This window comes from Kitasatospora sp. NBC_00039, assembly GCF_045160625.1.
Taxonomy (GTDB): Bacteria; Actinomycetota; Actinomycetes; order Streptomycetales; family Streptomycetaceae; genus Kitasatospora.
In genome coordinates this window covers 4848204-4904947 of sequence record NZ_CP108289.1, presented here as the reverse complement: position 1 = coordinate 4904947, position 56744 = coordinate 4848204, and the positions used below count along the sequence as shown (strand labels likewise).

The following is a 56744-nucleotide window of genomic DNA, read 5'->3' as shown; positions in this document are numbered from 1 at the left end:
GGCGTCCGCGACTGCGCCTTCCGCGATCCCGCGGGCAACCTGGTCCGCATCCAGGAGGTGCGCTGAGCCGTCCGGCAGCCGGTGAGGCCGTGATCGCCGGCGTCACCACCCGCGAGGCATGCGGCGGACGGCGTTCCCCGGCCGCCGCCCGCTCCGCACCCGCCGGCGAGCACCCCGTGCCTGCCCCGGCAGTCACCCGGGTGCTCGCGGACACCGATGGAAGGAGTTCTCTCATGTGCCGTCCCGCATGGGCGCGCGCACTGACCGCGGCGCAGCGTCTGAACGACCTCGCGCGACTGCGCCGCGTCCGCGACCGGATCGACCGCGATTACGCGCAACCGCTGAACGTCGAGGCGCTCGCCCGAGGCGCGAACCTGTCGTCCGGGCACCTCAGCCGCCAGTTCCGGCTCGCCTACGGAGAGTCCCCGTACGCCTATCTGATGACGCGTCGCATCGAGCGCGCGATGGCACTGCTTCGCCGTGGCGACCTCACTGTCACCGAGGTCTGCTTCACGGTCGGCTGCTCGTCGCTGGGCACGTTCAGCACCCGCTTCACCGAGCTGGTCGGCATGCCGCCCAGCGTCTACCAGCGCCGCGCGGCGGACGCCGCCCCGGGGATTCCGTCCTGCGTGGCCAAGCAGGTGAGCAGGCCGATCAGGACCCGGCACGTGCCCGCCTCCGAGCTGCAATCGGCGTGATCCGTCCCGCGCAGTCCCGCCGCGCGAACTCGACGAGCCCTACCAGTACTTCCTGATCCGGCCGCGGCGCATCCAGGCCTGGCGGGAGGCGAACGAGCTGCCGGGACGCGACCTGATGCGCGACGGCCGCTGGCTCGGCCGACCGTCCGCCCTGGAGCGCCGGCCGCCCCGACGACCGATCAGTTTCGGAGAAGCCGTCGCCGCCGCGGATCCCTAGCCTGGGATTGTCCCGTTCAAGCCCCGCAAGGCCCCCAAGCCCCTCAGAGCCCGGAATCCTGCGAGCCCCGGACCCCCCGCAAGCCCCGCAAGCCCCGCCAGTCCTGCCAACCCAGCGCGAGAGGAACCTGCCATGAAGAGCACGCAGACGTCCGCCAAGAGCACCGGCCCGGCCGACGAGAAGTACGACGGGTTCACGGCTGAGGAGCGCAGCGCGATGAAGGAGCGCGCCCGGGAGCTGAAGGCGTCCGCACGGCGCGGATCGCGCGCGGCCAAGCCGGACCCGGAGGTCGAGGTGCTCGCGAAGATCGCCGAGATGGAGGAGGCGGACCGCGTCATCGCCGAGCGGATCCACGCCATCGTCAAGGCCAGTGCGCCGGCCCTCTCGCCGAAGCTCTGGTACGGGATGCCCGCGTACGCCAAGGGCGGCAAGGTCGTCTGTTTCTTCCAGAGCGCGCAGAAGTTCAACTCGCGGTACGCCACGCTCGGCTTCAGTGATCAGGCGGTGCTCGACGAGGACACCATGTGGGCGACCACCTACGCCCTGACCGAGCTGACCGCCGCCTCCGAGGCGCGGATCGGCGAGCTGATCAGGACGGCCGTGGGCCCCGCCTCCTCCGGCGACCGCTGATCACCGCCCGGGCACGACCGGGCGGGTGTGGCCTTTGCACGGGCACCACCCTCCGGTCCGGCGTGGTCGGCGGCGGCGCCCCCGCGACGGGGTGTCACGCCGGCGCTATGGCGTCCGAACGATCGGATGCCATAGCGCTTCCGCTGACTACACTGACGCGGTGAGCCCGAGGAGATCCGTCGCCGACGCCCGCCGGACCCGCACCGCGATCCTGCGCCGCGGCCTGGACGTCGCCTCGGTCGAAGGGCTGGAGGGCCTGACCATCGGCCGGCTCGCCACCGACCTGTCGATGAGCAAGTCCGGCGTGCTCGGCCACTTCGGCACCAAGGAGAGCATGCAGCTCGCCGTCGTCGACGAGGCGGTGGGGCTGTTCGTCCGCGAGGTGGTTCGGCGCGCGGCCGCCGCCGGCGCGGCGCCCGGGCTGCCCCGGCTGCTCGTCCAGTGCGAGGCGTGGGTCTCCTACCTGGAGCGCGACCTGCTGCCCGGCGGCTGCTTCTTCACCGCCGTGACCGCCGAGTTCGACGACCGGGAGAGCGGGCCGGTCCGGTCGGCGGTGGCCGCCAAGAGCGCGGTCTGGCAGCGCGAACTGCGGCGCCAGGCCGAGCTGGCGATCGCCGCGGGCCGGCTGCCGGCCGAGCCGGACGCCGAGCAGGTCGTCTTCGAGCTGACCGGGCAGGTACTGGCGCTCAACCACGCCCTCCGGCTCTACCGGGACCACGCCGCCGCCGACCGGACCCGGCGGGCGATGCGGCGCCTGCTCGGGCTGCCGGCCGCACCCGACGGGCGACCGGAACTGGCCGCGCTGCCGGAGCCGGGCGGCTTCTGAGGGCCCCACCCGTCCCCCCGTGCGCACGCCCCCGTGCGCCCGTCGGCAGCGGCCCTGGCTCAGCGCCGGTAGAGCGCGTCGAGCTCGCCGAAGCCCAGCGCGCCGTCCGGTTCCGTCAGGGTGCCCGCGCCGAGCAGTTCGGCGGCGGCCCGGCGGGCGGCGGTGTAGGCGAGCTGGGCCAGGCCGGTGCCGACGCTGATCCGCCGCACCCCGGCGGCGGCGAGCTCGGCCACGGTCGGCCCGCCCGCCACCGCCATCGCGTTCACCGGGAGCGGGGACGCGGTGCAGAGCCGGGCCAGCGCGTCGAGGTCGAGCAGCCCGGGGACGAAGAGGCCGTCCGCGCCCGCCTCCGCGTACGCCGCCGCGCGGGCCAGCACGTCGTCGGACCGGCCCTCGGCCGGGCCGATCCCGAACAGGAAGACGTCCGTCCGGGCGTTGACCACGAGCTCCGGCAGGCCCGCCCCGGCGGCGGCCTCCCGGGCGGCCCGCAACCGCGCGGCCTGCTCGGCCACCGTGAAGAGCGGGCCGCCGGGGGCCGCCGAGTCCTCCAGGTTGACACCGGCCGCGCCCGCGGAGATCAGCGCCCGGACGGTTTCGGCGACGTCGGCGGGCTTCGGGCCGTAGCCGCCCTCGGCGTCGACGGTGACCGGCAGGTCGACGGCGGCGGCGATCCGGCGGGCCGCCTCGACCGCCTCCGACCGGCCGAGCTGCTGGCCGTCGCCGCGGCCGAGTGACCACGAGACGCCACCGCTGGTGGTGGCGATCGCGGCCGCACCGGCCGAGGCGATCACGGCGGCGCTTCCGGCGTCCCAGGCGTTCGGCAGGACGAGCGCCCCGCCGAGCGCCGCACCGGGCGCCCCGTCGGCCACCAGCGCCCGCAGCCGCAGGGCCCGCTCCCGGAGCGACGTGAGGGACGTCAGGGATGTGAGGGACGTGAGCGACGTGGGGGACGCGCCGGAGCTGAGCGGCGTGAGCGGCGTAGGCGACGTGCTGGTGCGGGTCTCGGAGGACATGCGGGGTCACCGTCTTTCGTGCGGTCGGGCTGTCGACCTGAATCCTGTTGCCCGGGCACTGTCGGCTCAATTGATTCGGCTGAGACCGAATCCTCGCGCGGATATAAGCCGACCTGGCGGTACGAATGGCCCCGCGCAGCGCACCTCGGCGCACCCCCTCCTCATATGATCGGAGCGACATGCGCCATGCTTGGTGATGCAGAGCACTGTACGAACTTGCGCCGACGGGCTTGACAGCCCGACGGCCGAGAAGGAGGAAGCACGTGGACGACGTTCTGCGGCGCGCCGCACTCTTCGCGGCACTCGACGACGAACAGGCCGGCGAGCTGCGCGCTTCCATGACCGAGGTGACCCTCGCCCGCGGTGAGTCGCTGTTCCACGAGGGCGACCCGGGCGACCGGCTGTACGTCGTCGCCGAGGGCAAGGTCAAGCTGCACCGCGCCTCGCCGGACGGCCGCGAGAACATGCTCGCCGTCCTCGGCCCCAGCGAGATGATCGGCGAGCTGTCGCTGTTCGACCCGGGCCCGCGCACCGCCACCGCGAGCGCGCTGACCGAGGTCAAGCTGCTCGGCCTCGGCCACGGCGACCTCCAGCCCTGGCTGCACGCCCGCCCCGAGGTCTCGATCGCGCTGCTGCGGGCCATCGCCCGCCGGCTCCGCCGGACCAACGACGTGATGTCCGACCTGGTCTTCTCCGACGTGCCCGGGCGCGTCGCCAAGGCCCTGCTGGACCTCTCGCGCCGCTTCGGCGTGCAGTCCGAGGAAGGCATCCACGTCGCCCACGACCTCACCCAGGAGGAGCTGGCCCAGCTGGTCGGCGCCTCCCGCGAGACGGTCAACAAGGCGCTCGCCGACTTCGCCGGCCGCGGCTGGCTGAAGCTGGAGGCCCGCGCGGTGGTCCTGATGGACGTCGAGCGGCTCTCCCGCCGCTCGCGCTGATCACCCCGAGCTCACTGCGAGCACGCCCCGTCCGACGCCGAGGGCCCGTACACCGAGGACGGTGTACGGGCCCTCGCGCATGCCGGGTCGGGTCGGGTCGGCGCGCGCCGTGCACCGGGTCGGACCGGTCCGTGCCCGCGGCGGGTCAGATCAGCCCGTGGTCCTCCAGGTACTGCAGCTGGGCCCGGACCGACAGCTCGGCGGCCGGCCAGAGCGAGCGGTCCACGTCCGCGTAGACCCGGGCCACTACCTCGGGCGCCGTCGCAAGGCCGGCCTCGACCGCCGTCTCCACCTGGGCGAGCCGGCCGGCCCGGTGCGCGAGGTAGTAGTCGACGGCGCCGAGCGCGTCGGCGAGCACCGGCCCGTGGCCGGGCAGCACGGTGCGTACGCCGTGCTCGGAGGCCATGGTGTGCAGGTGGCGCAGCGAGTCCAGGTAGTCGCCGAGCCGGCCGTCGGGGTGGGCGACCATCGTGGTGCCGCGCCCGAGGACGGTGTCGCCGGTGAGGATCGCGCCGTCGGCCGGCAGGTGGAAGGTGAGCGAGTCCGAGGTGTGGCCGGGGGTGGCGACCACCCGCAGGTCGAGGCCGCCGACGTCCAGCCGCTGCCCGTTGGTCAGGCCCTCGGAACCGAGCCGGTACGCCGGATCCAGGGCGCGGACCTCCGTCCCGGTCAGCTCGGCGAACCGGGCGGCGCCCTCGGAGTGGTCGGCGTGGCCGTGGGTGAGCAGGGTGAGCGCGATGCGCTTGCCCTGCTGCTCGGCGGTCTCGATCACCCGGCGCAGGTGGCCCTCGTGGAGCGGGCCGGGGTCGACGACCACCGCGAGGTCCGAGCCGGGCTCGGAGAGCAGCCAGGTGTTGGTGCCGTCCAGCGTCATCGGGGACGGGTTGGGCGCCAGCACACAGAGTGCCCGGGGGGTGGCCTCGCCGCCGATGGCGGCGGCGGGGTCACCCGGCAGGAGTCCGCTCACCGGCCGCCCTCGCTGACCCGATGCAGGACGCGCGACGGAACGGCCCGGACGAGGGCGCGCTGCACGATCTCCGGGAAGGGGACGGCGCTGTCACAGGCGAGGGTGCGGGCGGTCAGGCTGCGGGCCGGCATCGTGCGCGCCGTCCGGCGAGCCACGTCGTTGTGGGTCATCGGGCGTCGGTCCTTCCTTGGAGGCGAGTGCGGGGTAGTGCTCTTCGGAACCCGGCGGTCTCCGAAGGTCCGTGGGGTTCGCGGGTCAGTGGGCTCAGGGACTCAGGGGACCAGCGGGTCGGTGGGTCGGTGGGCTTCGGGCGTCAGCCGTTCCGCAGGTCGGTGGGTCGGTCGGTGGGCTTCGGGCCGGTGATCCTCGCGGGTCAGTCGGCTTCGGGAAATTCTCCGTCGATGGTCAGCTCTTCATACCCCGGCCATCGAACCGTCATTCGATCACCCCGGACCTCGGCGCGGCCGAGGACCGGGTCCAGCGACCGGCCCGACGCGGCGGCCAGCGCCTCGGCGGCGCTGCGCACCGGCAGCAGCTCGCGCAGCACCGTGACGGTGGGCGGCAGCATGCCGAACCGGCCCTCCTCGTGGCCGCGGACCGCCTCGGCCGGGGTCAGCCAGGCGACCTTGTCCGCCTCGCCCACCTCCAGCGCGGCGCGCTGGCCCGAGGGCAGAACGGCGACGAAGAACCAGGTGTCGTACCGGCGCTCCTCGAACTCCGGGGTGACCCAGCGGGCCCAGCCGGCCAGCAGGTCACTGCGGAGCAGCAGGCCCTCCTTGCGGAGGAAGTCGGCGAAGGAGAGCTCGTGAGCCTCCAGGGCGGCACGCTCGGCGCTCCAGTCCCGGGGCTCGGCGACGCTCTCGGTGTCCGGGCCGGCCAGCAGGACTCCGGCCTCCTCGAAGGTCTCGCGGACGGCGGCGCAGACCACCGCCTGCGCGGTCCGGGCGTCCACTCCCAGCCGCTCCGCCCACTCCTGCGGGCCCGGACCGGCCCAGCCGAGCTCGGCCTCGGCGTCGCGCGGGTCCACCCCGCCGCCCGGGTAGGCGTACATGCCCGCGGCGAACGCCATCGAGGTGCGACGGCGCAGCAGGTAGGCCTCCGGCCCGGCGGCCGCGTCCCGCAGCAGCACCACGGTGGCGGCGGGCCTGGGCACGGGCGGGGTCAGCTCGCCGGCGTCGACCGCCCGGATCCGGGCAGGCCAACCGGGCGGCATCGGGAGCGTCGTTGCTCGATGGTCCATGCCCGGATGCTAAGCGCACGAAGGCGGGGTTGGACAGGCCCAACCCCGCCTCTTCCGATCAGTGCGTCAGACCCCGGCCTTGACCCGGACCTGCAGCTCGACCTCGACCGGCGCGTCCAGCGGCAGCACCGTGACGCCGACCGCGCTGCGGGCGTGCACGCCCGCCTCGCCCAGCACCTGGCCGAGCAGCTCGCTGGCGCCGTTGATGACTCCGGGCTGGCCGGTGAAGTCCGGGGCGGAGGCGACGAAGCCGACCACCTTCACGACCCGCTCGATCTGGTCCAGGTCGCCGATCACCGACTTGATGGCGGCCAGCGCGTTCAGCGCACAGGTCTGCGCGAGCTGCTTGGCCTCCTCCGGGGTCACCTCGGCGCCGACCTTGCCGGTGCTCGGCAGCTTGCCGCCCACCATCGGCAGCTGGCCGGAGGTGAACACGAACTCGCCCGAACGCAGGGCCGGCACGTAGGCGGCGACCGGCGCGGCCACCGGCGGCAGGCTCAGGCCCAGCTCGGCAAGCTTCTCCTCGACCTTGCTCATGCGTTCTTCTCCCGCTTGAAGTAGGCCACCAGCTGCTCCGGGTTGGGGCCGGGCACGACCTGGACGAGCTCCCAGCCGTCCTCGCCGAAGTTGTCCAGAATCTGCTTGGTCGCGTGCACGAGCAGGGGCGCCGTCATGTATTCCCACTTGGTCATGGCCAGACTCTAGACGAGCGGCCCCGGCGAGCCGTGCGGCCCGCGGGCACGCGTGTGAGGTGGCCCACAAACCGGGCATGATTCAGGCCTGGCCCCCCTGATGCTCCCGGCATCCGGCGCGGTCCCTGGTTACCCTCGCGGGAGGGCACCTGTGTGAGGGCCCCTGTGGGAGAGCACCTGTGCGACGGCACCCGAGCGGTGGCGGCCCGCAGTGGCCCCCGGCCCTCGAAGACGGACGGAGACGGAGCGTGGCACGCACCCCCGGCCAGGCGGCCCGGCGCGATCCCGACTGGGAGGGCGTCCGGCTGCACGTGGTCAGCGGCAAGGGCGGCACCGGGAAGACCACCCTGGCGGCGGCACTGGCACTGGCCCTCGCCGCCGAGGGCAGGCGGACCCTGCTGATCGAGGTGGAGGGCCGCCAGGGCATCGCCGAGCTGTTCGGGATCGCCGCGCTGCCGTACGAGGAGCGGCGGATCGCCTCCGTCTCGCGCGCGCAGCTGGGCCTGCCCGCGGCCGCGCCGGGTGGCGAGGCCACCAGCGGCGAGGTCTTCGCGCTGGCCATCGACACCGAGCAGGCGCTGCTCGAGTACCTCGACATGTTCTACAAGCTCGGCCGCGCCGGCAAGGCCCTGCAGAAGGTCGGCTTCGTCGACTTCGCCACCACCGTCGCCCCCGGCGTCCGGGACGTGCTGCTCACCGGCAAGGCCTGCGAGGCGGCCCGGCGCAAGGGCCCGGACGGGCGGCGTGCGTACGACGCGGTGGTGATGGACGCACCGCCGACCGGCCGGCTCACCCGCTTCCTGAACGTGAACTCCGAGGTGGCCGGGCTCGCCCGGATAGGCCCGATCCACACTCAGGCGCAGGCCGTGATGCGGGTGCTGAGATCGCCGGAGACCGCGGTGCACCTGGTCACCCTGCTGGAGGAGATGCCGGTGCAGGAGACGGTCGACGGCTTCACCGAGCTGCGCGAGGCCGCCCTCCCGGTCGGCGGGGTGATGGTGAACATGGTCCGGCCGCCGGTCCTGGACGCGGCCGCGGTGGCCGCGGTGGACGGGGACCACCGCGAGGAGGTCGCGCTGGCCCTCGGCGAAGCGGGCCTCGGGGGTCGCTCGCGCAAGCCGGACACCGTCCGGGCGGCCGTGGACCCCCTGCTCGACCCGCTGCTGGAACAGGCCCGGGAGCACGCCGAGCGGGTGGAGCTGGAGCGCGAACAGCGCGCCGACCTCGAGCAGCTGAAGCTGCCGACCTACGAACTTCCGCTGCTGGGCGAGGGCGTGGACCTCGGCGGGCTGTACCGGCTGGCGGCCGAACTGAAGCGTCAGGGGGCGGCGTGAGCGGCGGCGGTAGGAGTGACAGCGGCGGCATGAGTGGCGACGGCGGCATGGGCGGCGGCGGCAACGGGGTCCGCGGGAGCGGCAGCCGGCTCGGCGTGGACGAGCTGATCGACGACCCGAAGACCAGGATCATCGTCTGCTGCGGCTCGGGTGGTGTCGGCAAGACCACCACCGCGGCGGCGCTCGGGCTGCGGGCGGCCGAGCGCGGCCGCAAGGTCGTCGTGCTGACCATCGACCCGGCCCGCCGGCTGGCCCAGTCGATGGGCCTGACCGAGCTGGACAACACCCCACGGGTGGTCAAGGGCGTCACCGGCGACGGCGAGCTCCAGGCCATGATGCTCGACATGAAGCGGACCTTCGACGAGGTCGTGCTGGCCCACGCCGAACCCGAACGGGCCAAGGCGATCATGGAGAACCCGTTCTACCAGTCGCTCTCGGCCGGCTTCGCGGGCACCCAGGAGTACATGGCGATGGAGAAGCTCGGCCAGCTGCGCGCGGCCGAGGAGTGGGACCTCATCGTCGTCGACACCCCACCGTCCCGCTCCGCGCTGGACTTCCTGGACGCGCCGAACCGGCTCGGGTCCTTCCTGGACGGCAAGGTGATCCGCATCCTGACCGCGCCGGCCAAGGTCGGCGGGCGCAGCGCGCTGAAGTTCCTCAACGTGGGGATGGGCCTGCTCACCGGCACCCTGGGCAAGATCTTCGGCGCCCAGCTGCTGACCGACGTGCAGACCTTCGTCAGCGCGATGGACTCGATGTTCGGCGGATTCCGCGAACGCGCCGACCGGACGTACCAGCTGCTCAAGGCGCCGGGCACGGCGTTCCTGGTGGTGGCCGCACCGGAACGGGACGCCCTGCGCGAGGCGGCGTACTTCGTCGACCGGCTGGCCGCCGACCGGATGCCCCTGGCCGGGCTGGTGCTCAACCGGGTCCACGGAACGGGCGCCCCGCAGCTCACCGCGGAACGTGCGCTGGCGGCGGCCGAGGCACTGGAGGAGAACGGCGCGGAGCACGCCTCCCCCGAGGCCGAGCTGCTCGCGGCCGGACTGCTGCGGCTGCACGCGGAGCGGATGCAGATCGTGGTGCGGGAGCGCCGCACCCGCGACCGCTTCGTCTCGGTCTACCCGGACGTGCCGATCGTCGAGGTCGGCGCGCTGCCCGGGGACGTCCACGACCTGGACGGGCTGCGGGCCATCGGCGACCGTCTGAGCGGTGCCGTGTAGCTCGGCCGCACCGGGTGGTGGTCCGGCCCGCCGGGCCCGGCCTCCGCGCTCGGCCTCGGCGACTCGGCGCGCGGGCGGTGGGCCCGCCTGGTCCGGTACTCGGGCGGTGGACCCGCCTGGCCCGGTGCTCAGCCCGCCTGGGCGTAGTCCGTCAGTATCACGCCGGTGGCGAGGGACTCCTCGTACTCGGTGCGGGCCGTCTCCAGCAGCCGCCGCCACGACATCACCGTCGGCCGACGGCGCAGCAGCGCCCGGCGCTCCCGCTCCGTCATCCCGCCCCAGACCCCGAACTCCACCCGGTTGTCCAGCGCGTCCGCCAGGCACTCCGTGCGAACGGGGCACCCACTGCACACCGCCTTGGCGCGATTCTGCGCCGCCCCCTGGACGAACAATTCGTCCGGATCACTAGTGCGGCAGGCGGCCTGCGCACTCCAGTCGTCAACCCAGCCCATGCCGGCGCCGTCCTCTCCCGAATCGAGGCTCCCCCACGGCGGCAACGGCATATTCACCGTTGCCAGTTGAGGACGTTACGGAAGAACGACAGCTTGCAACAGCCCCTTCGGGCTCAATCTCGCATGACCCGATTGGACTATGGGTATCGGTCAGCTCACTCGTTGGAGTGACTGCAGGTCGCAAGCCTTGCCAGGAACACCGGGGCCACTCTCGCCACGCGCGTGGTCACGGAGTGCCACCAAAAGCAGGGGCACAACGGGCGACAGCTACCTCAAAACCACTACACAGGGGGGCAATTCGGGCAAAGCTCATCACTCACAAGAGTGAATGATGTTGACGTACCGAAGCTGTCGCAAGCTTGTGACAAGCCTAGGCGAACACCTGCCCCGGCGGAGGGGAATCGGCGACGTAGGGTTCTCCTCATGGCACCGAAGCGCCCCCAGGCACCCCAGCCCCCAGGCAACACCGGAGCTCCGCGCGGCCGGCGCCGCGGGTCACCGCTCGACTTCGCGGGACACGGAGTGAAGTTCCTGGGCGTCAGCGTGCTCTCAGGAGTCCTGCTGGCCGGCATGGCCCTGCCCGCCGTCGGCGCGCTCGGACTGACCGCCAAGAGCACGGCGGAGAGCTTCGAGAACATCCCGGACGACTTCAAGACCCCGCCGCTGACCCAGGCCACCCAGATCTTCGACGCCAAGGGCGGGCTGATCGCCAAGGTCTACGAGCGCGACCGTACCGTGCTCGCCGCCGACCAGATGTCGCCGTTCATGCGGCAGGCGCAGGTCGACATCGAGGACGCCCGCTTCTACGAGCACGGCGCCGTCGACCTCAAGGGCGTGCTCCGCGCGGTCAGCAAGAACGCGGAGAGCGGCACCGCCTCGCAGGGCGCCTCGACGCTGACCCAGCAGTACGTGAAGAACGTCAACGTCGAGAAGGCCGGCGACGACCAGGCCGCCGTCCTGGAGGCCCAGCGCAAGACCCTGGGCCGCAAGATCCAGGAGCTGAAGGTCGCGATCAAGCTGGAGGAGGACCTGACGAAGGACCAGATCCTCACCAACTACCTGAACATCACCTTCTACGGTCACCAGGCCTACGGGGTCGAGGCCGCCTCCCAGCGGTACTTCAGCAAGAACAACAAGGACCTCACCGTCGCCGAGGCCGCCACCCTGGCCGGCATGGTGCAGAACCCCTCGTCGTTCGACCCGGTGCGCTACCCGGAGAACACGGTCAAGCGCCGCAACATCGTGATCGACAAGATGGTCGAGAACAAGCACATCACCGCGGACCAGGCCAAGGAGGCCAAGGCCGCACCGCTGGGCCTGAAGTACAAGGACCCGCAGAACGGCTGCATCACCGCCCAGGCAGGCATGGGCTTCTTCTGCGACTACGTCCGCCACGTGGTCAAGCAGGACCCGGTGTTCGGCAAGAACGTCGCCGACCGGAAGAAGTTCTGGGACCAGGGCGGCCTGAACATCTACACCACCCTCGACCCGGACAAGCAGGCCGCCGCGCAGAACGCGGTGACCTCCAAGGTGAAGGTCACCGACCCGGTGTCGGCCGCCGCCACCATGATGGAGCCCGGCAGCGGCAAGATCCTGGCGATGGCCCAGACCCGCCCGTACGGCCTGGACCCGAACAAGAACCAGACCGTCGTCAACCTGAACGTCGACGCGGCGATGGGCGGCGGCAACGGCTTCCAGACCGGTTCGACGTTCAAGCCGGTCCTGGCCGCGGCCGCGCTGGAGTCGGGCATGTCGCCCACTCAGCCGTTCCCGTCCGAGAACAGGATCGACTACCCCACGATGTCCACCTGCTCGGGCACCTGGAAGAACACCGCCAAGGGCAAGGACCGCAGCGTCGGCAACGAGTCGCCCAGCGAGGTCGGCCCGTACGAGCTGAAGCAGGCGATGGCGCTCTCGGTCAACACCTACTTCGTGCAGATGGAGCAGCAGGTCGGCCTCTGCGCGATGAAGCAGATGGCCAACAAGCTCGGCATCAGCCAGACGGCCAAGGGCGACCCGTTCGTCGAGGTCCCCTCGATGGTCCTGGGCACCCTGGAGCTGTCCCCGCTGACCATGGCGAACGTCTACGCGACCTTCGCCGCCCGCGGCAAGTACTGCACCCCGATCGCCATCAACAAGATCACCACCGTGGACGGCAAGGACGTCAAGGTCCCGCAGTCGACCTGCAACCAGGCCTACTCCGAGACCACCGCGGACAACCTCAACACCGTCCTGCTCAACGTGACCGAGAAGGGCACCGGCGCCTCCCTCGGCCTGGAGGGCGGCCGTCAGATCGCCGGCAAGACCGGTACCACCGACGAGAAGAAGGCCGCCTGGTTCAGCGGCTACACCCCGCAGGTCGCCACCTCCGTCTGGCTCGGCGGCCCGGCCGGCGGCGTGAAGATGAAGAACATCAAGATCGGTGACACCTACTACGGCAGCGACGGCGTCTTCGGCGCCACCGGCCCGGGCCCGATCTGGCAGCTGGCGATGAACCAGGCCCTGCGCGGCGCCCCCATGGAGAAGCTGCCCACCCTCGACATCCCGGACCCGGCGCCCAAGCCGGACCCGAACGCCACGCCGCCGGGCGCCGCCACGCCGCCGAGCGGCGACGCGGCCGCCGCGGGCGGCAACCCCGGCGGAACTCCGGGGGGCAACCCCGGCGGGATGATCGGCGGCGGGTTCACCCTCCCGCCCGGGATCATCGGCGGGAACGGAAACGGAAACGGGAACGGCAACGGCGGCGGCCGGCACTAGCCGAGGCCGACGCGCGACGACAGGGGCGCCCTCCGAGCGATCGCTCGGGGGGCGCCCCTGTGTCTGCTGCTGTGCACGCGGTGCGGTGCGGGTGGTGCGTTCGGTGGCGGGTCCTACGCGTCGGTGCGGGTCCTACGCGTCGGTGCGGGTCCCACGCGTCGGTGCGCGTCAGCCGGTGAGCGCGGCCTTCACGGCGGCGGCCACCCGGCCGCCCTCGGCCAGGCCGTCCACCTTCGGCTTGACCAGCTTCATCACGGCGCCCATGCCCTGCGGCCCGGTCGCGCCGCTCTCGGCGACGGCGGCGGCCACAATCGCCGCCAGCTCCTCGTCGGAGAGCTGCTTGGGCAGGTAGCCGGCCAGCACCTCGCCCTCGGCCCGCTCCCGGGTGGCCTGGTCGGTCCGACCGGCACCGTCGAACGCCTCGGCGGCCTCCCGGCGCTTCTTCGCCTCACGTGCGAGCACCTTCAGCACCTCGGCGTCCGACAGCTCCCGCTTGGCCTTGCCCGCAACCTCCTCGCTGGTGACAGCGGAAAGCGTGAGCCGAATGGTGGACGAGCGCAGCTCGTCCCGGTCCTTGATGGCAGCCGTGAGGTCCTCCTGCAGCTGCTCCTTGAGCGTGGTCATGGCCCTGAGTCTCCCACCTGCGGCGTTCGGCTGCCCGCCATTAACGCAAGGGGCATTTCCGGGTACCGGGACTTTTCCACCATCGGGTAACTACTTATAGTGGTTACATGACTGCTGTCGAGGAGCCCTGCGCCGGGCTGGTCCTGCACTCCCCCGAGGGGACGCGGTACCTCTTCGACCCCGGGGCGCTCTGCCTGGAGCTCCTCACCACCGGCGGCCCCGGCGCGTACGCACGGTACGAGGTCCTGCACCGGCCCCGGGACCTCACGGACTGGCTCGGACAGTCCCGGCTGCGGCTTCCCACCGGCACGCACGTCGGCATCAGCCCGGAGCAGCTGGCCGCCGTACGGACCCTGCGGGACGCGCTCCGGCGGCTCGCGACGGCTCGCGCGCACGGCGGGACGGGGGCGGCCGCGGACTACGCCGAGCTCAACCGGGCCGCCGCCCACCCGCCGCTGGTCCCGCAGATCGGCTCGGACGGCACCGCGGCACCACCGCTGCCGGCCGACGGGGACCAGCTCGCCTCGACCGTCGCGCGCGACGCGATCGCCCTGTTCACCGGCCCGTACGCGGACCGGGTCCGCGAGTGCGGCGCCCACGACTGCTCCCTGATCTTCGTCGACACCTCACGCCCCGGACGACGGCGCTGGTGCTCGATGGAACGCTGCGGCAACCGCCACAAGGTCCGGGCACTGCGGGCCCGGCGTGACAGGGCCGACGACCGGACCGCCGACCGGGCCCCCGACGATCCCCGCTGACCTCGCCGACGGGCACCGTGCTCCGGTTCCACCGGGAGCGGCCCGACGACCCCGTGGAACGCGCCCGGCAGCGTGAGCACCGGCGCGCCGCACCGACCCCGTCGCCGCCGAGCCCGCGCCGCACCGGGGGCGTACGGAGTAAGCCGGCGTGTCCCTCCGCACCGCCCGGACGTTCACCGGCTGATCCGCCGTCTGAGAGCATGGAGCGATGCGACCGCTGTACTCCGTCCCCCTCGGAATCGCCGCCACCGGCGCCGCCTGCCTCGCCTACTCCGTCGGGTACGAGGTCCGTTCCTTCCGGCTCCGCCGGGTCGACATCCCCGTCCTGCCCCGGGGCGCCCGCCCCATCCGCGTCCTCCAGGTCTCCGACATCCACATGGTGAGCGGACAGGGCAAGAAGCAGCGCTGGCTGCAGAGCCTCGCCGGCCTGCGCCCCGACCTGGTGGTCAACACCGGCGACAACCTCTCCGACCCGCTCGGCGTCCCCGCCACGCTCGACGCGCTCGGACCGCTGATGGAGTTCCCCGGCGTCTACGTCTTCGGGTCCAACGACTACTACGGCCCGGCCCGCAAGAACCCCGCCCGCTACCTCCAGGCCATGCGCAGCGGCGCCCACGGCATGAACAACCCCGACGGCACCGCGCGGCGCGGCATCACCGGCGCCGTCCACAACCCGTGGGAGAAGCTGCGCGACGGCTTCGACGCGGCCGGCTGGCTCGACCTCACCAACGCCCGTGGCCGGCTCGCCATCGGCGGCCTCGACCTCGAGTTCACCGGCCTCGACGACCCGCACATCCGCCGCGACCGCTACAGCGAGGTCGCCGGCGGCCCCTCCCCCGACGCCGACCTCTCCCTCGCCGTCGTGCACGCGCCCTACCTCCGCGTCCTGGACGCCTTCACCGCCGACCGCTACCCGCTGGTCCTCGCCGGCCACACCCACGGTGGCCAGCTCTGCGTCCCCTTCTACGGCGCCCTGGTCACCAACTGCGACCTCGACGCCAAGCGGGTCAAGGGCCTCTCCACCCACCAGGCCGGCGGCCGCCGCTCCTACCTCCACGTCTCCGCCGGCTGCGGCACCAACCGCTACACCCCGGTCCGCTTCGCCTGCCCCCCCGAGGCCACCCTCCTCACCCTCACACCCGCCCCCTGACCTGCACCGGACGCCCGCCGGGAATCGGATTTCGTCTCTCGGCGAGCGTCCGGTAGAGTTCTACTCGTCGCGAAGGAGACGGAGCGACAAACAGCAGGACCGGGGTGTGGCGCAGCTTGGTAGCGCGCTTCGTTCGGGACGAAGAGGCCGTGGGTTCAAATCCCGCCACCCCGACCCAGTAGTACGGATCAGGGCCCTATCGGAGAAATCCGGTAGGGCCCTGATCCGTTGTGCGTGACCACCTGCGTGACCGCCTGCGTGACCAAGGCTCAGGATCCCGCGCGAACAGGTCGTCCATGACGGTCGCTCCGGTCCGGATCACCGGGCGGATGTGCTTCCGGTGGACCTCTTCGGTCACGGCGGTGCTGGAGTGGCCGACCGGTCGGGAGATCTCCTCCAGGGGCACGCCTTCGTCCGAGAGCAGGGCCGCCCCTTCCGGAACACGTGGCCCCAGGTCAGTGCCCGCAGTTCCGACTGCGTCACCTGGCCGTGGAGATTCCACCACACGCGCGGCAGCGTGCAGCCGATACCAGGGCCCAGGCTCTACCGTCGACGTAGTTCGGTTCCCGTACGACCCAACAGACGTCGGAGTTCGGTATGGCCAGCTATGAAGCACACGCCCAGGCTGCGAGCGACATCTTGGCGCGGATCAAGCTCACCGGGATGCAAGCCACCAACGAACTACGCGCACAAGTCGCACAGGTCGAAGCCCTGCTGGCGCTCGCCGCAGCCGTGGCCGGCCGCCGGACGGAAGCTCCGTACCCGCCCCACGGGACCACCGACTCCCGCTGACACGAGCCGCCGCCCTCCAGCGCGGGCGTGTGCGACAGCACCCTCGCGTGACCGACCGCGCCACAACTGCCCCGGGCTTCGGCGTACGTCCATGGGCGCCCGCGGACTGTCCGTGCAGGTCATCGACGCTCCCCCTCCACCTCTCCCGACCACCCGAGTTGCTTCGGCACCGCAGGCGTTCCCGCGATCGAGGCCGCCCGCCGGGGCCGGAACTGGTCGGCTCCTGACGTTCGCGAGCCGACGGCGTTCGCGGGCACAGCCCGCCCGGTCACTTCGCGTCAGCCCGGGCCGCACGCGCACCGGTTTCTCCGCCAAGGCGGCGGCTGCCAACTGGTCGGCATGCGCGGGCCGGCGCCCGCGTCGGTGGTGTTCCGGGGGCGAATAACATTGAGGTCGTTCTTTTTTGTCTGTTGGACCTTGGGAGCCACCGGTGGCGAGAGCCCAGCAGGACCGGGCCGTACGCACGCGCGAGACGATTCTGCGGGCCGCCGCCCACGTCTTCGACGAGTTCGGGTTCAACGGGTCGAGCGTCAGCCGGATCATCGCCAGGGCGGGGACCACGCAGGGGGCGATGTACTTCCATTTCAGGTCCAAGGAGGAGCTGGCCAAGGCGGTCATCGACGAGCAGGCGTCGGACCTCGAACTCCCGACGGAGGCGACCGGGTTGGGCCAGCTCGTCGCCCTGAACCTCTATCTGGCCGATGAGTTGAAGGCGAACGTACTGCTGCGCGCGGGCGTGACCCTCGCCGTCGAGCAGGGGCAGCTCGGGCTGCGCGAATTCGGACCGTACGAGATGTGGGCGGACCAGTTCCGCGCGGAGCTGGAGGCCGCGCGACAGGCGGGCGAGCTGCTGCCCGGCGTCGATGTGGCGGAGGTCGCGCAGCTCCTGGTCGCGGCGTACACCGGCTCGCAGATCATGTCCCACCTGCGGAGCGATCGGGCCGACCTGCCGGAGCGGATCGTCCGGCTCTGGTGGTACCTGCTGCCCGGCATCGCCACTGCGCCCACCGTGGCATCGCTGCGGGCCACCCTCGCCGCGCACGCGAACCGGGCCTGAGCGGAGGGGCCGCCGGCCCCCGGCCCCTCGGGTCGGTGCCGCTCGGGTCGGTGCCGCCTCAGAACAGCGCCGGGAGGTCCGTCCGGGAGGCGATCCCGAGCTTGGGGTAGGCCTTGTAGAGGTGGTGGCCGACGGTGCGGGGGCTGAGGAAGAGCTGTGCGGCGATGTCGCGGTTGGTGAGGCCCCGGGCGGCGAGCCGGGCGATCTGGAGCTCCTGCGGGGTGAGCGCGGTGAGCGCGCCCGCGGGGGCGTCGGCCGGGGCGGGGGCGCTGGTGCCGGTGGCGGTGAGTTCGCTGCGGGCGCGGTCGGCCCAGGGGCGGGCACCGAGGAGTTCGAAGGTCTCCAGGGCGGCGCGCAGGTGCGGGCGGGCGTCGGTGCGGCGGCGTTCGCGGCGCAGCCACTCGCCGTAGAGGAGCGCGGTGCGGGCCTGCTCGAACGGGCGGTGGGTGCCGTCGTGCAGGTCGAGGGCGGCGAGGTAGGCGGATTCGGCGAGTTCGTCCGGGCCGAGCAGGGCCTGGCAGCGCAGCCGTAGCGCCTCGGCCCACGGCACGCCGGCGGCGCGGGCCCAGCGGGCGAACCGCTCGTACGGGCCGGCGGCACGCTCGGGGGTGCCGAGGCGGACGGCGGCCTCGACCAGGTCGGGGACGGCCCGGGTGCCGCTGACGTGGTGCCGGTAGGGGCCGGTGGTGAGGGCCTGGAGCCGGTCGGCGGCGTCACCGGCCCGGCCGTGGCCGAGGTCGAGCAGGCCGAGCGCCCACTGGGCCCACGGCTCGCCGGGGGCGGGGGCGGCGGTGCCCGCCGTGCTGCCGGCCGGCGCCGTCGTGCTCGGCGCCGTCGTGGTCGGCCTCGTCGTGGTCAGCGCAGTCGCCGTCCGTGCCTTCGCGATGAGCGTCGTGGTCTGCCCAGCGTCGCCGGCGAGCGCGGCCAGGCAGGCGAGCAGGGCGCTGAGCTGGCTGACCCACTGGTGCTGCCCGGTGTCGCGGGCGAGGGCGAGCGCCTCGGTGGCGGTGACCTCGGCGTCGCGGTGGCGGCCGTGGAACAACTCGGCCTCGGCGAGGAAGAACTGGAGCGTGGGCAGCACGCCGACGGTGCCCTTGGCGCGGGCCTCGGCGACGAGTTCGGCGGCGAGCTCGACGGTTTCGGCGTCCCGGCCGAGGATCAGCGTCGCGCCACAGAGCTGGACCAGGTCGCTCGGGGTCTCGGCGCCCGCCCGGCGGGCCGCCGCCGCGGTGTCCCGGGCGGCGGGCAGCGGCACGGCGGGGCGCCCGAGGGCGGGCAGGACGGCGGCGGGCAGGTGCCGGGCGAGCGGGGTGAGCGGGTCGTCCTCCGGGAGTTCGGCCAGGACGACGGCGAGCCGGTCGAGGACGGCGACCACCGGCTCCTCGCCCGCGTACCAGGCGGCGTGGAAGGCCTGGAACAGCATCCGGGCGGCGTGCGGCGGCTCGATGCCGGTGCCGGCGGCGTCCAGCAGCAGGCGGTAGGCGGTGGGGTAGGAGCCGCGCCAGAAGTGTGCGGTGGCCCGGACGTGGTCGAGCAGGGCGTGCGCGAAGACGTTGTCGGTCCGGGCGCCGGCCCGTTCGGCGAGCGCCTCGGCCTGCTCCAACTTGCCTTCCTCGGTGGCGGCTTCGGCGGCCAGGACGAGCCGACGGGTGGCGCCGTCGCGGTCGGGGGTGAGGCGGGCGGCGCGTTCGTACGCGGCGGCGGCGCCGCCGTGGCCACCGCGGGCCTCGGCGCGGAGGGCGGTGCGTTCCAGCGCGTCGGCGAGTTCGGCGTCGGGTGCGGTGGCGGCGAGGGCCAGGTGCCAGGTCCGGCGGTCGCCGTCCTCCAGCGCCTCGCCGAGAGCGCGGTGGACCGTCAACCTCTGTTGCAGTGGAGCGCGTTGCAGGATGGCGGCGCGCAGCAGCGGGTGTCGGAAGGCGAGCCGGCGCTCCGCGTCGACGGCCACCAGGCCCGACTCCTCGGCGGGGGCGAGGTGTTCGGCGGTCGCGCCGAGGGCGGCCGCGGCCGCGAGGACGACGTCGAGGTCGCCGTTCTCCTCGGCGGCGGCGACCAGCAGAAGGTTCTGGGTGGCCGGTGGCAGGCCGGTGACCTGGCCGTGGAAGGCGATCTGCAGGCGGCTGGTGAGCGGCAGCGCACCGGGGGCGGAGTCGGCGGCCTCCTCGACGGTGGCAGGCAGTTCGGTGAGCGCCAGCGGGTTGCCGGCGGCCTCCGCGAGCAGTCGGCGGCGGACTCCGCCCGCAAGCCCCAATGCCGCTCGGGAGTCGAGGAGTTGCGCGGCCGCCGGCTCGGCGAGGCCGGCGAGCCGGAGTTCGGGCAGGCCCGCGAGCGGCAGGGCGCCGACCCCGGGGCCCGTCGCACCCCCGGGGCCCCCGCTGCCCGCGGCACCCCCCGACGCGCCCGCGTCGCGAACGGCGAGCAGCAGGGCGACGCCCTCCGCCTGGAGCCGGCGGGCGGCGAGCAGCAGCGCGTCCAGCGAGGCCCGGTCCAGCCACTGCACATCGTCCACGATGCACAACAGAGGCTGTTCGGAGGCCAGTTCGGCGAGAAGTCCGAGGGTGGCGAGCCCGGTGAGCAGCCGGTCGCCGGGCGCACCGGCGGGCGCCGCGTCGTCGCTCAGGCCGAACGCGCCTTCCAGGGAGCGCCGTTGCGGTCCGGGCAGCGCGGCGAGCCGGTCCAGGCCGGGTGCGAGCAGCAGACTCAACCCGGCGAACGGGAGTTCGGCCTCGTACTCGACGCCCGTGACCCGGACCACCCGGAACGCGTCGCCGGCCGACGCCGCCGCGTACTCCAGCAACGCGGTCTTGCCGATGCCCGGCTCGCCGCGCAGCACCAGCACCCCGCTGCGGCCGTCCCGCGCCCCGTCGAGCAGCGCGTCGACGACGGCCTGCTCCTGTTCCCGCCCGTAGAGCATCCCCATCCTCCGACCCTACTGGCGCGACCTACCTACGTCCTTGCGCGTCCCTGTACCTATCCGTGACAGATTCGCCCGCCGCCCGCCGCCCGTACCTTCATGACCAGCGGGAACGACCCGCCGAACAGCCCAGCGGAACACGGGAGAAGACCATGACCGACGTCCGGCAGACCAGCGTCCAGGCGACCGACCTCCAGCAGCTCGCCGAGCGCTACCTCGCCGTCTGGAACGAGACCGACCCGGCCGCCCGCCGCAAGCTGATCGACGAGGCGTGGGCCGAGGACGGCAGCTACACCGACCCGCTGGCCGCCGTCACCGGCCGGGACGGCGTGGACGCCCTGATCGGCGCCGCCCAGGCACAGTTCCCCGGCCTGGAGTTCACCCTCGGCGCGGTCGACGCGCACCACGACATCGCCCGCTTCACCTGGAACCTCGGGCCGGCCGGCGAGGAGCCGCTGGTGATCGGGTTCGACGTCCTGGTGGCCGGCCCGGACGGCCGGATCGCCTCGGTGTTCGGCTTCCTGGACCGCGTCCCGGGAGCCTGAGCCGGCGCCGGGCAGTCGCCCCCCGCACGACCGGGCCCCGGGCCGGACCGACCGCAGAGCCGGCCCGGCCGCCGGGCCGCCGAGCCGCACGGGCGGGCCCCGACCCCGGGCCCGCCCCGCCGACCCCGTGAGGAGCACCCCAGATGAGCACCGCCCTGCCCACCCGTACGGCCGCCCCGAAGGCCCGGCAGGCCCCCACCGGGACGGGATCCTCCACCCGGGGCCTGCTGCCAGTGGTCCTGACCGCCACCTTCATGACCGCCCTCGACGTCTTCGTCGTCAACGTCGCCGTCCCCTCCGTCCAGGCCGACCTGGGCGCCGGCCCCTCGGCCGTCCAGTGGGTGATCGCCGGCTTCAGCCTGGCGCTCGCGGCCGGCCTGATCACCGCCGGCCGGCTGGGCGACCGCTACGGCCGGCGCCGGGTGTTCGCCCTCGGCCTGGCCCTGTTCACGCTGGCCTCGGCCGGCTGCGGCCTGGCCCCGACGGCGGCCGCCCTGGTCGGCGCCCGGGTCGCCCAGGGCCTGGCGGCGGCGCTGATGGGTCCGCAGGTGCTGGCGATCCTGCGGACGGCGTTCAGCGGCGCGGCGCAGGCCCGGGCGTTCGCGATGTACGGGCTGACGATGGGCGTCGGCGCGGTGTTCGGCCAGCTGATCGGCGGGGTGCTGATCCGGGCGGACCTCTTCGGGCTGGACTGGCGCAGCTGCTTCCTGATCAACCTGCCGGTCGGCCTGGCCGCGCTGGCGCTGGTCCGCCGCTGCCTGCCGGAGTCCCGCGCGCCGCAGCGGCCCGGTCTGGACCCGGTGGGCGTGCTGCTGGTCACCGTCGCACTGACCGGCCTGGTACTGCCGCTGATCCAGGGCCGCGAGCAGGGCTGGCCGCTCTGGACCTGGCTCTGCCTGGCCGGCTCCGTCGCGCTGCTCGCCGCCTTCGCGGTGCACCAGCACCGCTCCCGCGCCACCGGCTCGCCGCTGGTCGACACCCGGCTGTTCCGGACCCGCTCGTTCGCCGCCGGGCTGCTCGCCCAGCTCGCCTTCTGGCTCGGCCAGTCGTCGTTCTTCCTGGTGCTCGCCCTCTACCTGCAGCCCGGCCGGGGCCTGGACGCGCTCGGCGCGGGTCTCGTCTTCACCGCGATCGGCGTCGGCTACCTGCTCACCTCGACCACCGCGCACCGCGTCGCCGCCCGCCTCGGCCGCCAAGCGGTCGCGCTCGGCGGTCTGCTGATGGCGGCCGGGCTGGGCCTGCTCGGCCTCGCCGTGCACACCGCCGGGACGACCGGCAGCGTCTGGTGGCTGGCGCCGGGCCTCTTCGTGGACGGTCTCGGCATGGGCCTGGTGATCGCGCCGGTGACCTCCGCGGTGCTGGCCGGGGTGGAGCCGCAGCTGGCCGGGTCGGCGGCGGGGGTGGTGGCCACCGTCCAGCAGGTCGCGGGCTCGCTCGGGATCGCGCTGATCGGCATCGTCTACTACGGCGCCGCCGACCCGGCCGTCGCCTTCGGCCGGAGCCTGGCGGTGCTGACGGCGCTGGAGCTGCTGCTGGCGGGTCTGGTGCAGCTGCTGCCCCGCCGGGCGGCCTGAGGGCCGGGCGGACGAGACCGCCGCACCGCCGGGTAGGCCGAGGGCCTGACGGACGAGACCGCGGAGCTGCCGGCCGGGCCGAGGGCCGAGGGGCGGCGGCCGGCGAGGAACAGCAGGGCGGGTGGGCCTCCGGGCCCACCCGCCCGTTCCGTTCCCTCCCCCCGATCGGGTTGGATGGGCGGATGAGCGAGGAGAAGAGCGCCGTACCGGCGTGGGAGCAGCGGTTCAGGGCGGCCCGGGTTTCCCTTCCGGACTGGGCGGAGGACGCCCCCGACCGGGCGCTGTACGTGTCCAACGCGACCGGCACCTACGAGGTGTACGCCTGGGACCGCGCCGACGACACCCACCGCCGGGTGACCGACCGCCCGAACGGCACCACCGACGCCGAGCTGTCCCCCGACGGCACCTGGGTCTGGTGGTTCGACGACAACGACGGTGACGAGTTCGGGATCTGGCGCCGCCAGCCCTTCGCCGGCCGGCCCGACGGCGCGGAGGGCCCCGACGAGGAGGCCGTGCCCGGTCTGGCCGCCTCCTACTCGGCGGGCCTGGCCCTCGGCCGGGACGGGACGGTGGTGGTCGGCCGCTCCACCGACGAGCACGGCACCACCCTGCACCTGCGCCGCCCGGGCGCGGCGGAGGCGGTGGAGATCTACCGGCACGAGGAGTACGGCGGCGTCGGCGACCTCAGCTACGACAGCACGCTGCTCGCCATCGACCACACCGAGCACGGCGACGCGATGCACTCGGCGATCCGGATCGTCCGGCTCACGGACGGCGCGACCGTCGCCGAGCTGGACGAGGTCACCGGCCGCGACGACCCGCGCGGGGTCGCCTGCCTCGGGTTCGCCCCGGTCGAGGGCGACACCCGGCTGCTGGTGGCCCACCAGCGCACCGGCCGCTGGGAGCCGATGATCTGGGACGTCGCCACCGGCGCCGAGACCGCGCTGCCGCTCCGCGACGAGCAGGGCCGCGAGCTGCCCGGCGACGTCTCCGCGCAGTGGCGGCCGGGCGCGACCGCGCTGCTGGTCGAGCACGAGTACGAGGCGCGCAGCGAGCTGTTCTCGTTCTCACTGGAGGAAGCCCCAGGCGATGGCGGCCGCCTGACCCGGCTGGAAACCCCGCGCGGCACCGTCGGCGGCGCCACCCCGCGCCCGGACGGCACGGTGGAGTTCCTCTGGTCCTCCGCCGCCGAGCCGTCCGCCGTCCGCTCCACCGCCGGCACGGTCGTGCTGCGGGCCCCCGGCTCGGTGCCGCCCGGTTCGGTGCCGGTCGAGGACGTCTGGGTGGACGGTCCCGGCGGGCGGGTGCACGCGCTCGTCCAGCGGCCCGCCGGGGCCGGCCGGGGCGACGGCCCGTTCCCGACCGTCTTCGAGATCCACGGCGGGCCGACCCACCACGACAGCGACTCCTTCGCCGCCGGGCCGGCCGCCTGGCTGGACCACGGCTTCGCGGTGGTCCGGGTCAACTACCGAGGCTCCACCGGCTACGGCCAGGCCTGGACGGACGCCCTGCGCGAGCGGGTCGGCCTGATCGAGCTGGAGGACATCGGCGCCGTCCGCGAGTGGGCGGTGGCGAGCGGGCTCGCCGACCCGGGCCGGCTCGTCCTCACCGGCGGCTCCTGGGGTGGCTACCTCACCCTGCTCGGCCTCGGCGTGCAGCCGGAGAACTGGTCGCTCGGCGTCGCCGCCGTCCCCGTCGCGGACTACCTGACCGCGTACGACGACGAGATGGAGGCGCTGAAGTCGCTCGACCGCACGCTCTTCGGCGGCACCCCGCAGGAGGTGCCCGAGCGCTGGACGGCCTCCTCGCCGCTCACCTACGTCGAGCGGGTGCGGGTGCCGGTCTACATCAGTGCCGGGGTCAACGACCCGCGCTGCCCGATCCGGCAGATCGAGAACTACGTCGAGCGGCTGGAGCAGCTCGGCAAGCCGCACGAGGTCTACCGCTACGACGCCGGGCACGGCTCGCTGGTGGTGGAGGAGCGGATCAAGCAGCTGCGGCTGGAGATCGACTTCGTCCGGCGCCACCTCGGCGCGGACGCCTCCGGGGAGAATCGGGCCGAGGGGGCGGCGGACGCCGCGCCGAGGGACGGGGGGACCGGGTGAGACGTCTGCTCGCGATCGTGGGGGTGGGGGTGGCCGGGGCCCTGGTGCTCACCGGCTGCTCGGGTCAGGACAGCGACAGCGGAGCGGCCTGCCCGCCACCCGCGTCGCCGTCCACGCAGCCGACGGCGTCGGCCACGTCCCCGGCCACCGCTTCGGCCTCGGGTTCGGCCACCGCTTCGGCTTCGGTCAGGGCGTCGGCCTTCGGGGGAGCGACGACGGGCGGCGCTCCGGCGGGAAGCCTCGCCCTGCAGGCCGCCTACCGCACGGTCGAGGCCGGCAAGCCCGGCGAGGGCGACGACGGCGTGGTCGTGCTCGCCAAGTCCGGGTCGAAGTCGTCCGGGTCGAAGGGCTCGAAGAGCTCCAAGAGCGGACGCAAGGTGCGCCACCACACCGACCACGACGATGACGACGACAACGGCAGCGGGAACGGCAACAACAGCAGGCGGTGCGACCCGCCGCCGTCGGGTTCGCCGTCCTCGTCTCCGTCCGGTTCGCCGTCCCCGTCCCTGTCGGCCACACCGGCGAAGCCTCCGACACCGTCCCGGCCGGTGGTTCCGTCCGTGCCGCCGGCGAAGCCGACACGCTGAGGCCCCGCCGACGGGGCTACTCCAGGACCGGGTCCAGCCCGAGGGCCCGGTCCTGCTCGGCCTCCGCCTCGCGGCGCGCCAGGCGGAACCACATGAAGACGACGAAGCCCCCGAAGACGAACCACTCCAGCGTGTAGCCCAGGTTCTGGAACGCCCGCAGGGTGAGCCCGTTGCCGCCCTGGGGCTGCACGGTCGGCACCGTGGTCAGCCCGGCCGGCGCCGCGTCCGCGGACACCCAGCCGTCGTACCAGCCGTCGTAGGAGAGCTTGTTGACCAGCGCCGCCTGGTTGATCGTGCCGAGCTGTCCGGCCGGGAGGCCGCCGGCCACCGCGCCGTTGCTGCCGCTGGTCTCGCCGGCCTGGAGCCGCCCGGTCACCGTGACCTCGCCGGCGGGCGCCGCCGAGGCGGTGGTGGTGCCGCCGGCGGCGGGCGTGCCCGGCGCCCAGCCCCGGACGACGGCGACGGTCCGGCCGTCCCCGGTGCGCAGCGGGGTGAGCACGTAGTAGCCCTGCTTGCCGTCCAGCACCCGGTTGGGGACGAGCAGTTGGTGTTCCTGATCGAAGGTGCCGGACACCGTCACGGCCCGGCCGACCGTGTCGGTGGTGACCTGCGGCCGGTCGGCGCCGAGCAGTTCGCCGAGCGGCCTGGCCGTACCGGCGTCGTCCACCGACTTGCTGATCTCCTGGTGCGAGGAGATCTTGTCCTCGAACCGGCCGAGCTGCCAGGTGCCGAGCCAGACGCACACCGCCACGGCCGCGACGGCCAGCGCGGTGCCGCTCAGCCAGCGCGGAGTGAGGAGGAACCGGTACACACCCCCACGGTAACCATTCCTCACGCCCCTCCCGACCACAGGGGTCCGCCGGCCGCCCGAGAAGTCGGCCGGGCCGACTTCCTGTGCGCGGGGCGCGCCAGGTGCGCCCGGGGTTCAGCCGGCCGACGGGGAGGTGGGCGCGTTGGGCGCGGGCGGGGCCTGGAGGGGTTGGGGGGCGGTGCGGTAGACGGTGCCCGCGCAGGCGCCCGGGAGGCCGGCCGTCGCGGTGGACGGGCTGCCCGGGGCCGGCGTGTGGGCGAGGGTGACGGTGGGCGGCGGCGCGCTGGGACCGGTGGTCGGGGTGGCCGTGGGGCTCGTGGCCGTGGTCGGGCCGGCCGTCGGCGTGGTCGTCGCCGGGGGCGCGGCGCTGGATGCCCCCGAGGAGCCGGCCGCCAGGCCCGGACCACCCGGACCACCCAGACCGCCCGGACCGCCCGGACCGCCCGGACCGCCCGGACCGCCCGAGGCTCCGACCTGCGCGCCCGAGGTGCTGCCCTGGCCCGACCCGGCCGCCAGGGCCGATCCGCCCTGGCCGGCCGTCGCGCTGGGCGAGGAACCACCCGGGGCGGGGCAGCCGCCGGCGTCCGGCACCCAGCCGAAGTCCACCCGGTACCCGGTCCGCGGCGCCAGGAGCAGCCCCTGGACGGCCCCGTCCACGGCGGCGGCCGAGGCGCCGGCGCCCGTTCCGGCGGCGGGCAGGCCGGTCGCCGGGTCGCCGGCCGTGTGGTCGGTCACCCGGATCCGGGCGGCGTCCGTCCCGGTGACGGCGATGACGGAGACCGCGCCCGGGCCGCCGAGCCGGCAGGCTTGCCCGGAGGTGTTGAGCACGGTGAAGTATCCGTAGATCCGCCCGTCGGCGTCGGCGGTGCCGACCTGGGCGGTGCCCTGCCCGAGGTCGCCGCGGGTGCAGAGCGGCACCAGCACGCCGCCGCCGGTGCTGGGCGCGGTGGCGGGGGTGACCGCACCCGGGCCCGCGTCGGGAGTGGTCGCCCCGGGGCTGGGCGAGGCGCCGGCGGAGCCGGACGGCCCGGCGCCGGGGCCGGTCCCGCTCGTGCCGGCGTGCGGCGTCTGGTTCGGGCCGGCCGGCTCGCCGACGGCCGTGGTGCCTCCGGTCGAGGCGGAGGTCGTCCCGCCCTGGGCGCTCGGCGAGCCGGGGCCGCCGGAGAGGTCCAGGTGGTCGGTGTCGTGCAGGGTGGGCAGCGCGATGGCAAAGGCGAGCGCCAGTGCGGCGGCGCCGGTCCAGGCTCCGCGTACGGCGGCCCGCCGGCGGGGTACGGCGCGGCGGATGTGGTGCAGTCCGCCCGGGGCGGGCTGGAGATCGGACACCGCGCGTTGCATCAGTTCGCGGACCAGCCGCTCCTCGGCGTTCAGCCCGTCCGCGCCGGGCCTGCCCGGGTTCAGCCCGTCCGCGCTGGGCCCGCCCGGGTTCGGTCCGCCCGCGCCGACCAGGCCTCCCCTGTCGTCAGCCATGCCCGGCCTCCATCTGGACCCGCAGCGCGGCCAGCCCCCGCGAGCCGTACGCCTTCACCGAACCGAGCGAGATGCCCAGGGTCTCCGCGACCTGCGCCTCCGTCATGTCCACGAAGTAACGCAGCACCAGAACCTCCCGCTGACGGCGTTGCAGACCCCGTAGCGCGGCCTTCAACTGATCGCGCTCCAGCGCATCGTAGGCGCCTTCTTCTGCACTGGCCATGTCAGGCATGGGCTTCGGCAGCAGCCTCAGGCCGAGGATCCGGCGCCGCAGGGTGGAGCGGGACAGGTTGACGACGGTCTGCCGCAGATAGGCGAGCGTCTTCTCGGGCTCGCGAACCCGGCGCCGGGCCGCGTGGACCCGGATGAACGCCTCCTGGACCACGTCCTCACACGTCGAGAGGTCGTCGAGGAGCAACGCCGCCAACCGGAGCAGCGAACGGTAGTGGGCCTGATAGGTCTCGGTGAGCAGATCCTCGCTGGTGCCCGCGCTGGTACCGGCACCGGAGTCCGCCGGGCCGGGTGCGACCGCCGTCATCTGGCTATCTTCCGGCCTATCCGCAGGCCACTGGGCGCGAGGAGGGAACGTCACCGCGACCGTTGCCGAGATGCCCGCCCCTGCTCCCACCATCACGTTCGCCACGCCCGTTGGACACTCGATCCCCTGTCATGGTTGCCCAGCCCACGGGACATTCTCGCCCATGGGCCGAAGCCGCCTCCAGGGGATTCGGGCGGATTCCGTGAGCGGGCTGTCCGGATACTGGGTCGGCCCGTCCGGACAGCTTCGGCCGGTCCACCCCAAACCGGACGAAACACCGGCCGAGAGCGCCAGGGCGGAAGGCCGGAAGGCCGGACGAAGCGTCGGACGGAATGCCGACGCAGCGTCAGCGCGGAACGCCGGCGGCGACGTCAGCCGGGCAGCTCGCCCGCGACCAGTTCGGCGATCTGCAGGGCGTTGAGCGCCGCGCCCTTGCGCAGGTTGTCGCCGCAGAGGAAGAGGTCCAGCGCGGCCGGGTCGTCCAGCGCCCGGCGGACCCTCCCGACCCAGACCGGGTCCGTCCCGACCACGTCGTTGGGAGTGGGGAACTCGCCCGCCTCCGGGTCGTCGTAGAGCACCACACCGGGGGCGTCCCGGAGGAGTTCCTGGGCGTGCTCCTGGGTGACCTCGCGCTCGAAGACGGCGTGCACGGCGAGCGCATGGGTGCGCACCACCGGGATGCGGACGCAGGTCGCGGAGACCTTGAGGCCCGCCAGGCCGAGGATCTTGCGCGACTCGTCACGGATCTTCAGCTCGTCGGACGACCAGCCGCCGTCCATCAGCGAGCCGCTCCACGGCACCGCGTTGAGCGCGAGCGGGGCGGCGAACGGGCCGTTGTCGGCGATCACCGCGCGGAGGTCGCCGGTGTGCTCGCCCACCTCGGTGCCGGCGACCAGCCCGACCTGCTCGCGCAGCGTGTCCACGCCGGCCCGGCCCTCGCCGGAGGCGGCCTGGTAGGAGGCGACGACGAGTTCGCTGAGCCCGTACTCGGCGTGCAGCGCGCCGAGCGCCGCGATCATCGTGAGGGTGGTGCAGTTGGGGCCGGCGACGATGCCGCGCGGGCGCATCCGGGCCGCGGCCGCGTTGACCTCGGGGACGACCAGCGGAACGGCGTCGTCCATCCGGAACACCGCGGAGTTGTCGACCACCACGACGCCCTTGGCGGCCGCGATCGGCGCCCAGCGCGCGGAGACCTCGTCGGGTACGTCGAACAGGGCGACGTCGATCCCGTCGAAGACCTCCTCGGCGAGCGGGAGGACCTCGACGGGCTCCCCGCGCACGACCGGCTTGCGGCCGGCCGAGCGCGGGGAGGCGACGAGGCGCACCTCGCCCCAGATGTCCTGACGGAGTGAGAGCAGGCCGAGCAGTACCTCGCCGACCGCGCCGGTGGCGCCGACGACGGCGAGGTTCGGCCGCCGGGTCATCGCCCGGTGCCGCCGTAGACGACCGCTTCGTCCGACTCGCTGTCCAGCCCGAAGGCGCTGTGGACGGCGCGCACGGCCTCGTTGACGTCGTCGGCACGGGTGACGACCGAGATCCGGATCTCCGAGGTGGAGATCAGCTCGATGTTGACGCCGGCCTCGGAGAGCGCCTCGAAGAAGGTCGCGGTGACGCCCGGGTTGGAGCGCATGCCGGCGCCGACCAGGGAGATCTTGCCGATCGCGTCGTCGTAGCGCAGCGACTCGTAGCCGATGCCCTCCTTGACCCGGCCGAGCGCGTCGATGGCCTTCTGGCCCTCGCTCTTCGGCAGGGTGAAGGAGATGTCGGTCAGGCCGGTCGACGCGGCGGAGACGTTCTGCACCACCATGTCGATGTTGACCTCGGCGTCGGCGATGGCGCGGAAGATGCGCGCCGCCTCGCCCGGCTTGTCCGGCACGCCGACGACCGTGACCTTGGCCTCGGAAGTGTCGTGGGCGACTCCGGAGATGATGGCCTGCTCCATCTCGCCCCCTTCGGGCTTGTTCGGGTTGTCGTTGCTGACGATCGTCCCGGGAAGGCCCGAGAAGGACGAGCGTACGTGAATCGGGATGTTGTAGCGCCGCGCGTACTCCACGCAGCGGTCGAGCAGCACCTTGGAACCCGACGAGGCCAGCTCCAGCATGTCCTCGTACGCGATCCAGTCGATCTTGCGAGCCTTCTTCACCACGCGCGGGTCGGCGGTGAAGACGCCGTCCACGTCGGTGTAGATCTCGCACACCTCGGCCCTGAGCGCCGCGGCGAGGGCGACGGCGGTGGTGTCCGAGCCGCCGCGGCCGAGCGTGGTGATGTCCTTGCTCGTCTGCGAGACGCCCTGGAAGCCGGCCACGATCGCGATGTTGCCCTCGTCCAGGGCGGTGCGGATGCGCCCCGGCGTCACGTCGATGATGCGCGCCTTGTTGTGGACGGAGTCGGTGATGACACCGGCCTGGCTGCCCGTGAAGGACTGGGCCTCGTGACCCAGGGATTTGATCGCCATGGCCAGCAGGGCCATGGAGATGCGCTCTCCAGCGGTCAGCAGCATGTCGAACTCACGGCCGGCAGGAATGGGTGACACCTGCTCCGCGAGTTCGATGAGCTCGTCCGTCGTGTCGCCCATCGCGGACACCACGACGACGACCTCATGGCCGGCCTTCTTGGTGTCGACGATTCGACGGGCCACGCGCTTGATGCCCTCGGCATCCGCAACGGATGAGCCGCCGTACTTCTGCACGACAAGGCCCACGTGCGCTCCTCGACTTGTGTCGTTTCCGGGGGCCCGGGGCCCCCGCACCCCCGGGTGGCGGGGGTTGTGCGGTCCGCGCCAGTCTACCGAGCAGGGGTGCCGCGACTGTCGCTTTCCATATGATGAGACGCCCGTTTCAGCAGGTGGGCGGCGGTACGGGACGGGACACCGGCAGGTCTGCGGGGTATCCGGGGCGGCCCCGGAGAATCGGCGGACGAACGGACGGCGGCCCCGGGGTTTTCCCTTCCGGCCTCGGAACCTGAGGCGTGCGTCACAGTCCGCCCTCCGCTGCCGCGGCCCTACCGTCCGAGACCGAGCTCGGCGGCCATCAGGTCACCGGCCTGCTGCTCAAGCTGCTCGTCGGTGAGCCCGTCGTCGTCGGTGTCCGCACCGTCCGGCACCGCCCCGATCGGGCTGTCCAGCCGGACGTGGGCGATCAGCGACTGCAGCGCCCGGAGCACCGCCGAGCAGGTCGTGCCCCAGTTGGAGAGGTACGAGAACTGCCACCACCAGAGCGCCTCGCTGACCCGCCCCTCGCGGTAGTGGGTGAGCCCGTGCTGGAGCTCGCTGACCACGCCGGCCAGGTCGTCCGAGATCCGGAACGCGTTCGGCTTCTCCGGCGGCCCGTACGGGTCGAAGACCTCGTGGTAGACGTCGATCGGCGCCAGCAGCTCGGCCAGCCGCTCCCGGAGCTGCTCACCGTCCGGCTCCGGCCCGGCGTCGGGCTCGAACCGGTCCTCGGGGACGACGTCCTCGATGGCGCCGAGCCGGCCGCCGGCCAGCAGCAGCTGCGAGACCTCCAGAAGGAGCAGCGAGACCGCACTGCCGGGCTCGTCGCCCTTGGCGACCTCGGTGACGGCGAGCACGAAGCTCTCCACCGAGTCCGCGATCTGCACCGCGAAGTCGTCCGGCTCCGAGCCGTGCGCGTGCATGTGCGGGGCGTGCCGGTCCTGCTGCGGGTCGGCCGGGTGCGGGCCGGCCTGGTGGGGGCCGCCCTGGTGGGGCGTGTGGGGCTGCTGGTTGAGCGTCCGGTCAGACATCGAGCAGTCGTCTCCCTTCGAAGGCGCGACCGAGGGTGACCTCGTCCGCGTACTCCAGATCCCCGCCAACGGGCAGACCGCTCGCCAGCCGGGTCACCTTCAGGCCCATCGGCTTGCAGAGCCGGGCCAGATAGGTGGCGGTCGCCTCCCCCTCCAGGTTGGGGTCGGTGGCCAGGATCAGCTCGGTGACCGTGCCGTCCGCGAGGCGCGCCAGCAGCTCGCGGATCCGCAGGTCGTCCGGGCCGACGCCCTCGATGGGGCTGATCGCGCCGCCCAGCACGTGGTAGCGGCCGCGGAACTCGCGGGTGCGCTCGATGGCGACGACGTCCTTGGACTCCTCGACCACGCAGATCACCGCGAGGTCGCGGCGCGGGTCGAGGCAGACTCGGCACTGCTCGGCCTCCGCGACATTGCCGCAGACCGCGCAGAACCGGACCTTGTCCTTGACCTCCAGCAACGCGTGCGCCAGCCGGCGCACGTCGGTGGGGTCGGCCTGCAGGACGTGGAAGGCGATCCGCTGCGCGCTCTTGGGCCCGACGCCGGGCAGCCTGCCCAGTTCGTCGATCAGGTCCTGAACCACGCCCTCGTACACGTCGCGCCTTCCGTCGGGTTGGTCGGTCTCGGCCGGTCGGTGGGGCACCCGCGCGAGGTACTCCGGTGCCATCATCCAACGAATCGGGCGCCGGGCGCACCGCCCGACGCCCTACTCCCGCATAAATCACACAGGTCTGTCGCCTGACCTTCAGACCATCATGACCTCGGACTTTCCCGACCGCTCGGGGAAGTTCCGCAGGTCAGAACGGCAGACCCGGGATGCCGCCGCCCAGGCCCTGGGTCAGCGGGCCCATCCGCTCGGCCTGCATCTTCTGCGCGGACTGGTTCGCGTCCCGGACCGCCGCCAGGATCAGGTCGGCCAGGGTCTCGGTGTCCTCCGGGTCGACGGCCGCCGGGGCGATGGTCAGCGCCACCAGCTCACCGGCACCGGTCACCGTGGCCTCGACCAGGCCGCCGCCCGCCGAACCGTTCACGTGCGTCTCGGCCAGCTCCTGCTGGGCCTTGGCGAGGTCCTGCTGCATCTTCTGCGCCTGCTTGAGCAGCTGCTGCATGTTGGGCTGGCCACCACCGGGGAACACGGCTCACTCCCTTGCGTTCGGGTTTCGTCTGCGTCGTCGCCCGACGTTGTCGTCCGACGTCTTCGCCACGAGCCTACGTGGTGCCCGCCCGTCAGCCGCCGCTGTGGCGGATCTCCTCCAGGACCGTCGCCCCCAGCTCGCGGATGATCAGCTCCTGGCCGGAGAACGTCTCCTCCTTGAGGTCCGGGTCGTCCTCCTCCGGGATGTCGTCCTCCAGGGCGACCGCCGGAGCGGCGGGCGCGGCCGGCCGGGCCTGCACGGGCGGAGCCGGCGCCGTCGGGGCGGCCGCTGCGACCGGTGCCGACGGGGGTAGGGCCACGGGTGCGGGCGCGGGAGACGGGACGGGCGCCGGTGCGAAGGCCTGCATCGGGGGCGCGGACGCCGCCGGACGCGCCGGGGGTGCACCCCAGCCGCCGCCACCGCCACCGCCACCGCCGAAGTTCCCGCCGGCGGCCGGGGCGGTGCCGCCTCCGCCACCTGCGACCCCGCCGGACGAGCCGCCCGACGGGTCGACGATGCACTCGATCCGCCAGTCCACACCGAGCGCGTCCGACAGCGCCTGGCGCAGCACGTCGTCGCTGTTGCTGCCGACGAAGCTGTCCCGGGCGCCCGCGTTGATGAACGACACCTGGAGCACGCTGCCGTCGAACCCGGCCACCTGGCCGTTCTGGCTGAGCAGGATCCAGGTGAAGCGGCGGCGGTTCTTCACCGCCTCCAGAATCTGCGGCCACATCTGCCGGATCTGCGCGGCGCCCTGCTGTGCGGCACCCGAGGGCTGCCCGCCGGCCGGGGCGGCTGCCGGGACCGCCGTGGGCGCGGGGGCCTGGACGGGGGCTGGGGCCTGGACGGGCGCGGCCATCGGCTGCGGCGGGGTCTGCACGGGCGCCGGCTGCACGGGCGCGGGGGCGCCACCGGCCGGCGGGAAGCTGCGCGGAATCGGCCACGCGCCGGGCGCGGGCCCGGCCGGGGCCGGCGCGGGCTGGACGGGGGGTGCCTGCATCGGTGCGGCCTGCACGACCTGTGCCGGCTGTGCGGCCTCAACCGGCACCGGGGCGCCCTGCACGGGCGCCGCGGGCATCGCCGGCATGGGCGTCACGGGTGCCATCGGTGCTGCGGGTGCCATCGGCGCCATCTGCCCGGCCGCCGGAGCCGCGAAGCCCCCGGCCGAGGCCCGGCGCTCCAGCTTGTCCAGCCGCGCCTGCAACGACAGCTCGTCGCTGTACGCGCCCGGGAGCATCACCCGGGCGCAGATCAGCTCCAGCTGGAGCCGCGGGGCCGCGTTCCCCCGCATCTCGGTCAGCCCGGTGTTGACGATGTCCGCCGCCCGGCTCAGCTCGGCCGCCCCGAAGACGTCCGCCTGGGCCTGCATGATCGCGACCCGGTCGGCCGGGGCGTCGATCAGCCCCTTCTCCCCGGCGTCCGGCACGGTGGCCAGGATCACCAAGTCCCGCAGGCGCTCCAGCAGGTCCGTCACGAACCGGCGCGGATCGTGCCCGCCCTCGACCACTCGGTCGATCACCTGGAACACCGTCGCCCCGTCGTGCGCGGCGAAGGCGTCCACCACCTCGTCCAGCAGCGCCGAGTCGGTGTACCCGAGCAGCGCGGTCGCCATCTGGTACGTCACACCGCCCTCGCCGGCGCCGGCGAGCAGCTGGTCCATCACCGACATGGAGTCACGCACCGACCCGGCACCGGCGCGCACCACCAGCGGGAAGACGGAGTCCTCCACCTGGATCTGCTCCCGCCCGCAGACCTCCGCCAGGTAGTCGCGCAGCGTCCCCGGCGGCACCAGCCGGAACGGATAGTGGTGCGTGCGGGAGCGGATCGTCCCGATCACCTTCTCCGGCTCCGTGGTCGCGAAGATGAACTTGAGGTGCTCCGGCGGCTCCTCCACCACCTTCAGCAGCGCGTTGAAGCCGGCCGAGGTCACCATGTGCGCCTCGTCCAGGATGAAGATCTTGTACCGGCTGTGCACCGGCGCGAAGAAGGCCCGCTCGCGCAGCTCACGCGCGTCGTCCACACCACCGTGCGACGCGGCGTCGATCTCGATCACGTCGATCGACCCGGGCCCGCCCGTCGCCAGGTCCCGGCAGGACTGGCACTCCCCGCACGGGGTCGGCGTCGGCCCCTGCTCACAGTTCAGGCAGCGGGCCAGGATGCGCGCGCTCGTCGTCTTCCCGCAGCCTCGCGGGCCGCTGAACAGGTACGCGTGGTTGACCCTGTTGTTGCGCAGGGCCTGCTGGAGCGGAGCGGTCACGTGCTCCTGCCCGATGACCTCGGCGAAAGTCTCGGGGCGATAGCGGCGGTACAGGGCTAGGGACACACCACCGACGATATCGGGACGGGCCGACAAACGCGTCGCCCCTCAACCGGGCCACCACGCCCCCGGGAACGCAAAGACCCCTCGCGCACCCGCCAGAGCTCTCCTACCCTTGCTGCCTTCCGGCCCTGGGGGAGTTCAGAAAGATGACGCCACACGAGGGGCTGCCCCCAACAGTACCCGATCCCCACCCCCACCTCCACCATCCCGATCCGCAGGTCACACCCCGCCCTCGCCTACGAGATACGTGGTCGCGACCACCCCTGAACATGTACTAAGCTCTCCCACGGAGGATTCGCCTAGAGGCCTAGGGCGCACGCTTGGAAAGCGTGTTGGGAGCAATCCCTCACGAGTTCGAATCTCGTATCCTCCGCCATGGCTGACCAGCCATAACGAAGGCCCCGACCGCCCAGCGGTCGGGGCCTTCGTCGTGCTGTGGTCTCAGTTTTGGTCTCAGTTGCGATTTTCGGGCCGCGCCGACCGCTCGTCGCAGAACCTCGCGAGCTCCTCGGTAGGCTCACCCAAGACTCGACCGTCGACATGGTCGAGGGCGCGTCGAGGCCTTCGGGGCCACCGGACTCGCGAAGCTAAGCACTGCCAGGCGGTCTCGCCGCGTCGAGTGCGTTCCGACGCGAGCTACCCTGGCGGAGGCCGACGAGGCCCCGTAAACGCGCGAGCCAAGACCCGACCGCCCACTCTCGCCGTCGCCGAAGCGGCGTCCCCGGCCAGCATGAGGAACGCCGAAGACATCGCGGAAGCCCGCCCTGACGCTGAGCATCTGGACGGCGCCGTGCCCGCTCCACGAGGCAGCGGGATTTGGGGGCGCCGGCGGGAAAGCCGGCGCCGAGGTCGGCGGTGACCCCGCGACACGGACGCTGGGCTATGCCCTGTTTATGAGCCGCATGGGCTGCACCGAGTCAGTGATCTTGAGGTAGTTCGCGTCGAGCTTTTGCCCAAGCAGCACAAGGGCGGTAAGCCTGCGCGCTATCGCGGTGAAGGCGCGGGCCTCGTCAATGGTGAGGTCACGACCGAGGACGCGCTTGTCGCGGTAGCTCAGCCACTTGCGCAGCACCTGAAAGCCGCCGATCTTGTAGTCCCAGGCAGCTCCAGGCACCCCACGCCATCGCACCTGGTCATTTAGGTAGATGTCGAGCACCTGGCTACCCAGAACATCCCGTTCCTCATCAGTCAGCCCGTCACTGTCACCCGAGAACTGTTCGCGCACATCGTACTTTCCAGCACCCGGCATAACCGCACGCGACTGGACGATGCCCCAGCCTGCGGTGACGGCCAAATCTCCACTTCCGGGGTTCAAGGGCTTGCCATCCGTGCGCCCTATGGCAGCAACCTTCCCCAGGTACGGGTCAAGGGGAGCCGCATCGAGGCCAGTAACGGGTGTGTCGGGGTTGAGCAGGGCTGCTACTTGTCTGCCGAGAGCAGCCGATTCGAGTAGCGCTTGCGTGGTGTCAGGCAACGGGATGCGAGGCCAGTCAGAACGCACGGCCTCACCATTCTGCTCGACATACAGCGGCGAGACCCCGATTGCGAGCGCATGCAACCAAACGAGCATCGCGCTGTCCTTATTGGTCTTTGCGTCGTCGACGCCAAGCTGCTGCAAGTAGGCCAGAGCACCACTGGAGAGATTTGGCCTCCACGTGTCGGCTGGCTGCTCGTCATCGAGATCGAACAGCGAGAGCATATCGTTATCAGCCTTTTCTGATCCGGCTGAAAGCCAGAACGGAATGGCGTAAGCGTCGGTGAACAGAACCTTCTGGTCCACCAGGCAGTCAGAGAAGTGAACAGCCGCACCGTCCAGCGCCCGCGGGGCGCGGCGGCGGATTAGCAGAAACCCGGAGGACGCCGTCGCTGCAGCGACTAGCAGTGGCCGAGAGCGGTTCCAAAGCTGCGTCTCAGTCTCGACATAGGCATAGCGCATGTCGAGCGGCCGGAACTGGAAGCGCTGGATACGCTTCTCGTCGAACGGACGCTGATCCAGAAGGCGCTTGCGGACCCGCTCTGGTTCGAAGCCCGAGAACGTCCTGGCGAGTCGAGAATCGACCTGCACCATCGGGACATCGGGGTCCAGGTAGGTCCTGATGCGGGCAGTCAGAGCATCCCGGTCACTGTCGATCAGGGCGAATTGGCGGTTCTCGTTCAATCCGAGCATCGGGGCTTCGGCGCACAACTCGTTGAGAGCTGGCCAGTTCACGTAGCCCTGGCGCGGACTCCAGCGCAGCAGGCGGAACCAGTTGGCCTCCTCCGGTGCGAGGGGCTCGTATTGAGGTCCGGCTTCGGGATCCACAGCGGCAGCGGCGAGCTGCTCACGCTTGTCCTGCCCCCAAAAGCCGCGATGCCGGACCGTTGTTGACGCATCGCCATGGTCGGCGGTGCGGACGAGCATGCTGATTGCCACGCCGCGCGTGATGCCAGCCGGGTTCATCCGTGTGGAGAAGATGGAGGGGTCAGGGTCTCCGGCAGGAGTCTTCTTACCGGTCTCTCGACTGTCGCCGTTGAGGTGGTCGATGGTGATGTCGTCGAACTCGGCAAGCAGCCGCTGTCGCATGACGACGGAGGACGGGTCGCCAAGCCAAGAAGAGTTGGTGACGAAGCAGATAATGCCCTTGCCGGTCTGCTCGGCGATTCGTCGTTCGGCAATGCGAAAGAAGCGAATGTAAAGATCGTCAAGCTTATTCTTGGTGATGTCCCACTTCTCCGCCAGCCCGACTTTGTACGGCTCGGCGAGACCTCCTTCCTCGCGCCCGGATACGCCGGCGAAGCCGTTGTAAGGAGGGTTTCCGAGCACGACGAGGATGCGCTGATCGCGCTTGACGGCGTCGGCCGCGTCTCGCTCGGCGACGAACTCGGGGAACGGTAGCGGCGGATGCTCACTGCCATCGACCCAGCCAGTCAAGGCGTTGGTCAGATAAACGCTCGCGCGTTCACCGGCATCGGCGTCGAGCGGCACGCCCAGGCGGTGCAAGGCGATCCCAATCCTGAGATGCGCGATGACGAACGGCGCAGGCAGCAGCTCAAAGCCGTGGAGACGCGACAGGGCTGCTTGCTTGGCGTCCGCTGCGACGAGCCCATCGTCGCCTTGCTCCTTCAGGGTCGTCACGATCTTGTCGAGGACGGCGGTCAGGTAGGAGCCTGTACCCGTACACGGGTCGAGCACGTGGACCTTCGGGTCGGCGAGGCCCAGCGGGAGATCTAGCTGTGTGCGTAGAGCATGGTCGACGCGGTCGACCATGTAATGCACAACCTCGGGAGGCGTTCACCAGACCCCGAGTTCACGGCGGAGTTCCGGATCGTAGGCCTGCAGGAACGGCTCGTAGAAGTACTGGACCGCCTCGGCTGCCTCGAAGCGCTGGAAGAATAGGTTGCGGTCCACGCGAGCGAGGACATCGTCGGTCCAGTCGAGTACCTCGTCCAGCCCTACCGGCAGGCTTGCCGGCGTCGCCAGCTGCTGGAAGAGTACACGAACCATCGGTACCGACAGCGTCCACTGGGCCTGACGCCATTTGAAGCGCTCTGTGGTCTGGGCCGGCTGCTGCTCTGACCAGAACGCCCACGCGGCGAAGACACCGTAGAACAGCGTCTGCACGAGCGCCGAGCGAAAGAAGTGGTCGCCATCCTTGCCTTCAAAGCGCAGGCCCAGCGCTTCCTCCAGCGCACTGCGCAGGGTAGCGAGGGTCTTCATGTCTCCGGCGTCCTCGACCCGCGATAGCCCAGTACGGGCGTAGGCCGCCAAGAACCATGCCAGGTCGGCAGGGTCACTCAGTGGTGCGTCGCCTTGCAGTGCGCGTTGGAGGTAGGCGACGAATTCGGCACCTCGGGCGTTCTCAGTGTCCTTCGGGTGGAGTGCCCAGAAGGAGTCCTCGCCAGGCGCGAGTGTGAAACGCTCACCGTTCTGCGCCTTGCCATCGGCATCCAGGCGAATGACCAGGAAATCGCGGTAAGTGCATACCAGGACCTTGCCATAGCGGGCCAGGTAGCGCTGGACCTGGGTAGAGCGCGCGATTCGAACGACGTCCTGCGATACGCCCTTGACCTCCACGACTCCGCGCTCGGGCGCACGTGCGAGCAGCGCGGAATCGCCAGCCTCGGCGACCGCTTCGCGGGCGGTGAACAGACCGCCATCGGGCAACCCAGCGCCACGGTTCTTCGTGGTCAACACGCAGGTGACCACCGGCGAGAGGGTTTTGCCGACCCCGTTGAGGAGCCCTTCGAGCTGCCCGTAGTAGGAGGTCTCCGGGACAGCCTCTCCGGTCGAGTGGATGGCCTGCAGTCGTTCGAGGTAGGTGCGTAGGAGGCCCATGAGGGAGATCGTATTGGGAACCTTTGCCCGCCGGGATCGATCCCCCAAATATGGCGTGGCCAATCGTCGTCCACTTCTCTGTCCTGCCCGCCACGCCGTGACGCTGGAGCAAGAACGATCTCCCGACGGCGGTATGCCGGCATGCTCATGCTCGATTCCACTGTCACCGGCAGCACGGGTACACGCGTGCAGCTACAGTGCCGGATGTCGAGGCGTAGCTCGGGCGCTGGGCTGCCGTAGAGCTAACTGGTGGACCAGAGGCTACGAGCTGAGGGCCACGACCCTGCGTTTCCGTTGGGGCCCTCAGCTCTTTCCTCAAGCCGGTCTGCCCAGCTCAGGCGGCCTCTTCGTCAGGGACGTCTGCCTCATCCGCAGCCTCGCCCCAGAGCAGTCCACCGATCTTCCTGCCCACGTCGTGCAGCATCGGGTCGGTGACGTGCTGGTAGCGCTTGGCCATCGAGGCCGACGACCAGCCCATGATCGCCATCACGATCCGCTCCGGCACACCGAGCAGCAGCAGGACGGTCGAGGCGGTGTGGCGAGCGTCGTGCAGACGCCCGTCACGGATGCCAGCCTCGCGCAGGAGCCGCTTCCAGTGGTGGTAGTCGGTGCTGGGGTTGAGCGGCTCGCCGACCTCCGAGGCAAAGACGTAGCCCTTGTCCACCCAGAGGTCCCGGGCGAGGGCGCGCTCACGATCCTGCTCCTCCTTGTGCTGGCGCAGAACCTTGACCATCTGCTCGGGAAGCGGGACAGGCCGCTTCCCGGCCCTGGACTTCGTGCTCGTGGTCTCGTCGCGGATCAGGACCTTCTGGCGGCAGAAGCCGGGCTTGCGCCCGCAGTCCTCGCGGCACCCGTGCTCGTACTTGGGCCGCAGTCGGCCTCGTCGGACCCAGGCCACTCCCTTCTTGAAGTCGATGTCCGGCCACTGGAGTCCGAGCACCTCACCCTGCCGCAGGCCGAGCGCGAGAGCGAAGATCCAACGGGCGGAGTTGCGCCGCTTGCGGGCGGTCTCCAGGAGGTCTTGGACCTCCTCGACCTCGTAGGGCTCGACCTCGTCCTCGTCCAGCTTCGGCGCCTTGGCGATCGAGGCGACATTGACTGTGAGGTGGCCACGGCGGATGGCCTCGGCGAGGGCGACGCGGATGGTGCGGTGCGCCTGGTGGGCGGTCCCGCCCCTCTTGCCGTTGGCCTTCATCTTCTTGTAGAGACGTTCCAGGTGCTCGGGTTCCAGCTTCACGAGCTTGTGCGCGCCCAGGCCGGGGATGAGGTGGACGCGGACAGCGACCTCATAGCCGAGGTAGGTGTTCTCGGCGACGGTGTCGGGCACGATGTCCGTAATCCATTGGGTGAGCCAGGTCTTGACCGTCCACTGCTGGCCGGGCTTGCGGACGGTGCCGGCGTCCCGGTCCTTCTCCAGCTGCCGCACCTTCTTGGTGACCTCGGCGCGGGTCTTGGCCGTGACGTGACGGCGGTCCGGGGTGCCGTCGTCCTTGACACCGACGGTGACTCGGCCGTGCCAGCGGCCGTCACGACCCTCGTAGATAGAGGAGGCTCCGTTGGGCTGTCGAGACTTCGTCATGCGATGCCCCTCAGGCCGCGAGCGCGACGGCAGCGCCGACGGCCCGCACACGAGCGGCCAGGTACTCGTCCAGTGCCTGGGCAGGAACGCGACGAAGACGGCCGATCGTCACGGACGGGACGTCACCGGAGGCAACGAGGGAGTACATCGTCGTACGGCCGATGCTCAGTCGACGGGCAGCCTCCTCGATGGTGAGCGCGACCAGCGTGTTGTCGGCTGCTGCGCTGTCCTGATCAGCGATCAGGCGGAGGAGCACGTGCTCGGTGGTGCCGAGGGCGTGAGCCACTCGGGAGAGCTCCAACGGAGTTTCGGACATGGGTGTCCTATCCCGACGGCGCTTTCGGCTATGCGCCGCCGTTGTCGATGTTCCAGGGATGGGCGATTGGGTAGTCGGGTCCGCGTGACGACCCTCGGCGTTCGTAGCGCCGAGGGGTTGCGGAGGGCATGGCTGGTCGAGGGTTCACGGGCTGGCGGAGCCCGTGGTCGGACCGGCGGGACGGGACGTTAGCCGCAGATTCCGGCCGCACCAAACCGCCGAACGCACGGCATGATGCCGGTCATTATCGGATCGGCGACGGGAATGACGTGCGGAACCAGCGGTATGCAGCAAGTTCTCTCGGGCGGCCGGGGCACATCCTCGGGTGCTCTGGCTACGTTTCGCTTCCCGGGTCGTCAAGACCCTCAGCATCAGAGGAGCCGGGCGGGAAGTTCGGCGAGCGGTAGTCGTCACCGGCCGCATCCGCTACGACCCGGGTGATCATCGCTCTGATGAGCTCTTCGAGATTCGGGTGGGCACGGCCGTAGGCATCGAGCGCCTCGCGGGCCCGGTCCATCTCCTTGCGGGAGGCGACGGACTTCTGCCAGCTCTCGGCGAAGTCGGCCAGCAGCCGTTTCACGTGAGCGTTCGCGGCGATCTCGGGTGGGCCGACCAGGTTGTCCAGGGAGATGTCGAAGACCTTGGCGAAGCCGATGGCCTCGTCCAGGTTGACCCTGCGACGTGGTTCACCGCTCTCGATGCGCCACACCGCCGACTGGTTGAGCGGGTAGCCGGCCTGGGTCAGGCGTTCGGCGAGCGTGGCAGTGCTCCACCCGCGCGCCTCGCGCTCCATCTTGATGCGCCGGGCAACGTTCTCCTCCCCCTCCAGCCGTTGTCGCCGGTCCTCGTCAGCCATGGTCAACCCTCCATGCATCGTCATTAAGCCCATTTGCAATGCGCCGAGCACGACGTTAACGTGATGCAAGATGAAACGCAACTGAGCCGAAACGCATCGGCCAGCCGGGCCAGCCACCCGGTGCCACAACGCAAAAAGCCCCCGGCGCTACGAACGCCGAGGGCCAAACGCAGAACCTCGAAACCGCCCATCCCTGGAACAGTCGACAACGGAGGAACCGGGTAGCCGCCCAGGCCTCCGAGTGAGGACACCGCTGTGGACCAGCGTACGACCCCGCCGCCGAACCCGTCATCCCACAGCCGGCGACAGGACGGCGCGTCGGACACGCGCGCCGCGCTCGTCGACTTCGCCTCCGGCGAGCCGCCGCACAACATCGAGGCCGAACAGGCGGTCCTCGGCGCGTGCATGCTGAAGCACCAGGCGGTGGATCAGGTCCGGGGCACGCTGGACGCAGGCGACTTCTACCGGCCCGCCCACGAGACCATCTGGCGCGCGATCCTCGCCCTGCGCGCCGAGGACGCCCCTACCGACCCCATCGCCCTCGCGGACCACCTGCAGAGCAAGGGAGACCTCTCCCGCGTCGGTGGCTCGTCCTACCTCCACACGCTGGTCACCGTCGCTCCGCCCTCGACGGACAACGCCGACTACTACGCGCAGATCGTGCGCCGCGACGCCCAACTGCGGACCCTGCACACCACCGGCATCCGCACCATCCACCACGCGCTGACCCCGGGTGCCGACCCGGACGAGATCCGCACGGCCATCGAGACGGAGATCCGTGCCGAGCGCGAGCGCGCCCTGGCCTCCGGCGGCAGCCGCCTGTCCCGCTACATCGTCAACGGCTGGGACTTCGTCACCAAGACCGGCGCGGACAAGGAACCCCTGTGGGGCACCCGCGAACAGACCGCCTGGGCCTCTGGCGAAAGCCTGATGATCGTCGGCGCACCCGGCGTCGGCAAGACCACCATCGCCCACCAGGTCGTCCTCGCCCGCCTCGGCCTGCAAGCCTCCGTCCTCGACCTGCCCGTCGCCGAGGGAGAGCGCGTCCTCTACCTCGCCATGGACCGCCCCCAGCAGATCGCCCGCGCCATGGCCCGCCGCATCACCCCCGCTGACGAGGCCCACCTGCGCGACCGGCTCGCCGTGTGGCAGGGCCCGCTTCCCGCCACCCTCGACAAGGAACCCGACCTCCTCGCCGAACTCGCCGCCGCCCACCGCGCCGACACCATCGTCATCGACAGCCTCAAGGACGCGGTCAGCACCCTCGTGGATGACTCCCTGGCCGTCGCCTTCAACAACGCCCGCATGCGCGCCCTGCGCGCGGGCGTCCAGATCATGGAGCTCCACCACCAGCGCAAGGCCGCAGCCGACGCCCCGCGCGGGATGCGACCCACCCTGGACCGGGTGTACGGCTCGACCTGGCTGACCGCCGGGGCGGGCAGCGTCCTGTTCATTGCCGGAGAAGCCGGCGACCCGGCGGTCACCATCCACCACCTCAAGACCGTGACCGGCGAGATCGGCCCGCTGCCGGTCGTCCACGACCACCAGCGCGGCACCACCTACGTCGAGCCCACCCTCGACCCGGTCACCCTCCTGCGCGCCGCCCCGGACGGCCTGACCACCCGTGACCTGGCGACCGCCCTGACCAGCGAGGCCAACCCCGACCGCGCCGACATCGAGAAGGCCCGCCGCCACCTCGACCGACTCGTCAAGACCGGACTCGCGGTCAAGACCGAAGGCACCGCCGGAGGCGCCGGAGGCGGCCAGCAAGCCCGCTACCGCCCCTCCGCCCGGCACATCACCGCCGTCTCGTAACCGCCACCACGGTGACCGGACTGACCGGCGGGCAACGCAGGCCAGCAGCCCGCCGACCTGCTGACCGGCCCGTCGGCCGACCAACGGACGGCACCCACCAGGGCCACCGGGCGGCCGGTCAGTGAGCGGATCACCAACCCAGCCGGGCACCGACAACCAGGCGCGGATCGTTCACGGGACCGTACACGCACCCCTCCCGCAAAGGGCCCGGCGAAACCCGTTCACACCGTCCACGCTTAGCAAAGAAACCGCAGGTAGAGCGATCACGGAGGCGTACACGCCGTCCACGCGACCCGGCGTTCACGCGCGAGCCCCCCCTTTAGAAGGGGGCTCGCGTGTACGCCCCACCGTGAACGCCCCGCCTTCGATGAGACTCCAAGCCGCCGCCCGCCGTAACCAGGTAGACCCAGCAACAAGAGATCACCGTGATCCGAATCCTGATCAGACCACCGGAAGCCGGAGCAAGTTGTGGGGTAAGGACTCCTTACCCGGCCCCCGCTCCTGGCGGAGCAAGTTGTCGCATTGGACGGTCCTATGGCCCGCCGCACGCAATGCCCTCGCCCAGGGGTGCGAGAGCAAGCCTGGAACCAGCGGCAGCGGGGAGGCGTGGAGCCACCGATGCTCGCGATCGGACAGTCACGGTCCGCCGTCAGTCATTGGCTGCGGGCGCGAAGTAGTCGCGGAGCATGACGGTGGTCCACTCGGCCTGGTGCTGCTCTCCGCGAGGTCCCATCTCACCGAACCACGGCTTCACGTCCAGGATCGGAGTGCCGTCGACAGCGTCGAGGTCTTCGACGTGAAGGTCCAGGCCGTCGACCTTGATCAGACGACAGCGTGAGACCCCGAGCCAGTTCAGGCGCCGCATGTTGCGGTGCCCGAAGATCCCGACCTCCGGCCACTCCGGGTTGTCCCGAGGCCGGCGGGCTCCGAGGTTCAGGTCGGTCGGGTCGGTGAGGTGGAAGCGGAAGACGATCTCCAGGTGCGAGAAGTCCTCAAGGCCCTTGGTCGCATCGGCGGTGAAAAGGGATCCGTCCAGCCGGATGATCGCCCGGGTACCGCCCCAGAAGTCGTCGGTGGGTTCGATCCGGCCGCCGACCACGTGGCCGAGGGCCTCGACGTCGAACGTCTCACGGTCTGCCATCAGTGACTCCTCATCAGGCTGTTTCGGTCAGGTACGCGGCAGCGCGGGCGTCGATCTCGCTGATCGCAGCGGTACCGCGCCGCCGGTAGGGGGAGAGCAGGGTGCGCATGTCGGCGGCGGCCTGGCGGGTGCGGCCGGACCGTACGCCGTCCATGGCATCGAGCGCCTGCGACCAGGTGGCACACGCCCGGTCGATGTTGTTCATCTGCGCGTACACGGAGCCGAGATACCCCAGCGTCACCGCGTGGGTGCGGGTGAACTTCGTCGCCTTCCGCGTGCGGACGCTGTGGTGGAACTCGCGCACCGAGCCGTCGAGGTCTCCTATGTCGCGCAGGGCGCACGCGGTCTCGTGGGCCAGGCTCGCCTCACCGAAGAAGAACACCCGGTCCGGCTCGGCGATGTCGTCACTCGCGGCGGACAGGTCGTCCTCGGCCCGCAGCAGGGCCTTGGCTGCGGCGTTCTTGCGGCCGGCGGAGGCCAGGCTCCGGGCGTGGACGACGCCGAGGAGAGCCCGCTCACGTGGGGAGGCGAGCGCGTACCGGTCGCCGTCGACGGAGGCGGCAGCGAGATTGAGTGCCTGCTGGTGGTGCCCGAGGTCGATGGCCTGGTGCGCCATGGCCCGCAGTACGTGGGCAGCCATCGGCGGATCGCCAGCCTCGGCCGCGAGTTTCACCGCCTCGGCGAAGTACCGCTGGGCTGTGGCGTGCTGGCCACCGTCGAACGCCATCCAACCCGCCAAGTAGGCGAGTTCGCTGGCTGCGGAGAAGAGATCACGGCGAACACGCTCGTCCGTGAACTTCCCCCGCAGGTAGGCGGTGACGTCGGTCGCCAGGTACTGCACCACGGACGTCCAGGCGTGACCACCGCCTCGCCGCTGGTCCACTTGGGAGAACAGGGTGGTCATGTCGCGGACGGCTGCGAGGTCGCCAGGGCCGACCCGCCGCGTTGCGGCAGAACTGCGCGCGCTGCCCCGCTCGGCCATGCGCTGCCACCAGTCTTCGCCGGGCAGGGAGAGCGCGGCCACCGAGTAGACCGCCACCCCCAGGGCCCGCCTGCGTTCCACGTCCACGTCGGTTCTCCCGAGTTCGGCCAGCGCGCTCAGCGTATCGGCGTCCCAGTCGGGTTTTTGGGGTGCGAGCGCGATCAGGCCGATCTCCTCCAGCGTCACGACCCGTCCGCCGAGCGCGCGGCCCAACGCCTCGGCCAGGAAGGCACCGACGTTCCCGGCCGGCTGACCGCCGTTCTTCCAGTGCGTGATGCTCGATTTGTTGGTCTCCAAGAGCTCGTCATGCTCGGCCGCGACCCGCCTGACCAGGCGTGCGATCGCATCGCCGGAGAGTCTCGTCTCGTCGATGACCTTCCGCAGCCGCTCGTTCGGTTCCCTCGTCGGCGCCAAAGCGCACCTCCCTGACGGGCCGTTAAACCGCTTAAACCGCACAGCGTGCCCAACACCGTACTCCCAGTAGCGATTAGGCGGTTCACTAACTGCATGCCGCTCCGCAGGGTGGAGCCGATTCGGGTCCTGGACCCCTGCGGAGCGGCGGCCTGCGGCGGCTCCAGCCATGCATCCGGCATCGAGAGCCGCCCCGCCAACTCGCGACCCCGGAGAGGCTGATGACGACTGCCGACCGCACACCGCACCCGTGGAACCTCAACGGCATCTCCACGCTGGTGGACCCCACCCGGCCAATCCCGCGCCGATCCACGCGTCCGACGCGGGAGGGCACCGCGGCGACCAGCAACCGCATGCTGCTGGACGAGCACCGCAGCAAGGACGGGCTGTGCGTCCGGCGCGAGAGCCCCTGGCCCTGCAACGTGACCAGGAGCATCCGCTTCGGGAGCGCCGTGTGAACAGCGGCGAGCTCCACACCCGGGCCGGCGACCGGACCGTCATCTTCGTCCCGAACCGGGAACGGGCCCGCCGACGCGCCCTGATCCTGCGTCAGCTCGCTGCCGGTCGTCGCCGCCGCAAGCGGCACCGGGAGTCGGCGGCGTGAGCACCAAGAACTCCCCGGACTTCAAGCTCCCCGAAGACCGCCACCAAGGCCTGTACATCCGCACATTCAAGATCGCGAAGGACGGTACCCGGCACGACGACTCCGGTGTCATCACCGTGGAGTCGGAACCCGACGCCTACGCCTACCACCCCTCGGCCACCTGGCCCGCGTGCCGCTGCCCGCAGCACCGCGACAGCTGACCCGACCATCGCCGGCGGGCTACACGCCCCTATGGCCCCATCGATCCCGCGTGTGAGAGGAAGAATCTCTTGTCCCTCGAACAGCTCTCAGGAAAGACCGTGCTGGTCACCGGAGCCGGCGGCCTCATCGGCAGCCGCATCACGTCTCAGCTCCGCCAACTCGGCGCCCGCCCCATCTCGGTCTGCAAGCTCGACGCCTACCCGCGCGAGGTGTACCGCGAGCGGTTCGGCATCGATGCCGCCGACCCTGACTTCATCGTCGGCGACATCGCCGAGCCGGACCTGATGCGCAACGTGATCTCCGGCTGCGACTACGTGATCCACGCCGCCGCCCTGGCCGACGTGGCTGCCTGCACCCGCCGACCGCTGGACGCCATCGACACCAACATCACCGGCACTCAGCGCGTCCTGGACGCCGTTGCCGCCTCGGACCGCGTGCACAGGATGGTGTTCGTCTCCTCCGCCAGCGTCTACGGCAACGGCAGCCCTCAGTTCGTGGAGAGCGCGGCGGTCCAGCCAGTGTCGGTGTACGGCAACAGCAAAGCGTGGGGCGAGCACCAGACCGCCGCCGTGCTCGGCGGCGCCGGCATCTCCTACGCCGTGGTGCGGTACTTCTCCGTCTACGGCGAACCTCAGGTCGTGAAAGAGCGGAGCCACTCCTGGGTGGTCGCCTGGTTCGCCATGCGGGCCGCACTCGGTCTGCCGCTGCACCTCAACGGCGGCGGTCACCAGATCCGCGACCTGGTCCACGTGGAAGACATCGCCACCGGCACGCTGTGCGCGCTGGTCGCAGCCCGCACACACAACGAGACCATCAACATCGGTACCGGGACTGGTACTTCGATCCGCCAGGTCGCCGAACTCGTCCGCAGCCACTACCCGGACGTCCCGTTGGTCGAGACGCCCATGCCGCCCGGCGATCCCGAGGGCGGTTACGCCTCCGTCCAGCGGATGGAGGACCTGCTGGGCTGGAGGCCGGCCATCACGGTGGCGGAGGGAGTCGCCCGCTACGTCGCCTGGCTGAAGGCCACCCCCGAGGCCATCCCCGACTGGATGCGCCAGGCGGCAGCGGCCTAGATGATCGGCGGTCGGCCCAGCCGGGTCATGGTCCACACCGTGCGCCAGCGCATCGGCTTGCGCTGGCCGCACGGTGTACGCCAGCCCTCGGCGAACCCTGCGAACCACGCCTTCAGCCCTGCCGCATCGCGCGTACGGGCGAGCGTCAGCGCAACCCACACCCCGAGGTACAGCGGCACCAGCAGGGCCGGCAGGTGGCGGCGCGCGAGGTATACCCGGTTGCGGGCGTTCGTACGGTAGAAGAAGGAGTGCCGGGCTGGACTGGTGCGCGGGTGCTGGAGCAGCAGCTCCGGCACGTACAGGATGCGCCAACCGGCATCCAGCGCACGCCATGCCATGTCGGTCTCCTCGTGGGAGAAGAAGAAGGCGTCGGGCCAGTCGCCGACCTGCTCCAGCATCTTCGAGGACATGGCGTGGCCGCCGCCGAGGAAGGTGGTTACCTCTCCGCCGCGCATCGGATCGCCGGCCCGCAGCCGGGGGACGTGGCGCCGCTGGGTGAAACCCGTCTCGTCCGCGACGCGGAAGCTCACGATGCCCAGCCGGGGGTCGGCCTCGTACAGGGCGACGATCCGCGCGAGGACGTCGTCCTCGACCAGCAGGCCGTCGTCGTCCAGGTCCACCGCGACGTCCACGTCCCGCAAGTGCTCCAGGGCAACGTTCCGGCCGCCAGTCACCCCGAGGTTGTCCGCCAGCTCGACGCTCTCCACCCACGCCGGCAGGTCCGGCAACGCACACCCGTTGCCGATCACCACGACCTTCGCGGCCTTAACCGTCTGCATCTCCACCGAGGCCAGCAGCTCGGCCAGCTCCTTCGGCCGCGTGCCCATGGTCAGGATCGCCACACCCAGCTTGACGCCCACCGAACCTCTTCCCTTCGAGGAACCAGAGATGACCTCACGAACGCCGGATCACAGCACCGCGTCGCTCAGAGAACTCGCCGAGAACCGGAGCCTTCCCGCCCATCAGGTCATGGACCAGGACACACTCGCCTGGATCGCCGGAAACCGGCCCGAAGCCTCAGCCGCGCCGCCCACCCTGCCACATCCGCCGCTCATGCTGGTACCGGACGTCACCTGGTTCGCGGAGCCCCGGCTCGTCGACTCCATCCACGGCATCCGGCACAACGCCCGCGTCTCCCTGCTCGCCGGTCTGCTCGCCCAGGAGTACGGACTCGACCGCGATCACACTGCGGCCCTCTGCGCCGCCGCAGCAGTCCACGACTGCCGGCGGCACGACGACCGCGACGATCTCGGACACGGCCAGCAGGCAGCAGCCTGGTTCACCCGCAGCCAGCACGACGTGACTACCCGGCTCGGCCGGGAACTGCCTCCGGATCTTGTCGCGCAGGCGGCCAGCGCGATCGGCCTGCACGACGTCCCGTACGCGGACTTCACCCCGCAGCAGAACCTCGCCTACCGGCGGGCACCCCACCTGATCGACCTACTCAAGGCAGCCGACTGCCTGGACCGCTACCGGCTCCCCCTCACCCGCTGGTGGCCCGACACCTCCCACCTGCGCATCGTCATCCCCGCATGGCTCCACCCCGTCGCCTTCGACCTGGTCCTCCGAAGCGAACAGGCCCGGCTCAGCGGCGCCTCGAACCACAGGGCTCTCATCCACGCCAGCCAGATCCTCAACCCCCGGCAGTAGGAGGTCATCCATGCACAGCGAATGGGACAACGCCCACACCGACCACACCAGCAGCGCCACGCGACCTGGCCCGTCCGGCCTCGCCGAAACCGAAGCCGACTGGCGCCACCACCTCGAACACGAAACGCCCAACGGCTGGTTGCTGAGCGGCAACGCCATGACCAAGATGCTGACCTCCGGACGCCCCATCCACCTGATGCACACCACCGTGGCCCTGGACGCGATCCGCGCCAGCGGCCACCTCTACGCCTCCAGTGGCTGCCTGGTCGCGGCGCTCTACTGCGCTCCCCTCACCCCCGAACCTGCCGGCCTGCGACCCCACAACCTCGGCACCTATCTCCTGGAGACCAAGAAGCACACCCGCACCCTGGTCTTCGAACTCACCCCCGACGCCCCCGTGCCGCCCAAGGGCATCGACTACCTGCGGCTGGGCGCCATCCACCTGCGGACCTACCTCACCCACCGCAGCTTCCTCACCGAGGCTGAAGACGCCCAGCTCCGCCGGGCGGTCCTGGACCGGCTCCGTGCAGTGGCGCCCTTCCTCGACACTCTCCTCGCCAACGCCACCGGAAAGCCGACGCCGGGAGCCGAGTTCATCGACCAGCTCGCCGTCGCTGTGCCAGCCTTCCCCTTCCTCGGCTACCTCTACTTCGAGGTGCTGTCCGAGTACCTGATGCTCAACTCCAAAACCCCGGAGACCAAGACGTACGCCCAGCTCGGAGAGATGAACAACCGCCTCTACAAGCGCCTGGCGTTCTCCGCAGTCCAGGGCATGGACCAGCTCTTCGACCTGTCCCGCTTCAAACCGGGACACGAACGCCTCCTCCAGCTCGTCGAGCAGATCGAGGCCGGCCTGACCGCCGGGGTAGCCCGCTTCACCAGGCGCCGCCTGTCGCACCTGTTCGCCAACGTGGCACTCGCGCCCAGCCAGGACGCGACGTCCTTCACCTTCCGAAACGCGGACTTCGACACCCTCGCCGCGACCGCGCCACACCTGCTGGGTCAGCTCATCTTCCGCGAGATGCGCATCATCGACCGTTACCCACAGCTCTACCTCGCCTTCGAACAGGCCAAGGCCCTTGAGGCATGGGCCTACTGGAACACCGAAGGCATCCCGACCCCGTTCAACGGCACGATCCCGAAAGGCGAGATCGGCATCAACACGGCCTACCCGCGAGCTGGTTGCATCACATGGATCGCGGAGACCTGCGAACGCGGCCTACTGCACCCAGTCGAGCAGCTCGACCTCACCCTCCTCCCCCGCCTCGCCGAGCTGTCCATGACCGCCATGCGCAGGGACCAGACAGGGAAGGCCGTAGGACACCTGCGGCAGAACCCATCGCTCTAGACCCTGCGACGAAGTGAGCGATGGACATCACCAACTCAGCTATTAGCCAGGCGAGTTCATGTGAACAAAGCACGGCCCAGCGAGCAGGCGCTTGATCTCCGCGTCGTGCAGCAAGGCGCTCCCGTTCCCACCGACCCACCGCGCTTCTGACCAGTCAGTAGGCATAAGGACGACAGCTGGCAGGGCACTGCTTCGGGCTGCCCTGACAAGGGGCTCATACAGATCGGCGCATGGCTTGATCCCATCTTCTCCCTAGGTGATCATTTCAGTACGCTGGGTCACTAACTTGCTCGGGGGGCACTTCCGTCGCAACTTGCGCGGACGTGTACGGGCAACCACGGACACCACAGCGGGCGGGGAGATCAAGTCATGGATCTGCTGGCGTTTCCGGCGCTCGCCGGAACAGTGTTGAACGAGGCAGTCAGGTTTCTGTTCGCGCGGGCGGGCGCGGTACTCGATCGACGAGCTGGGCGAGTTCCGGTCGAGGAGCCAGAGCGAGTAGCAGGACAGCCGGACCTATTTCGGGTGCGGGCCGCAGAACTTACGGACGAGCGTGTCGAGCGCATCATGCACGCCCAGGGTGCGCTGAGCGTCTACGTGTCCCGCCCTGAGCTGCTGCGCGGCGATGACGACGGCCTGCGCGAAGTTCTTGGGCGCCTGCGACGAGACCTGGAGGAGGTCTACGGACGCGGCTTTCCCTTCGGTGACGAGCAACGTCCGAGGCCAGGCGTGGACGTCTCTCAACAGGTCGATCAGCTCAACGGCCAGCAGGTGGGAGTGCGAGCCAAAGGCATCGCTGAGGCTTCCCGGGTGCAAGTCATCCAGAGGGCCAACACGATCGAGGAGACTGGCGAGCAAGTCGGCTTGGAGATCGACGGGGCGATCGGCTGACGGGACAGCACCGCGATGAGCCTCGACGACGCGCAAAAGCCCGAGAACGATCGGGCTAGTGACCGCCACTCCGTGTTCGGGCGTCGGATTCGAACGCAGCTGACACACGAAAGGCCGACGACCCACGAGTGCACCCTCTCCACTGAGAACGTGACGCAGGACGAGCCAGTAGCAGGTGACCTGACGGCCCCGGCCCGCGTAGCCCATGTTCCCGTGATCGGGCAACCAGCGACGGAGAACGGCGCGCGCTTCACTCCGCCTGACACCATGTCATCTGCCGAACCAGTCGGCGGGCCAGCAACGGTAGCGCGAGACACGGAGCCCTGGCTTCACGCGCAGGCCCCATCCCAAGTGGACGAAGCTGTAGGTGAGACCTGGCCTTCCAAACAGGTCACGGAGTCAGAACAGCTCCACGAGGTTGCCGCGTCGCCCAATGGTGAAAGCCCTCCGACAACGGAGTTCGACCAACTTGCGGGCCCGGTACACGAGCTCACCTCGGTGGAAGACGTGGAGTCGCTCCCCGAGTCGCTAGGTGAGGGACGCACCAACCATGCGCCTCAGCCAAGGAACCCTGCTTTTCCGCCGCCTGAGTGGGGCTCGCTGCCGCAAGAGGCCCCGGTTGTGTACGGCGAGCGCAAGACCGATGGCCCGCAGGGCAGTCCGGGCCAGGTGCCTGCCAGCGCATCGAGCGATGCCGCGAATCCATCCAGGCGACGCGAAGCGCTCGACCGTGCGGCTGTGGAGGCGGTCCGGCAAGGCGCGTTGCTCCAAAGTGCTTTGGTCAACCACGGCGAGATGGTTGGCGTGAAGTACATTTTTGAGCAGACCCTGGACCATCATGCACCGATCCCTGCCGGATACCTCGACGTGGTCCGCGAGGTGTATGCCGAGCCACGTGCCGATGAGGGTAGACCGTACGACACGGGCGACGCCGCGCGGGACACTGGCCGAACAGCTGGGGAGGCAGAAGGTAGCTTGCTGCGAACTAGTCGACGGTCCTGGAGCTTTGCTAACGCATTTGAGGCTCTCCGGCCGGAAGGTTCTGTCCTTGTCCTGGCTCGCCCGCCCGCGTCAGGACGAACCATTACCGCCTACGCCCTACTCGCCCGACTCGTTGATGAAGGGCTCGTTGACGAAGTCTGGCCTGTATCGTTCGGCGGCTCCCGGCACTTTCCGGCGCGACGCCTTCCCCGCGAACACCATCGTGGCTATGTGCTCGAGCTCCCGCCCGATGAAGAAGACTTCGAGATCCACGAGTCCTTCGGAGCAAATCTGGAAACGATCAAAACCACTCTCATACGTCGCCACAGTCGGCTCATCATCCTGACGTCTCCAGAACAGTGGCGGCGTCTCAGCCGCGGTGCGCCAAGAGATGTCGCGCCACCGTTGGACCGAGCCATGCCGCGTGACATCGCTGCCCGCTGGCTGCGCGCCGAAGAACCAACTTTTCCAGTGGAACGTTGGCTTGCCGATAACCAGATCAACGACCTGCTGCAAGGCCAAAGCCCCACGGATGTCCTTCGCGTCGTCGAGCTCATGCTGGAGGAGCATCGCGGCGCGCAGCATATCGTGGCCATCGGGTCTCCGGGCATCGACGCCCTACAGCGAAGGCGAGCAGGGGGAGAAGCGAGCAGCGGCTTGACTTTCGATCAGCAGGTAGCGAAGGTCGTGGCCGCGCGCAGCAACTGGGAGGACGAACTCCACGATTGGCATGAGGAAGACAAGCGCACCAGCTTTCACCGTAACTTCCTGGTAGCTGCTGCTGCCCTGCGTGGCGCTTCGGTTGGACACGTGTACGCCAAGGCGGCCGACCTGGCTGCACAGCTCGACGAGCCGGACGTACCACTCGCCGGTCAACAAGCGCCCGGAGTCATCGCCATGACCCGCGCAATCGATGCTCGCCGCAACCGCGATGGAACGCTTACCTTCAATCGCACACACTGGGACGACGCCGCCCTTGAGTATTTCTGGAATGACAGGCCGTTGGCCCGCAGCCAGTTCTTGAGCTGGCTCGCGCGGGCTCCGCTAGACCAGCCAAAGGCGGCGCTGGAAAGCATCGACCGGGACGACCTGCGCGAGCTAGCGGGCCGTATTGGTGAGTTCGCGGTGCGCTGGGCGGTACGCCACCGCAGGCAGGAACCCCTAGAAGAGATCGTGACGGCGTGGCACGAGCAGACCAAGGACAAGCAACTCTGGCCACTTGCAGTCGCTCTCTTGGATGGTGCAGCCTCCCAGGCAGCCAGCGCTCCATTCATTCACACCCTGTTGCTCTCGTGGGCCAAACGCACCGAGGTTTCACTTCAGCTCGCGGTCGTTGCGGTCTGCTCCGGAGAGTTCGGCCGCAGGCATACCGGCAAAGCGTTGAGGCGTCTGCGTCACGCGGCCAAGTCCGAACATCAGGTGGTGGTCAAGGCACTGCAAGCCGCAGTGCATACCCTCTGGGCTGACCCCTCTGTCCGGCCCATGCTCTTCACCTACGTAGTCGAATGGTGCGGGCTGGAGAAGACACGCGACACTGTCGGACTCCGCACTTTCGCCGCTCTCGCTGCAACGGCCAAACCCGGCAGCAACGACATTCCTCTGCTTCTCGACGGCTCCGATGTCGAGGAGGAAGAGCGCTTCCGTCCCCCGCTAGCCGGCCTTGTCACCGGCTGGCGGACTCTGCTGCGACAGGGCCCAGGGCCAGCAGGAGCGCGGGAGGTGGATAAAGCCGCCTTCCTATGGCTGGAAGCAGCGTTGATGCATCCGGAGCTCAAGACCACCATCCTCAACACCCTGCGGCAGGCCGTAGTCGCGCCCGGGAAAGAAGGACAGACCCTTCGCGAGACCCTGCGCACATGTCTCTACGGGTGGGTGCAAGGGCAAGACCGCCCTTACTCCGCAGACCGGAAGGCTCTACAGCAGGAGCTGTCCAGCCTGCTTGATGCGGACCTTTACGCCGTGATGCGGCCGAAACCTAGTCAGGTTGAGCGCACGGAGCCAGTTACGGACGGCGATGTGCAACCAGCTTCGGAGGGGGCCATGGATGGTCGCGGGATCCTCGCCAGGGACGGGGACTCCGCCGAGTGAAGCGCCTACTCGACAGAATTCGCGGCCGACGGTCGATTGAGCCGGCCGCCCCCGAGGCCACGTGGCAGTACATCTTTGCTGACCGCCCCGCCAGCCGGGATCCGGTGTTGTGCTTCACAGCCCAAGTGCGCGTGACCTGGCGGCGATTACCAGATGACGTGCCTGCCGACGGCCCGCACGCCGCTGCCAGGCTCGTGCGGAAGGTCATTGGTGAGGTGGCTGGTAACTGTGACGTGTTGCGCCCCGAGGCTGCTGAGCAGGACATCTCCGCAGCCCTAGTCGCCGCGCTGCCTTTGACCAGCTACGGGCTGGAGGTACTAGACAGCAGGGTTCAGCTCACCGTTGACGAAGCAACGCGCGAGGCGGCTCTTCGGTCCGAACGGCAGCGTCAGGACTACGCGCGTGACTCGGAGCGGCTGCAGCAGGAGTACGAACTGGACACCTTGGCTCGGCGTCAGGCACGGGCACGTGCTGACTTCCTGACTGCCGAGATCCTCGCCAACCCAGCCTCTGCCCGCCTCTACGCTTTGCTAGAGCACACGATGGAACACGGGCCCAGACTTGGAGGGCCGCCGGCAGGAACCGACCTCACCGATCTCGTACGCGAGGTCCAGCAGTGGCAGCCACAAGCACGGTGGGTGGCGATCGCGCAACTCCTCCACGACTTCGTAGCGGGCCTTTCAGAGGAGGGACGCAAGGAACTTCTGACCATCCTGGCCAACGCCGTCAGGGTCTACGGCGAAGAGCCACTTGCTCAACGCCTCACCAGTGCCGGGGGCGAAGCCGAGTGAGGCTCACCGCGCTTCGCTGGTTGCTAGACCCTATGACCAGTCTGCTGGCACTGCGGTTGCGCTACCGTGAACGCACCCCCATGTCGTACGACGCCGCCTGGCGGCTGGCACGAGTGACTCGCCATCCTGACGATCTGGTCTACCGCCTGGATGGTCACAGTCGCGACGATCCGAAACGCCATGCCGATCAGGTCCACGTAGATGACCAGTAGATCCAGCCGCCGTCGGTAGCTCCATGCCGAGCTTGAGCAGGCCGAACTCCCTGGTACTCCTGGTCTCAGTTTTGGTCTCATTCATCGTCGTTCAGCTGGGTTCAGCTGCCTACCTATCAACCGGAAAACCGCAGGTCAGAACAGACATGGACCCCACCGGACAGCGCCCAGCAGAATTGGAAAGCGTGTTGGGAGCAATCCCTCACGAGTTCGAATCTCGTATCCTCCGCACCCGACCGCCAGGGCAGACGAAGGACCCGACCGCACAGCGGCCGGGTCCTTCGTCGTTCCCCAGTCTCATCGGTGGTCTCAACGACCATCTGCGGAGATCCCAGCTGTCCGTCTCGGCATCTTCGGCGACCGGTCGGCTGGGGCTTCACCCCG

General features: G+C 70.9%; 53 protein-coding genes, 2 tRNA genes, 1 other RNA gene and 1 pseudogene (1 of these 57 only partly in view). 29 read left to right on the top strand and 28 right to left on the bottom strand.

The window, feature by feature from the left end; all coding sequences use genetic code 11:
• The 5 genes and pseudogenes from OG286_RS21775 to OG286_RS21755 all read left to right on the top strand — a co-directional run.
• Positions 1-66, top strand: the 3' portion of a protein-coding gene (locus tag OG286_RS21775) for a VOC family protein (protein ID WP_396326010.1). 345 nt of this gene lie to the left of the window's left edge; the window shows 66 of its 411 coding nt (coding positions 346-411); the start codon falls outside the window, past its left edge; its stop codon occupies positions 64-66.
• A gap of 167 nt (positions 67-233) precedes the next feature.
• Positions 234-698, top strand: coding sequence for a helix-turn-helix transcriptional regulator (locus OG286_RS21770; protein ID WP_396326009.1), 465 nt, complete (start codon positions 234-236; stop codon positions 696-698).
• Between the two features lie 19 nt (positions 699-717).
• Positions 718-834 (top strand): annotated as a pseudogene (locus tag OG286_RS21765) (pyridoxamine 5'-phosphate oxidase family protein); the annotation flags it as partial.
• Positions 835-1047: 213 nt separating this feature from the next.
• A complete protein-coding gene (locus OG286_RS21760) occupies positions 1048-1545 on the top strand; it encodes an iron chaperone (RefSeq protein ID WP_396326008.1) in 498 nt (165 codons plus the stop codon).
• Positions 1546-1705: 160 nt separating this feature from the next.
• Positions 1706-2371 carry a TetR/AcrR family transcriptional regulator gene (locus OG286_RS21755; RefSeq protein ID WP_396326007.1) on the top strand — a complete coding sequence of 222 codons (666 nt, stop codon included), beginning with the start codon at positions 1706-1708 and terminating at the stop codon, positions 2369-2371.
• Between the two features lie 59 nt (positions 2372-2430).
• Here the strand turns inward: OG286_RS21755 and OG286_RS21750 are convergent, their stop codons facing one another.
• Positions 2431-3291, bottom strand: coding sequence for an isocitrate lyase/phosphoenolpyruvate mutase family protein (locus OG286_RS21750; RefSeq protein ID WP_405366074.1), 861 nt, complete (start codon positions 3289-3291; stop codon positions 2431-2433).
• 356 nt (positions 3292-3647) lie between these two features.
• Between OG286_RS21750 and OG286_RS21745 the strand changes: the two genes are divergently transcribed.
• A complete protein-coding gene (locus OG286_RS21745; protein WP_030240972.1) occupies positions 3648-4322 on the top strand; it encodes a Crp/Fnr family transcriptional regulator in 675 nt (224 codons plus the stop codon).
• 145 nt (positions 4323-4467) lie between these two features.
• Here the strand turns inward: OG286_RS21745 and OG286_RS21740 are convergent, their stop codons facing one another.
• From OG286_RS21740 to OG286_RS21720, 5 genes are all read right to left on the bottom strand, one after another.
• Positions 4468-5289 carry an MBL fold metallo-hydrolase gene (locus OG286_RS21740; RefSeq protein ID WP_396326005.1) on the bottom strand — a complete coding sequence of 274 codons (822 nt, stop codon included), beginning with the start codon at positions 5287-5289 and terminating at the stop codon, positions 4468-4470.
• A complete protein-coding gene (locus OG286_RS21735) occupies positions 5286-5459 on the bottom strand; it encodes a hypothetical protein (RefSeq protein WP_396326004.1) in 174 nt (57 codons plus the stop codon). Before OG286_RS21735 ends, OG286_RS21740 begins: the two co-directional genes overlap by 4 nt.
• Before the next feature lie 203 nt (positions 5460-5662).
• Positions 5663-6529 (bottom strand): NUDIX hydrolase, encoded by an 867-nt coding sequence (locus OG286_RS21730; protein WP_396326003.1) that lies wholly within the window; start codon positions 6527-6529, stop codon positions 5663-5665.
• A 66-nt stretch (positions 6530-6595) separates the two neighbouring features.
• Entirely contained in the window at positions 6596-7066 is a 471-nt protein-coding gene (locus OG286_RS21725; RefSeq protein WP_396326002.1) for a RidA family protein, read from the bottom strand.
• Positions 7063-7221: a DUF4177 domain-containing protein gene (locus OG286_RS21720; protein WP_094743074.1), complete on the bottom strand. Its 159-nt coding sequence runs from the start codon at positions 7219-7221 to the stop codon at positions 7063-7065. The genes OG286_RS21725 and OG286_RS21720 overlap by 4 nt, the downstream gene beginning before the upstream one ends.
• Before the next feature lie 248 nt (positions 7222-7469).
• On the opposite strand from OG286_RS21720, the gene OG286_RS21715 reads away from it, so the two are divergent.
• The gene (locus tag OG286_RS21715) at positions 7470-8555 is read left to right on the top strand and encodes an ArsA-related P-loop ATPase (protein ID WP_396326001.1); all 1086 of its coding nucleotides are present in this window, start codon (positions 7470-7472) and stop codon (positions 8553-8555) included.
• A gap of 29 nt (positions 8556-8584) precedes the next feature.
• A complete protein-coding gene (locus OG286_RS21710; protein ID WP_405365707.1) occupies positions 8585-9778 on the top strand; it encodes an ArsA family ATPase in 1194 nt (397 codons plus the stop codon).
• Between the two features lie 128 nt (positions 9779-9906).
• Here the strand turns inward: OG286_RS21710 and OG286_RS21705 are convergent, their stop codons facing one another.
• A complete protein-coding gene (locus OG286_RS21705; protein WP_033333275.1) occupies positions 9907-10230 on the bottom strand; it encodes a WhiB family transcriptional regulator in 324 nt (107 codons plus the stop codon).
• Between the two features lie 423 nt (positions 10231-10653).
• Between OG286_RS21705 and OG286_RS21700 the strand changes: the two genes are divergently transcribed.
• A complete protein-coding gene (locus OG286_RS21700) occupies positions 10654-12987 on the top strand; it encodes a transglycosylase domain-containing protein (RefSeq protein ID WP_405360382.1) in 2334 nt (777 codons plus the stop codon).
• 168 nt (positions 12988-13155) lie between these two features.
• On the opposite strand, the gene OG286_RS21695 is transcribed toward OG286_RS21700, so the two are convergent.
• Positions 13156-13611 carry a GatB/YqeY domain-containing protein gene (locus OG286_RS21695; RefSeq protein ID WP_405360384.1) on the bottom strand — a complete coding sequence of 152 codons (456 nt, stop codon included), beginning with the start codon at positions 13609-13611 and terminating at the stop codon, positions 13156-13158.
• Between the two features lie 107 nt (positions 13612-13718).
• Between OG286_RS21695 and OG286_RS21690 the strand changes: the two genes are divergently transcribed.
• From OG286_RS21690 to OG286_RS21670, 5 genes are all read left to right on the top strand, one after another.
• Positions 13719-14369, top strand: coding sequence for a CGNR zinc finger domain-containing protein (locus OG286_RS21690; protein WP_396324008.1), 651 nt, complete (start codon positions 13719-13721; stop codon positions 14367-14369).
• Between the two features lie 208 nt (positions 14370-14577).
• Positions 14578-15519, top strand: coding sequence for a metallophosphoesterase (locus tag OG286_RS21685; RefSeq protein ID WP_396324009.1), 942 nt, complete (start codon positions 14578-14580; stop codon positions 15517-15519).
• 100 nt (positions 15520-15619) lie between these two features.
• Positions 15620-15693 (top strand) — tRNA-Pro (locus OG286_RS21680).
• 423 nt (positions 15694-16116) lie between these two features.
• Positions 16117-16311, top strand: a complete 195-nt coding sequence (locus OG286_RS21675; protein ID WP_405365706.1) for a hypothetical protein — start codon at positions 16117-16119, stop codon at positions 16309-16311.
• 430 nt (positions 16312-16741) lie between these two features.
• Positions 16742-17368 carry a ScbR family autoregulator-binding transcription factor gene (locus OG286_RS21670; protein ID WP_396324011.1) on the top strand — a complete coding sequence of 209 codons (627 nt, stop codon included), beginning with the start codon at positions 16742-16744 and terminating at the stop codon, positions 17366-17368.
• 58 nt (positions 17369-17426) lie between these two features.
• On the opposite strand, the gene OG286_RS21665 is transcribed toward OG286_RS21670, so the two are convergent.
• Positions 17427-20285 carry an ATP-binding protein gene (locus tag OG286_RS21665; protein WP_405365705.1) on the bottom strand — a complete coding sequence of 953 codons (2859 nt, stop codon included), beginning with the start codon at positions 20283-20285 and terminating at the stop codon, positions 17427-17429.
• Between the two features lie 146 nt (positions 20286-20431).
• On the opposite strand from OG286_RS21665, the gene OG286_RS21660 reads away from it, so the two are divergent.
• From OG286_RS21660 to OG286_RS21650, 3 genes are all read left to right on the top strand, one after another.
• Entirely contained in the window at positions 20432-20824 is a 393-nt protein-coding gene (locus OG286_RS21660) for a nuclear transport factor 2 family protein (RefSeq protein ID WP_405365704.1), read from the top strand.
• A gap of 143 nt (positions 20825-20967) precedes the next feature.
• The gene (locus OG286_RS21655; protein WP_396324014.1) at positions 20968-22398 is read left to right on the top strand and encodes an MFS transporter; all 1431 of its coding nucleotides are present in this window, start codon (positions 20968-20970) and stop codon (positions 22396-22398) included.
• Positions 22399-22580: 182 nt separating this feature from the next.
• Positions 22581-24503: a prolyl oligopeptidase family serine peptidase gene (locus OG286_RS21650; protein WP_396324015.1), complete on the top strand. Its 1923-nt coding sequence runs from the start codon at positions 22581-22583 to the stop codon at positions 24501-24503.
• A 256-nt stretch (positions 24504-24759) separates the two neighbouring features.
• Here the strand turns inward: OG286_RS21650 and OG286_RS21645 are convergent, their stop codons facing one another.
• The 11 genes from OG286_RS21645 to ffs form a co-directional block, all read right to left on the bottom strand.
• Positions 24760-25020, bottom strand: a complete 261-nt coding sequence (locus OG286_RS21645) for a hypothetical protein (protein WP_396324016.1) — start codon at positions 25018-25020, stop codon at positions 24760-24762.
• An 86-nt stretch (positions 25021-25106) separates the two neighbouring features.
• Positions 25107-25901, bottom strand: coding sequence for an SURF1 family protein (locus OG286_RS21640; protein ID WP_396324017.1), 795 nt, complete (start codon positions 25899-25901; stop codon positions 25107-25109).
• Positions 25902-26015: 114 nt separating this feature from the next.
• A complete protein-coding gene (locus tag OG286_RS21635; protein WP_405365703.1) occupies positions 26016-27371 on the bottom strand; it encodes a hypothetical protein in 1356 nt (451 codons plus the stop codon).
• On the bottom strand, positions 27364-27909 hold the full coding sequence (locus OG286_RS21630) for a SigE family RNA polymerase sigma factor (protein WP_360181438.1): 546 nt from the start codon (positions 27907-27909) through the stop codon (positions 27364-27366). Before OG286_RS21630 ends, OG286_RS21635 begins: the two co-directional genes overlap by 8 nt.
• Before the next feature lie 371 nt (positions 27910-28280).
• Complete coding sequence (locus OG286_RS21625; RefSeq protein WP_396324019.1) at positions 28281-29333, bottom strand: aspartate-semialdehyde dehydrogenase; 1053 nt, start codon at positions 29331-29333, stop codon at positions 28281-28283.
• A complete protein-coding gene (locus OG286_RS21620) occupies positions 29330-30610 on the bottom strand; it encodes an aspartate kinase (RefSeq protein ID WP_396324020.1) in 1281 nt (426 codons plus the stop codon). The genes OG286_RS21625 and OG286_RS21620 overlap by 4 nt, the downstream gene beginning before the upstream one ends.
• Positions 30611-30909: 299 nt before the next feature.
• Positions 30910-31542 (bottom strand): DUF5063 domain-containing protein, encoded by a 633-nt coding sequence (locus tag OG286_RS21615; protein WP_405366073.1) that lies wholly within the window; start codon positions 31540-31542, stop codon positions 30910-30912.
• Positions 31543-31642: 100 nt separating this feature from the next.
• A complete protein-coding gene (gene recR / locus OG286_RS21610; RefSeq protein ID WP_148644037.1) occupies positions 31643-32242 on the bottom strand; it encodes a recombination mediator RecR in 600 nt (199 codons plus the stop codon).
• A 202-nt stretch (positions 32243-32444) separates the two neighbouring features.
• The gene (locus OG286_RS21605; RefSeq protein WP_396324022.1) at positions 32445-32783 is read right to left on the bottom strand and encodes a YbaB/EbfC family nucleoid-associated protein; all 339 of its coding nucleotides are present in this window, start codon (positions 32781-32783) and stop codon (positions 32445-32447) included.
• A 91-nt stretch (positions 32784-32874) separates the two neighbouring features.
• Positions 32875-35106, bottom strand: coding sequence for a DNA polymerase III subunit gamma and tau (locus tag OG286_RS21600; protein WP_405365702.1), 2232 nt, complete (start codon positions 35104-35106; stop codon positions 32875-32877).
• A 69-nt stretch (positions 35107-35175) separates the two neighbouring features.
• Positions 35176-35272: signal recognition particle sRNA small type (gene ffs / locus OG286_RS21595), an RNA gene on the bottom strand.
• Positions 35273-35391: 119 nt separating this feature from the next.
• Between ffs and OG286_RS21590 the strand changes: the two genes are divergently transcribed.
• Positions 35392-35479 (top strand) — tRNA-Ser (locus tag OG286_RS21590).
• A 504-nt stretch (positions 35480-35983) separates the two neighbouring features.
• Here OG286_RS21590 and OG286_RS21585 read toward each other — a convergent pair.
• From OG286_RS21585 to OG286_RS21565, 5 genes are all read right to left on the bottom strand, one after another.
• Positions 35984-38350, bottom strand: coding sequence for a type ISP restriction/modification enzyme (locus OG286_RS21585; RefSeq protein WP_405365701.1), 2367 nt, complete (start codon positions 38348-38350; stop codon positions 35984-35986).
• Between the two features lie 24 nt (positions 38351-38374).
• Positions 38375-39418 (bottom strand): hypothetical protein, encoded by a 1044-nt coding sequence (locus OG286_RS21580; RefSeq protein ID WP_405365700.1) that lies wholly within the window; start codon positions 39416-39418, stop codon positions 38375-38377.
• A 334-nt stretch (positions 39419-39752) separates the two neighbouring features.
• Positions 39753-40997, bottom strand: a complete 1245-nt coding sequence (locus OG286_RS21575) for a tyrosine-type recombinase/integrase (RefSeq protein ID WP_405365699.1) — start codon at positions 40995-40997, stop codon at positions 39753-39755.
• A gap of 10 nt (positions 40998-41007) precedes the next feature.
• Positions 41008-41313: a helix-turn-helix domain-containing protein gene (locus OG286_RS21570; protein WP_405365698.1), complete on the bottom strand. Its 306-nt coding sequence runs from the start codon at positions 41311-41313 to the stop codon at positions 41008-41010.
• 334 nt (positions 41314-41647) lie between these two features.
• The gene (locus OG286_RS21565; RefSeq protein ID WP_405365697.1) at positions 41648-42169 is read right to left on the bottom strand and encodes a helix-turn-helix domain-containing protein; all 522 of its coding nucleotides are present in this window, start codon (positions 42167-42169) and stop codon (positions 41648-41650) included.
• A gap of 255 nt (positions 42170-42424) precedes the next feature.
• Between OG286_RS21565 and OG286_RS21560 the strand changes: the two genes are divergently transcribed.
• On the top strand, positions 42425-43984 hold the full coding sequence (locus OG286_RS21560) for a DnaB-like helicase N-terminal domain-containing protein (protein WP_405365696.1): 1560 nt from the start codon (positions 42425-42427) through the stop codon (positions 43982-43984).
• A 649-nt stretch (positions 43985-44633) separates the two neighbouring features.
• On the opposite strand, the gene OG286_RS21555 is transcribed toward OG286_RS21560, so the two are convergent.
• Together OG286_RS21555 and OG286_RS21550 are read right to left on the bottom strand one after the other, a co-directional pair.
• Complete coding sequence (locus tag OG286_RS21555; protein WP_405365695.1) at positions 44634-45125, bottom strand: TrmO family methyltransferase; 492 nt, start codon at positions 45123-45125, stop codon at positions 44634-44636.
• A 13-nt stretch (positions 45126-45138) separates the two neighbouring features.
• Positions 45139-46521, bottom strand: a complete 1383-nt coding sequence (locus tag OG286_RS21550) for a Tat pathway signal protein (RefSeq protein ID WP_405365694.1) — start codon at positions 46519-46521, stop codon at positions 45139-45141.
• Positions 46522-46739: 218 nt separating this feature from the next.
• Here OG286_RS21550 and OG286_RS21545 point away from each other — a divergent pair, with 218 nt between their 5' ends.
• The 4 genes from OG286_RS21545 (at position 46740) to OG286_RS21530 (ending at position 48399) form a co-directional block, all read left to right on the top strand.
• Positions 46740-46976: a hypothetical protein gene (locus tag OG286_RS21545; RefSeq protein ID WP_405365693.1), complete on the top strand. Its 237-nt coding sequence runs from the start codon at positions 46740-46742 to the stop codon at positions 46974-46976.
• Positions 46973-47122 (top strand): hypothetical protein, encoded by a 150-nt coding sequence (locus OG286_RS21540; RefSeq protein WP_405365692.1) that lies wholly within the window; start codon positions 46973-46975, stop codon positions 47120-47122. The genes OG286_RS21545 and OG286_RS21540 overlap by 4 nt, the downstream gene beginning before the upstream one ends.
• Complete coding sequence (locus OG286_RS21535) at positions 47119-47322, top strand: hypothetical protein (protein WP_405365691.1); 204 nt, start codon at positions 47119-47121, stop codon at positions 47320-47322. Before OG286_RS21540 ends, OG286_RS21535 begins: the two co-directional genes overlap by 4 nt.
• A 69-nt stretch (positions 47323-47391) precedes the next feature.
• Positions 47392-48399, top strand: a complete 1008-nt coding sequence (locus tag OG286_RS21530; RefSeq protein WP_405365690.1) for an NAD-dependent epimerase/dehydratase family protein — start codon at positions 47392-47394, stop codon at positions 48397-48399.
• Here the strand turns inward: OG286_RS21530 and OG286_RS21525 are convergent.
• The gene (locus tag OG286_RS21525) at positions 48396-49226 is read right to left on the bottom strand and encodes a glycosyltransferase family 2 protein (RefSeq protein WP_405366072.1); all 831 of its coding nucleotides are present in this window, start codon (positions 49224-49226) and stop codon (positions 48396-48398) included. The two genes, OG286_RS21530 and OG286_RS21525, sit on opposite strands and share 4 nt — an antisense overlap.
• Positions 49227-49287: 61 nt before the next feature.
• On the opposite strand from OG286_RS21525, the gene OG286_RS21520 reads away from it, so the two are divergent.
• The 6 genes from OG286_RS21520 (at position 49288) to OG286_RS21495 (ending at position 56360) form a co-directional block, all read left to right on the top strand.
• Positions 49288-50049, top strand: coding sequence for a hypothetical protein (locus tag OG286_RS21520; protein ID WP_405365689.1), 762 nt, complete (start codon positions 49288-49290; stop codon positions 50047-50049).
• 10 nt (positions 50050-50059) lie between these two features.
• The gene (locus tag OG286_RS21515) at positions 50060-51397 is read left to right on the top strand and encodes a hypothetical protein (protein ID WP_405365688.1); all 1338 of its coding nucleotides are present in this window, start codon (positions 50060-50062) and stop codon (positions 51395-51397) included.
• 369 nt (positions 51398-51766) lie between these two features.
• Complete coding sequence (locus OG286_RS21510) at positions 51767-52288, top strand: hypothetical protein (protein WP_405365687.1); 522 nt, start codon at positions 51767-51769, stop codon at positions 52286-52288.
• Between the two features lie 1212 nt (positions 52289-53500).
• Positions 53501-55357 (top strand): hypothetical protein, encoded by a 1857-nt coding sequence (locus OG286_RS21505; RefSeq protein WP_405365686.1) that lies wholly within the window; start codon positions 53501-53503, stop codon positions 55355-55357.
• Complete coding sequence (locus OG286_RS21500) at positions 55354-56148, top strand: hypothetical protein (protein WP_405365685.1); 795 nt, start codon at positions 55354-55356, stop codon at positions 56146-56148. Before OG286_RS21505 ends, OG286_RS21500 begins: the two co-directional genes overlap by 4 nt.
• A gap of 32 nt (positions 56149-56180) precedes the next feature.
• Positions 56181-56360 carry a hypothetical protein gene (locus OG286_RS21495; protein ID WP_405365684.1) on the top strand — a complete coding sequence of 60 codons (180 nt, stop codon included), beginning with the start codon at positions 56181-56183 and terminating at the stop codon, positions 56358-56360.
• Positions 56361-56744 lie beyond the last annotated feature (384 nt).

Coding starts and splice junctions, on each gene's coding strand:
- OG286_RS21660 (WP_405365704.1), top strand. CDS start 20,432: ATGACCGACGTCCGGCAGACCAGCGTCCAGGCGACCGACCTCCAGCAG.
- OG286_RS21585 (WP_405365701.1), bottom strand. CDS start 38,350: ATGGTCGACCGCGTCGACCATGCTCTACGCACACAGCTAGATCTCCCG.
- OG286_RS21675 (WP_405365706.1), top strand. CDS start 16,117: ATGGCCAGCTATGAAGCACACGCCCAGGCTGCGAGCGACATCTTGGCG.
- OG286_RS21635 (WP_405365703.1), bottom strand. CDS start 27,371: ATGGCTGACGACAGGGGAGGCCTGGTCGGCGCGGGCGGACCGAACCCG.
- OG286_RS21655 (WP_396324014.1), top strand. CDS start 20,968: ATGAGCACCGCCCTGCCCACCCGTACGGCCGCCCCGAAGGCCCGGCAG.
- OG286_RS21705 (WP_033333275.1), bottom strand. CDS start 10,230: ATGGGCTGGGTTGACGACTGGAGTGCGCAGGCCGCCTGCCGCACTAGT.
- OG286_RS21725 (WP_396326002.1), bottom strand. CDS start 7,066: ATGAGCAAGGTCGAGGAGAAGCTTGCCGAGCTGGGCCTGAGCCTGCCG.
- OG286_RS21495 (WP_405365684.1), top strand. CDS start 56,181: ATGACCAGTCTGCTGGCACTGCGGTTGCGCTACCGTGAACGCACCCCC.
- OG286_RS21735 (WP_396326004.1), bottom strand. CDS start 5,459: ATGACCCACAACGACGTGGCTCGCCGGACGGCGCGCACGATGCCGGCC.
- OG286_RS21555 (WP_405365695.1), bottom strand. CDS start 45,125: ATGGCAGACCGTGAGACGTTCGACGTCGAGGCCCTCGGCCACGTGGTC.
- OG286_RS21525 (WP_405366072.1), bottom strand. CDS start 49,226: ATGGGCACGCGGCCGAAGGAGCTGGCCGAGCTGCTGGCCTCGGTGGAG.
- OG286_RS21710 (WP_405365707.1), top strand. CDS start 8,585: ATGAGTGGCGACGGCGGCATGGGCGGCGGCGGCAACGGGGTCCGCGGG.
- OG286_RS21770 (WP_396326009.1), top strand. CDS start 234: ATGTGCCGTCCCGCATGGGCGCGCGCACTGACCGCGGCGCAGCGTCTG.
- OG286_RS21580 (WP_405365700.1), bottom strand. CDS start 39,418: ATGGGCCTCCTACGCACCTACCTCGAACGACTGCAGGCCATCCACTCG.
- OG286_RS21695 (WP_405360384.1), bottom strand. CDS start 13,611: ATGACCACGCTCAAGGAGCAGCTGCAGGAGGACCTCACGGCTGCCATC.
- OG286_RS21665 (WP_405365705.1), bottom strand. CDS start 20,285: ATGGGGATGCTCTACGGGCGGGAACAGGAGCAGGCCGTCGTCGACGCG.
- OG286_RS21700 (WP_405360382.1), top strand. CDS start 10,654: ATGGCACCGAAGCGCCCCCAGGCACCCCAGCCCCCAGGCAACACCGGA.
- OG286_RS21570 (WP_405365698.1), bottom strand. CDS start 41,313: ATGTCCGAAACTCCGTTGGAGCTCTCCCGAGTGGCTCACGCCCTCGGC.
- OG286_RS21520 (WP_405365689.1), top strand. CDS start 49,288: ATGACCTCACGAACGCCGGATCACAGCACCGCGTCGCTCAGAGAACTC.
- OG286_RS21730 (WP_396326003.1), bottom strand. CDS start 6,529: ATGGACCATCGAGCAACGACGCTCCCGATGCCGCCCGGTTGGCCTGCC.
- OG286_RS21690 (WP_396324008.1), top strand. CDS start 13,719: ATGACTGCTGTCGAGGAGCCCTGCGCCGGGCTGGTCCTGCACTCCCCC.
- OG286_RS21510 (WP_405365687.1), top strand. CDS start 51,767: ATGGATCTGCTGGCGTTTCCGGCGCTCGCCGGAACAGTGTTGAACGAG.
- OG286_RS21720 (WP_094743074.1), bottom strand. CDS start 7,221: ATGACCAAGTGGGAATACATGACGGCGCCCCTGCTCGTGCACGCGACC.
- OG286_RS21565 (WP_405365697.1), bottom strand. CDS start 42,169: ATGGCTGACGAGGACCGGCGACAACGGCTGGAGGGGGAGGAGAACGTT.
- OG286_RS21760 (WP_396326008.1), top strand. CDS start 1,048: ATGAAGAGCACGCAGACGTCCGCCAAGAGCACCGGCCCGGCCGACGAG.
- OG286_RS21545 (WP_405365693.1), top strand. CDS start 46,740: ATGACGACTGCCGACCGCACACCGCACCCGTGGAACCTCAACGGCATC.
- OG286_RS21615 (WP_405366073.1), bottom strand. CDS start 31,542: ATGCACGCGCACGGCTCGGAGCCGGACGACTTCGCGGTGCAGATCGCG.
- OG286_RS21685 (WP_396324009.1), top strand. CDS start 14,578: ATGCGACCGCTGTACTCCGTCCCCCTCGGAATCGCCGCCACCGGCGCC.
- OG286_RS21625 (WP_396324019.1), bottom strand. CDS start 29,333: ATGACCCGGCGGCCGAACCTCGCCGTCGTCGGCGCCACCGGCGCGGTC.
- OG286_RS21630 (WP_360181438.1), bottom strand. CDS start 27,909: ATGACGGCGGTCGCACCCGGCCCGGCGGACTCCGGTGCCGGTACCAGC.
- OG286_RS21515 (WP_405365688.1), top strand. CDS start 50,060: ATGCACAGCGAATGGGACAACGCCCACACCGACCACACCAGCAGCGCC.
- OG286_RS21650 (WP_396324015.1), top strand. CDS start 22,581: ATGAGCGAGGAGAAGAGCGCCGTACCGGCGTGGGAGCAGCGGTTCAGG.
- OG286_RS21575 (WP_405365699.1), bottom strand. CDS start 40,997: ATGACGAAGTCTCGACAGCCCAACGGAGCCTCCTCTATCTACGAGGGT.